Raw genomic sequence first — 56,594 nt, 5'->3', positions numbered from 1 at the left:
TGCTGCTCGTTGGGTATAGTGTTTTCCAGCGTCGTTCTGACCGTAATCATGATCGTCCCAGGTACCTTCTATAGCAGTGTTTTTTTGTAATGTTCCATAGGCGGTATTTGAGGTTACTTCCTCGTAAAAGCGCTGCATTTTGCGCATGTTCTTCGTGTCGGCATAGATGTTGTCGCCACCCCAAATCCATACATTGGGTTGTATGCGATTCAAATCGTTCCAAAAAGGGTTTGGTAAACGTTGGTTATTACAAGATCCGAAGGCGATGGTGAAATCGGATTTTTGTGAACTCATCTGTAATGTTTGTAGCAGAATTAAGACTGAGGAAAGAAGTTTCGTAAATTGTTTCATGAGCGTATTAATAAATGATTACGAAGAAACAAAAAGGAATCGATAGAAAGATTAATAGAAGTTTAATTTGTATCTTCGCCACTTATGATTTTAAAAAAATTCGAAGAACTTAAGTCATTTTTATCACAACCTCGAAATGTGGTAATCATAGGGCATAAAAATCCCGATGGAGATGCTGTAGGGTCTACCTTAGGGTTAAAACACTACCTCGATAAAAAAGGGCATACCGCTCAGGTATTGATGCCCAATGAATATCCTGATTTTTTACATTGGATTCCAGGTTCAGAAACAGTATATCGTTTTGACCGTCAAAACAACCAATCGGTAAAAGCTTTAAAAAGGTCGGATATCGTGTTTTTGCTTGATTTTAATGCGCTGCATAGAGTTGGACAGGACATGAAAAACACGTTGGAGCAGTATCCTAATGATTTTGCATTGATAGATCATCACCAACAACCCGATGATTTTGAATACATGTATTCGGATACTAGCATGTCATCAACCTGTCAAATGGTGTATAATTTTATCGAAATGATGGGCGATGTCGACATGATTGACGAAGCGATAGCCACCTGTTTGTACACGGGGATTATGACGGATACGGGATCGTTCCGATTCAGATCTACCACCAGTCGAACACATCGAATCATTGCTGATTTGATAGACAAAGGAGCGAAAAATGACCGTATTCATAGCAATGTTCACGATTCAAACAGTCAAAGTAGGTTGTTACTTCTAGGAAGAGCACTCAGTAATTTACAGGTGTTGCCGGAATACAAAACCGCTTTTATTACCATTTCAGATCGTGAAAAGCAAGAGTTTGCCTATCAAAAAGGAGATACAGAAGGAGTAGTGAATTATGCATTGTCATTAAAGGACATCGTATTTGGTGTCATTTTTATTGAAGATGTAGAACAGGGGATTATTAAAATATCCTTTCGATCGAAAGGGAGTTTTTCTGTAAATCAATTTGCGCGAAACCATTTTAGTGGAGGAGGTCACGACAATGCTGCAGGAGGTAGAAGTGAATTGTCAATGACGGATACTATAGAAAAGTTTAAAGCGTTATTACCACAATATGAAACCGACATACAAACCTCTTACAATCAGTAATATTTTTCTTAGTTTTGGACTGTTGTTTCTGGTGGCTTGCCAAGAACCGGTTCCTAGACGACCGAAGAAACAAGGAAAGCAGCACTTCTACAAAGAAGTTATTCGTGAGAATAAAATGCTCAATACGAAACAAAAACAACGTATTGCCAATTGGATTGCAAAAGATACCTTGCACCAATACATCGAAAGTCCGAACGGATATTGGTATTACTTTGCCGAGAAAGACTCGTTGGCAACGCAGTATCCCAAACTCAATGATATTGTACTCGTTGAGTACAAAGTGGCCGATTTATTTGGGAATATGATTTACGATACACAAAAAAGAGCGTATAAGATAGACAAGGAAGACTTTATTCCTGCTTTGCAAGACGGTATCAAAAAAATGAAAAAAGGAGAGCGTGCTGTATTTGTTATACCGTCCTATAGTGCCTACGGAATTACAGGTGACGGTGATAAAATTGGAGTACATCAGCCCCTGTTGAGTGAGGTGACCTTACTCGATATTAAAACAGAAGAAAATAACAACGATAAAACAGATTAATTAAAATGAAAATAACCAAATTTTTAGCAGCTGCTGCAGTAGGATTGACGATTGCTTCATGTAGCAATCCGGGACAAGTAAAAGAGAAGAGTTCGTTAAATTCAGAGATCGATTCGTTGAGTTATTCTATTGGTCTTGATATGGCCAATAAGATCAAAGCGAACTTTAAAGAAATGGATCACGATTTGTTTGTACAAGGATTCCGTAACGGTATTGATTCAACCAACTTGCTTATCGAAAGTGCTGAGGTAAACAATATCATTCGCGCTTATTTCCAAAAGCAGCAAGAAGCTAAAATGAAAGAGTTTCAAGAAGAGCAACGCAAGAAAGCAGAAGCTGAGTTTGGTGAGTACAAAAAAGAGAATGAAAAATTCTTAGAAGAGAACAAAAAGAAGCCAGGAGTAAAAACTACTGCTAGCGGATTACAGTACGAAGTAATCAAAGAAGGTGAAGGAACACAACCTACAGCGGAGGCTACGGTAAAAGTACACTATCACGGGACCTTGATTGACGGAACTGTATTTGACAGTTCAGTGGAGCGTAAAGAACCTATCGAGTTCGCTTTAAATCGAGTGATTAAAGGATGGACAGAAGGATTACAATTAATGAAGCCGGGAGCTAAATACAGGTTCTACGTACCACAAGAATTAGCTTATGGAGCAACTCCAAGACCAGGAGGGAAAATTAAACCTTTCGCGGCGTTAATTTTTGACGTTGAATTATTGGAAGTTAAATAATTGAAAAATTTTAAAGGTAAATAGGTTAGTGAGCGCTAACCTATTTCTTTTTTTTAATCATTTTAGAACATGAAAAAATTACATCTTTTAGTAGTAGCTGTCCTTGCGTTATTAGCGAGTTGTAAATCGGTTAAATACCCTGATTTAGGTGAAGGGCTCTATGCGGATATTCAAACCAACAAGGGAGACATACTTATTAAGTTGCACGAGAAAGAAGTACCGATGACCGTTGCAAATTTTGTTTCCTTAGCAGAAGGTACCAACCCTCAAATGACCGATTCTATAAAGGGAAGTCCTTACTACGATGGAACCAAGTTTCACCGTGTTATCAAAGACTTTATGATTCAAGGAGGTGATATTACAGGGACTGGACGAGGAAATGCAGGCTATCGTTTTGCCGACGAATTCCCTTTAAATGAAGAAGGTAAGTTGATTTTCCGTCACGAAGGACCTGGAATTCTGTCAATGGCAAATTCAGGAAAGGATACAAACTCGAGTCAGTTTTTTATTACCCACAAGGCGACTCCTTGGTTAGACGGGAAGCACACGGTTTTCGGTCGTGTAGAAGTCGGGCAAAACATCGTGGATACTATTGAGCAAAACGATTATATCAATAAAGTAGCTATCATACGCGTAGGAAAAGATGCTAAAAAGTTTGATGCTGCAAAAGTTTTTGAAAAAGAATTGTTGATGGTTGCTGAAAAAGAAGAGGCACGCAAGCGAAAATTGGAAGAACTGCGCAAGAAGTACCTCGAGGAAATGGGGTACTACAAAACAACAGTAACCGATTCGGGATTGCGTATTTTAGAATTGCAAAAGGGCAACGGGAAAAAAGTAAATCCTGCTTTGCCAACTACGGTACATTACACGCTTTATTTAACTGACGGGACTAAAATAGATTCGAGTATCGATAAAGGACAACCTTTTGTGTTTACGATGAACGAACAAGATTTAATTGCCGGGTGGAAAGAAGGTGTAAAAACGATGCGCGAAGGTGATAAATCGCGATTCTTTATCCCGTATTACTTAGGATATGGAGAGCGCGGAATTGGGCCGATTGCGCCGAAATCGGATTTAATTTTTGAAGTTGAAGTTTTAAAAGTAGGGAAGTAAATTGATAGACAAAATAGTACAATTAGACCAACAGTTGCTGATTTACATCAACAACTTGGGGAGTGAGACTTTTGATGCCTTTTGGTTACAAGTTACCAATCAGTTCAGCTGGATTCCGCTATTCGCGGTAATTTTGGTCTTGCTTTTTAAAAAGTTAGGATGGAAAAAAGGAGCGTTTACTCTATTGTTTATCGTGGCTTTGGTCGCTTTTTCTGATCAATTCACCAATTTGATAAAAAATAGCACAGGTAGGTTGCGTCCGTGTAATAATGAAGCGATTCGACCTTTCTTGAGAACCTTCGAATACCGTCCGGGAGGTTTTAGCTTTTGGTCAGGGCATGCGTCGCTTTCAGCTACCTTTACCACCTTTATCATTTTATTATTTAGAAAAGGGTCAAAGTATTGGTATGCCCTCATCCTGTTTCCTGTACTTTTTGGTTTTAGCCGAATGTATTTGGGAGTTCATTTTCCGTTAGATATTACGGCGGGTTACGTATCCGGTATTGTTCTGGGAACGGTACTTTTTTGGTGCTATAGAAAATTATACGCCCGTGTATTCCACACCGAATATCAACTGTGATAGCGGAGTGCATACCGTGAATAGTGCGGTATATACATAGGTCAACAAAGAAGGTGTTTTCTCAGGAAAATACCTTCTTTTTTTTAGAGTGTGCTGAAAATATACTATCTTGCATTTATTATGCACGCATAATAAATTAACAAAAACTATCAAATTATGACGAAGTACAAACATATTTTTGAACCGTTAGATTTGGGCTTTACGACACTTAAAAACAGAGTGTTGATGGGGTCTATGCATACGGGGCTCGAAGAAGAAAAGGATGGAATTCACAAAATAGCTACCTACTATGCAGAGAGAGCTAGAGGAGGAGTAGGTTTGATAGTTACTGGAGGAATTGCGCCTAATTTTCAAGGTTGGACCGCACCGTTCTCTGCGCGAATGAGCTCGAAAAAGCACGCAAAACACCACAAAGTAATAACTGATGCGGTACATAAAGAAGGAGGGAAAATTTGCATGCAAATTTTGCATACAGGTCGTTATGCTTACCATCCGTTAAGTGTAGCACCTTCTGCGATTCAAGCACCAATAAATCCATTTAAGCCTTTTAAATTGAAAGAATCGGGAATTAAGAGAACGATTCGCGATTTTGTCAATTCTGCAAAATTGGCCAAGTTAGCTGGTTATGACGGGGTTGAAATTATGGGGTCTGAAGGGTACTTGATCAATCAATTCATCGCAACGCGTACCAATACCCGAACAGATCGTTGGGGAGGAGCGTATGAAAACCGGATTCGTTTAGCAGTACAATTGGTAAAGGATACACGAGCGGCCGTAGGAGAAGATTTCATTATTATTTTCCGTCTGTCGATGCTCGATTTGGTAGAAAAAGGTTCTTCTTGGGAAGAGGTTGTACAATTGGGAAAAGAGATAGAGAAAGCAGGGGCTACAATTATCAATACCGGAATAGGGTGGCACGAAGCTCGTATTCCTACTATAGCCACGTCAGTGCCAAGAGCTGCTTTTACTTGGGTTACCCAAAAAATGAAAGAAGAGTTAAGCATTCCGTTGGTGACCTCAAATAGAATTAATATGCCTGATGTTGCTGAACGAATTTTGGCAGAAGGGCACGCAGATATGGTATCGATGGCACGTCCGTTTTTAGCCGATCCTGAATGGGTAAACAAGGCAGAACAGGAGCGTGAAGATGAGATTAATACCTGTATTGCTTGTAACCAAGCATGTTTAGATCACGTTTTTGAGAAAAAAATAGCGAGTTGTTTGGTAAATCCAAGAGCCTGTCACGAAACTGAATTAAATTATACACCTACGACAAACGCTAAGCGCATAGCAGTGGTTGGAGCAGGACCAGCCGGACTTGCAGCAGCTACAGTGGCAGCGCAACGCGGTCATCAGGTAGTATTGTTTGACGGAGAGAGCGAAATTGGAGGGCAATTCAATATTGCAAAGCAAATACCTGGAAAGGAGGAGTTTTACGAGACGATTCGTTATTTCGGGAAACAGATCGAATTACACAAGGTTGACTTGCGCCTGAATACGAGAGTGTCGGCTGAAGACCTGATTGCAGGAAATTACGACGAAATTATATTGGCAACCGGAATTACACCGAGGACACCAGGAATTGAAGGTATGGAACACGAAAAAGTACTTACGTATATCGATGTCTTAAAACACAAGAAAAAAGTAGGGAAAAGAGTGGCGGTTATCGGAGCTGGAGGTATTGGTTTTGACGTGTCGGAATACTTGACCCACGAAGGTGAAAGTACGAGCCAGAATATCGATGCTTGGTTGCGTGAATGGGGTATTGACAAGAGCTTAAAAGCGCGAAGTGGAATTGAAGGAATGACCCCTGAAGTACACCCTTCACCACGTGAAATATTCATGTTTAAAAGAAGTAAAGGGAAGTTTGGAGGAAACCTAGGGAAAACCACAGGGTGGATACACCGAGCCAACCTTAAGAAAAAGAATGTGCAATTCATCAATGAGGTACAGTATACCAAAATTGACGATCGAGGATTGCATTACGTACAAGGTGAGGAACAGAAGGTGTTAGAGGTGGATCACGTAATTGTTTGTGCGGGTCAGGTACCCTTTAAAGAATTGTACGAGCCTTTGACAGCAAAGGGAAGTTCAGTACATCTGATTGGAGGAGCCGATGTGGCCTCTGAGTTGGATGCAAAAAGAGCCATTAATCAAGGAAGTAGAGTGGCAGCAGCCCTTTAAAAATAATTTGTTAACAACTGTAAAAAGCCTCTTTTCTCCGGTTATCGGAGGAAGGAGGTTTTTATTTTACCGGGAGAAATCCTTAAAAATGGATCGTTCAATTAATATCGATGTCAAATTTTATTTTCTTGGATAAATAATTACGATATTTGCTTTTACTAATGAAATGCTAAAGGCAAAATAATTCGCTTTTAGCCGCTTAAAATAAAGATATAGTAATTATGGCAATGAATAAAAACACGGTTCTTGGATGGGCTACCTTAATTATGGTTTTAATGGGGATACTGCTGGTCGCTTTAGCAGTATTTAAATACGATGAAATAGCGGGATACGGATTTGGAGCAGTAGGATTGGGATTCTTCGCAAATGCATGGGTGTTTAATGCTTTAAAAGGAAGAGTGTAATATTCTTTACTAAATTAGAAAATACAAAACAATGAGTGACGATAAGAAGGTCATCTTTTCGATGAACAAGGTTTCAAAAACCTATCAAAGTACAGGTAAACAAGTATTAAAAGATATTTATTTAAGCTTTTTTTACGGAGCGAAAATTGGTATTCTCGGTTTAAACGGATCGGGTAAATCAACTTTGTTAAAGATTATCGCTGGAGTAGAAAAAAATTACCAGGGAGACGTGGTGTTTTCTCCGGGCTACAAGGTGGGATACTTAGAGCAAGAGCCACAACTTGACGAAGATAAAACAGTACTAGAAGTAGTAAAAGAAGGAGTTGCTGAAGTGGTAGCTGTATTGGACGAGTACAATAAAATCAACGATATGTTTGGTTTGGAAGAAGTGTACTCTGATCCGGATAAAATGCAAAAGCTAATGGACAAGCAAGCGGAGCTTCAAGATAAGATTGACGCATCAAATGCTTGGGAGTTGGATACGAAATTAGAAATCGCCATGGATGCCTTGCGCACTCCTGACGCAGATAAGAAAATTGGCGTTCTTTCAGGTGGGGAACGCCGTAGAGTTGCCTTGTGTCGCTTGTTGTTACAAGAGCCGGAAATCTTATTGCTCGATGAGCCTACCAACCACTTAGATGCAGAGTCTGTTCACTGGTTAGAACAACATTTAGCGCAGTACAAAGGAACGGTAATTGCCGTAACGCACGACCGTTATTTCTTGGATAATGTTGCTGGATGGATTTTAGAACTCGATCGCGGTGAAGGAATTCCTTGGAAAGGGAACTACTCTTCTTGGTTAGATCAAAAAGCGAAGCGTTTAGCACAAGAGAGTAAAGCAGCTTCAAAAAGACAAAAAACCTTAGAGCGAGAGCTCGATTGGGTGCGTCAAGGAGCAAAGGGACGCCAGGCAAAGTCAAAAGCGCGTTTAAAGAACTACGACAAGTTATTAAACCAGGATCAAAAGCAGGTAGAAGAAAAGCTGGAGATCTATATTCCTAACGGACCTCGATTAGGAACTAACGTAATTGATGCCGCTGGTGTGTCAAAAGCTTTTGGTGACAAGCTTTTGTACGAAAACTTAGAGTTTAGTTTGCCGCAGGCAGGAATCGTTGGAATTATTGGACCTAACGGTGCTGGTAAGACGACTATTTTTAGAATGATTATGGGAGAGGAAACCCCTGATAACGGAACCTTCTCTGTAGGAGACACAGCAAAAATTTCCTATGTTGACCAAAATCACGCTAATATCGATCCTAACAAAACTATTTGGGAGAACTTCTCAGAAGGACAAGATTTGGTAATGATGGGAGGTAAGCAAGTAAATTCAAGAGCCTATTTAAGTAGGTTTAACTTTTCAGGGAATGAGCAAAACAAGAAGGTTGCTACACTTTCTGGAGGGGAGCGAAACCGCTTGCATTTAGCCATGACCTTAAAAGAGGAAGGAAATGTATTACTGCTTGATGAGCCTACCAATGATTTAGATGTAAATACACTACGTGCCTTAGAGGAAGGTTTGGATAATTTTGCTGGATGTGCCGTGGTAATCTCCCACGACCGTTGGTTCTTAGATAGAGTGTGTACACATATCTTAGCTTTTGAAGGAGACAGCCAAGTGTACTTCTTTGAAGGATCGTTCTCGGAATACGAAGAAAATAAAAAGAAGCGTTTAGGCGGTGATTTAATGCCAAAACGTATCAAATACAAGAAGTTGATTCGATAAGTAATTTCGAGTGTTATACAGCTTAGGAAAAGAGTCTCCAGTAGGGGGCTCTTTTTTTGTGGAGAACTGTACCTTATGTGAATGTTGGACATAAAAAAAAGCTTGTGTTTACTACAAGCTTTTTTCTTTGATCCCCTAAAAAAAATCCGAAGCGTTCACTTCGGATTAGCGGAGAAAGAGGGATTCGAACCCCCGGTCCTGTTACAGACAACGGTTTTCAAGACCGCCGCATTCGACCACTCTGCCATTTCTCCTTTGCTAGCGGTCATTGCCGTTAGCGGGTGCAAATATAGAACCTTTTTTTAAATATGAAAAGGGTTTTGAAGGAAAAATTCAACCCGTTGGAAGTACTTTTAGGTAACTGTTTTGTTTGCAGTGGATTATTGTGTTATTTTTTTTTGCCTTTTTTTTGGGGATTACTCGCATAGCGTAGTCTTGTATTAAAAAGGACCTGTAGTGTACTGTAGGGTGTATTTTTTATGGATGTACTAAGCGTAAGTTGTAGCAACAAAAAAAAGCTTGTGATAAACAAGCTTTTTTTTTCTTTAATCCCCTAAAAAAAATCCGAAGCTCAAGCTTCGGACTTGCGGAGAAAGAGGGATTCGAACCCCCGGTCCTGTTACAGACAACGGTTTTCAAGACCGCCGCATTCGACCACTCTGCCATTTCTCCTTTGCTGTCGGTTATTCCCGATAGCGGATGCAAATATAGAAGCTTTTTTTGATTTGGTAAAATTTTAGCAACGATTTTTTAATCGTTTTTTGAAGGTAATGGTGTAAGTGTTTGAAAATGAGTTTGTGTTGTGGTGTTTTTTTTTAGCCTAGTAAAGCGTTTGAGTGTTCTAAGAGACCTCGAGAAGTGAAAAGACGGTAAATTAAGGAAGGAGGAAGGTTAATTTGGACTGATTTTTATCGATAAATGTTAAGGATTCATTGTGTTTTTCTCGTAAATAATTCTACTTTCGTTGTTCTAATATTATAGACATGTTTAATTCATTCGGAAACATTTTAAAACTTACCACTTTTGGTGAATCACATGGAACGGCTATCGGAGGAATCATCGATGGTTTTCCAGCAGGTATAAAAGTAGATTTTGAGGCTATCCAAAATGAATTGGACAGACGGAAGCCCGGACAATCAAAAATTGTCACCCAGCGTAAAGAACCCGATACGGTTGAGTTTATGTCTGGGATTTTTGAAGGCGTTACTACGGGGACCTCTATTGGTTTTATTATTAAAAATACCAATCAGAAGAGCAAAGACTACAATCATAATACCGATGTGTATCGCCCGTCACATGCCGATTATACTTATGATAAAAAGTACGGTATTCGCGATCACAGAGGAGGTGGTCGAACTTCAGCAAGAGAAACTGCCAATTGGGTGGTTGCTGGAGCCTTGGCGAAACAATTGATCAGTCATATAGAGATCAATGCGTTTACCTCGTCCGTAGGAGAGGTTTTTATGGTAAAACCCTATCAGGATCTCGATTTTACTAAAACAGAAACAAATATAGTACGTTGTCCAGATGAGGCTACAGCTGAGCAAATGATTGAGAAAATTCATGAAATTCGCAAAGCAGGAGATACTATTGGCGGAACCATTACTTGCGTTGCTCAAAATGTACCGATAGGACTCGGTGAACCCATTTTTAATAAATTACACGCGCAGTTAGGACAAGCCATGCTTTCGATCAATGCCGTGAAAGGATTTGAGTTCGGTAGTGGTTTTTGCGGTGCAAAGATGCGTGGATCGGAGCACAATGATGCATTCTTAGCAGATGGAACGACCCAGTCTAATTTATCCGGAGGAATTCAAGGAGGAATTTCTAATGGTATGGATATTTATTTTAGAGTGGCTTTTAAGCCGGTAGCGACTATCATGCAACACCAAGAAACGATCAATGCAGCAGGAGAAGCGACAAGCATTCAGGGTAGAGGACGACACGACCCTTGTGTGGTACCGAGAGCAGTACCAATAGTCGAGGCGATGACCGCTCTCGTACTTGCCGATTTTTATCTATTAAATAAAATGAGAAGAACACAATAATCTAAGAGCCTTTTTAGGCTCTTTTTTTTTGACTTTTTAATAGGCTACACTGAGGTTGGTCGATGATTTGAAGGCTTTGAGCTATAATTTTTTATTTTTTGTAGAGTTAATGCGTACTTCTGTATGCTGTACGAGTTACACCTTGTGACGTCGCATGGCATTAACCCTTTAATTCTATAACTATTATGAAAAGTAAACGATCTTCGTTTAAAGGCCTGTTACTAGTACTAATAATAGGTTGGTATCAACCTACTACGCAGGCTCAGTATCGGCATTCCTCACAAAATGCAAAAGCAATAAAGCCTGATTTAGCATCGCATAGTTTGGTCTCGGAAGCCTTGTGGAATGCCCTGTTTCCGTATCGATTTGGAGCAAAAGATACTGGTGGTGGTAATTGGGTACTAAACCCTAAGGACGACTTTTATACCTATGCTTCCTTTGTAACCGCAATACAGCGAATGCAGCAACTAAAAGCTGAATTTAAACGGCGTTGTGGAACCAATGCTTATCACATTACTAGAATAGATAAAGTGACAGGTGAACGCACGGTTTTGAGAAATGATCCTGATTTTGACGCTCCGAGAAATCAAACTAAGGAAGTTATTACGACCATTATTGATTACGGTAATTTTTTGGAAAGGGGCAGCATAGCAATACGAACCAGAGAGTTGATGGCTTTTCTAGCGAATATAGCACACGAAACTACTGGAGGATGGGATACTGCGCCAGGTGGTCGTTTTTCTTGGGGATTGCACTTTAGAGAGGAACCTACTACTGCTTCTTACGCTTATCCTGATGCTAATTATCCACCTACGCCCGGAAAATCGTATAAAGGACGTGGTCCTATTCAGCTGTCGTATAATTACAACTACGGAATGGCGAGTGCGTTTTTATTCGGTGATAAGCAAGTGTTGCTCGACAATCCCGATCTCCTTCTTCAAGATGCTGCGTTGGCTTTTCAAACAGCAATTTGGTTTTGGATGACTCCTCAATATCCTAAACCCTCAGCCCATGAGGTGATGACCAATTTGTGGAAACCTAATACATTGGATTTAAAAAAGCAGCGTATTCCTGGTTTTGGAATGACGGTAAATATTATCAATGGAGGTGTTGAGTGCGGACAAGGAATAGAAAAATCGCAGGTATTAGATCGAATAGGGTATTACCGACGATTTTCCGAAGTCTTTGGTGTAGGAACCGATATGGATGGCGTACACGATTTGTCGGATTGTGGTTGTAAGGATGCCGAAAAATACGGAGGAGATTCGGCTGATTTGACTGCAGAGCCTTGTGCACAAAAGCCAGTAGTGTCCTTTACTAACTTCGGCGATGTTGAGGTGATTGAACAAAGAGAGTTAACAGCAATAGGAGTACAACTAGCGATAGATGTTAAAGGAACCAAACTTAAATCACTTCAAGTAGTTGTAGGAAGTCAAATTTTTAAAGAACCGCATTTTTCTTGGATACCTGATTCTTATGGTATTCATGAATTAAAAGCGAAGGCAAGTTTTGTAGACGGTCAAGAAGTAACGACCACTGCAAAGGTTTTGGTATGGAATGGTAAACAAATGAATTGTTCGGAGCTCCCTCAGTGGAAACCTGTGATTTATGAAAAATCTGGGAATTTCGTTCGCTATAAAGACCTGGTTTATAAAAATAAATGGTATGTGGCAGCGGTAGATAGGCCCGGTGAATCAACGGCTTGGGAATATATATACAACTGTGTGGGTGATGCCGGAACTTCTTGTGGAGCCATAAGTTGGGCAAAGGTTAAAGTATATACCCGCGGACAACGTGTACATTATAAGGCTAAATTATACGAAGCGCAGTGGTGGACACAAGGTAATATTCCAGGGAACGCTGAGGTGTGGAAAGTCGTTGGCGAGTGCCCTGAAACAGCGAAAGGAAAATTGCCTAAGCCTGTGGTACTACTCATGTATAATGAACAAACGAGTTCTTTGAATATTTGGCCCAAGGAAGCTAACGTTAAGCAAGTACAGGTATTTTCTAGTGTTGGGAACCTCGTGTATGCGTAAAGCAGTAAAGAACCTTCGGAAGCTTTGGAGAACAGACGAGAAGTTTTACTGCCTGCTGGGATTTACTATTACAAAATTCAGGGCTCTGTGTATACCTATCAAGGGATGTTTGTTAAACGGTGAAAAAGGGTAGCGATCGCTACCTTTTTTTTGTAATTATGGAATCGTATTTTTGAAAGTATGAATCAACAGCAAGTGTATATACAATTCTTGGAAGCCCTAGAAGAGCATTGGGAAGAGGAGCTAACTTATAAGCGAAATGAATACCTCAGTGTAGCCGGCGATGTCGCTACTGAAATATATTGGATTCGCAGTGGTAGCCTACGTGTATTTGTATGTGAAGAGGAAGAGCACACTATTCGTTTTGGCTATCAGAATTCGATCATAACAGCTTTGGATAGTTTTATTACTGGAGCGCCCAGTATGTTCTATATTCAAGCGTTAAAGAAAACGGAGCTCAGAGTCATGAGTAAATTGCGTTATGAAACATTGCTCGAAGAATCACCGCTAATAAAAGAGGCCTGGACAGCGTTATTAAAGAGTTTTGTAGTACAACAAATGGAGAGGGAACTCGATTTAATTACGTATGCTCCCCAAAAAAGAGTAGAGCGTTTACTACAGAGAAGTCCGCAGGTATTTCAGGAGATTCCATTGAAATACATCGCTTCTTATGCGCGAATGACTCCAGAAACCTTATCTAGAATTTTAAAAAATCTTGATTAGAATCAAGTTTTACACAGGAGGTGTTTCGGAACTTTGTAAAAAAACGAATATGATCTATCAGAAAGTAGCCTTATTAGCAGAACTCAACTGCTTGGTAGCGGCACATCAAGAGGAAATCACCAAGTGGAAAATGATACCGGAAGCAGTATTGCAATCTAAGGAGCACCCTGATCAATGGAGTGCTGTTGAATGTATTGAACACCTTAACATGTACGCGCGTTTTTACAATGCTGAAATAAAACGTCGACTGGACAAGGCCTCAAAGGAAATGTGTAACGAATTTAAGTCCGGATACTGGGGAAATCGATTTGCCCAAGACATGTTACCCAAGGCCGATATGAAAATGATGAAAACGTTTAAGAGTAAAACCCCTGTGCTAGCTGATTTAGCGGTTGCTGAAGTACTTGAAGAATTTACTGCCTTACAAGCGGAGCTAATGGAGTTACTCAGCGAGTCGGCGGCCTATAATTTGACAAAAATAAAGACAGCGATTACGCTGCCTTTACTCAAATTTCGTTTAGGAGATACTTTCCGATTTGTCATATACCACAATGAACGTCATGTGGTTCAGGCTCGTAAAGCTATTAAAAAGGCCGAGCACTTACTTTAAATCGTAGAAGATTCCAGCAGACCACGATGGATTTGCGGCGATGATTCGTCCAGAAAAGGCAGAATCAAAGGCTGCAGAAACCCCAATAGTATCGGTGATAAAATAAGCGGCTTCAAATCCGTAACTACTGTAGGCTACGTTATTGGCAAAAATACTACCGTTACTCGTAGCGGCATTTAGAGTTCCGTTTTTCAAAGGTCTTAGTAGGTTTAGTCGGGTACTCAACCAAAGTTTTTTAGGCAATACGTTAACGCCAAATTCAAATCCTGTTCTAAATTCATCAGAGAATCCTTTACTTCTTTGGTTGAACCCGATATACGATTTTAGATAGGCAGGAAGGTTGTATATCTGCGTGCTGTAGCCTACTGAAGTAACTAGGTATTGATTAAATTCACCATCCCCAGTTTGATAGCTACCGTCACTACCACCTTGTGAATTCCCCGTAGGAAGTCCGAGTAGTAATTTGGCATCCCAAGCCCAATTACCTTTTTTGAAAAACGCCCAGCGGATTCCCAAATCTACATCGCCAAATGACGAGAGCGCTTCACCGGCTTGTAGCGTGTTGCCATTGGTTCCTGACACCTGGTTGTTTTGAGCAACTCGTGCAAAAAATGGAATGTAGGCAATTACATCTACTTTAGAGCTAATTCCGTATTCTGCATAGAGATTGGTGTTGAATTGAGTACGGGTAACATTGGGGTCCAAGGCTCCTGTATTGGTAAAGTGTTGGTCTGATTGTAAGTACCAAGCCGAAAGTTTAAAATAGCCTTTTCCTTTGCCTTTGGCCCATTGGGCTTGTCCTTGAACACCGCAGAGTAGTACTGCGAACACGATTAAATATTTTTTTATCATAATGTCTTGATTATTGAATTTCACCTTCACCTACTTTGACACTAAAAGGTTTACACCAGTATAATAAGTGGCTATAGTCATTGATACCCGTGTTTTCAATGAGGTAACGATGTGCTCCGTTAAAAACGGCTACTTTTTTTATTTCTTTAGCGTTGGCAATAGTGTTTGGATTGTTTGTCAGGTATAAATACAATCCGGGTAGGGCTGTGGAGGCCTTGTAGTCTGAGGCTACAATGAGTTCCAAATCGTTGGTCCCTGGAATTTCTTTGATAACGAAACTCCCTTTGAGTTCGTAACTACTGGTCGTTTTGATCGTTCCTGATTTCTGACGTATTTGAGGGGCTTTCACCGTTAGTGAAGTCGTATCTGTAAGGGTTTGACCGGAAGCATTCGTATAGCTTACAGTGAGTGTTGTTTGCCCAGCTTTTACAGCCATTACTTTACCCGTGTTATCGATGGTTGCTATCGCAGCATCAGAGGATTGCCAACGTACGGCTACGTTTTGATTTTGCCCGTTAGCATTGCTGTAGGTAGTCGTGTACTGATGTGTTTGCCCTGCCGTGAGCTCCGCAATAGGATTGTTGATACTCAAGCTTTCTCCAACAGGAATTACGCGAAAGTTGTCGGTAGTACTAATGGTTTCTCCATTACTGGTTATGCTAGCTGTAATGGTGACTGCTCCTTCGCTTTTCGCGCTAACCAAACCATCGGTATTTACCGTAGCTATAGCGGAGTTGGAGCTCGACCAGCGTATGGGTAAATTTTGTGTTTGTCCCAGTGTATTGGTGAACTGACTGCGATATTGATGTGTTCTGTTCACAGTTAAATTTTCGATAGGGTTGTTGAGCTGTAAGACTGCTTTTAGGGCGATGACTGTTATGTTTTGGGTGTTACTTACCGTAACTCCATCGGCATTGGTGCTAGCTGTAATACTCGCATTTCCTAGGTTAAGCGCAGTAATTAGACCGCTGTTGGTAACGCGTAACACATTCGCGTCAGAACTGGTCCATTCAATTTTTGGGGTGCGAACTTCACCGACATTGTTGGTGTATTTGGTAGTGAATTGGTGGGATTTAGTAATAGCGAGTTCACTAATCGTATTATTAAAACTAAGCTTTTCCGCAACGCGATCGTCAATAATATCATTGGATACACAGCTTGTGAATACGAGTGTGACAATAAAAAATAGGAACAATGGTTTCATATAAAATCTTCTTTTCTGAAATTTTAGTCGAAGACTTCACGGAACATTACAAACAAAAAAAACTCGAAGTATCAACTTCGAGTTTTTATAGGTGATTTGAGTTTTGCTGTAAAAGCTTAGGCAAGCATAGTTACAGGGTTCTCAATAAATGTTTTTAACGTTTGTAAGAACTGAGCTCCTACAGCACCGTCAACGGTTCTGTGGTCACAAGCAAGCGTTAACTTCATGGTGTTTCCAACAACGATTTGTCCGTTTTTAACCACTGGTTTCTCAACGATGGCTCCTACAGATAAAATCGCAGAGTTTGGTTGGTTAATGATTGAAGTAAAACTTTCAATACCGAACATTCCTAAGTTAGAAACCGTAAATGTACTTCCTTGCATTTCGTCTGGCTTAATTTTCTTAGATCTGGCTTTACCAGCTAAGTCTCTTACAGCGCCTCCGATTTGAGTTAAGCTCAATGCATCGGTGTGTTTTACTACAGGAACCACTAATCCTTCATCAACAGCAACGGCAACTCCAACGTGAATGTGTTGGTGGTATTTTGTTACATTATCCGACCAAGAAGTATTTACTTGTGGGTGCTTTTTAAGGGCCATAGCACAAGCTTTTACAACCATATCGTTAAATGATATCTTAGTATCTGGTACTGCATTTATCGTTTTACGAGATGCAATAGCATTGTCCATATCTACTTCGATGTTTAAGTAGAAATGAGGAGCGCTAAATTTAGAGTTTCCTAATGACTTAGCAATGGCTTTACGCATCTGAGAGTTTTTCACTTCTTCAGTACGTTCTTCACCAGCGATAGCGAAGTTTGTAACAGCTGCTGGCGCGGCAGTAGTTGTGTTACTAGCTGCAAGTGCTGCTGTTTTCGCAACAGGGGTGAAGTTCTCAACGTCTTTTTTGATAATACGTCCGTTTTCACCTGATCCTTTGATATCAGCTAAGTTAAATCCTTTGTCTTTAGCAATTTTCTTTGCTAGAGGAGAGGCTAAAATACGACCGTTTACAGTGTTTGCAACCGGAGTTTCTGTAGCCTTGGTTTCTGCAACTGTAGTTGTAGCTACAGGGGCAGGAGACGCTTCTTTCTTTTCTGCAGGAGCTTCCGCTACCGTTCCGGCAGCATTGGCTGCTAGCAATGGTGCTACCTCTGTTCCTGCAGGTCCGATGATGGCTAATAAGCTATCAACAGGAGCGCTGTCACCTTCTTGTGTACCAATATGTAAAAGAGTTCCTTCATGGAATGATTCGAATTCCATAGTAGCCTTGTCTGTTTCGATTTCGGCTAAAATATCTCCCTCTTCAACTTGGTCACCTACTTGTTTTAACCAAGAAGCAACAGTTCCTTCCGTCATAGTATCGCTTAAGCGTGGCATGTTTACCAAGTAAACACCTTCAGGAATAGTAGTACTTGTTGCAGCTGGTGCAGGTGTTGCTGCTGCTTCAACAGCAGTAGTTTCTTCTGTAGCGGTACTCGCAGTGGTGTCGTCATTTAGTAAAGATGAAAAATCTTCACCTTCTTCACCGATGATAGCTAAAAGGCTGTCAACAGGTGCTCCTTCACCTTCTTGTACGCCAATATGTAATAAAGTACCTTCATGGAATGATTCGAATTCCATAGTGGCCTTATCTGTCTCAATTTCAGCAAGGATATCTCCTTCTTCTACCTTATCTCCAACACTTTTTAACCATTGTGCTACCACACCTTCTTCCATGGTATCACTCAAGCGAGGCATATTAATTCTTGTAGGCATATGTTTTTTATTTTGCTGGATTATTATTTAATAAAAGGATAATCTTCTTGTTCGTACACGACATCGTGTAAAAGACTTACGTCTGGATACGGAGACTCTTCAGCGAATTTTTCGCACTCACGAACCATTTCCTTTACTTCTTTGTTGATCGCATCGATTTGATCTTCAGTAGCGTATTCTTTTTCTAAGATGATATCGCGTACTTGAGTGATTGGGTCAATTTTACGGTACTCTTCAACTTCGTCCTTAGTACGGTAGTGCTGAGCATCAGACATCGAGTGACCTCTGTATCGGTAGGTCTTCATTTCTAAGAATGTAGGACCTTCTCCACGACGTGCGCGTTGGATAGCCTCGTCTACAGCTTCCGCAACTTTAATTGGATTCATTCCATCAACAGGACCACAAGGCATTTCATACCCCAATCCTAATTTCCAGATGTCGGTGTGGTTTGCAGTTCTTTCTACTGAAGTACCCATGGCATAACCGTTGTTTTCTACGATGAAAACTACGGGCAATTTCCAGTTCATAGCCATGTTGAAAGTTTCGTGTAACGATCCTTGTCTTGCGGCACCATCACCAAAATAACAAAGTGTAACAGCATCGTTTCCTTTATACTTATCACCGAAAGCAAGTCCAGCTCCTAATGGAATTTGTCCACCAACAATACCGTGTCCTCCGTAAAAGCGGTGCTCCTTAGAGAAAATGTGCATTGATCCTCCCATTCCTTGAGAAGTACCAGTAGCTTTTCCGTAAAGTTCTGCCATAACTCGTTTAGGATCTTCTCCCATACCAATTGGCTGAACGTGGTTACGGTAGGCCGTGATCATTTTATCCTTGGTTAAATCCATTGCATGTAATGATCCTGCCAATACAGCTTCCTGACCATTATATAAGTGTAAAAAACCTCTTACTTTCTGTTGAATATAAACTGCAGCCAGCTTATCTTCAAACTTTCTCCAAAATAACATGTCCTTATACCATTGGATATAGGTCTCTTTGGTGATTTCTTTCATTATATATTAGTTGTTTATTATAGTTTGTGCGAATTTAACTACTTTAAAACGCAGCTACAAAAGTAGTTGTTTTTTGTAATTTAAAAAAAGGTTCGTGTTAAAAGTTATTGCCTAGAAGTATTAGGCCACCTATCGACTTCTATTTTACTTTTCTTTTGCGATGATTATCGAGGCTTTAGCTCCCGTAGCTAGGTTCCATTCGTTTTCTGAAATCAACATGCCACTGTCGTTAAATATTTTGAAAGCAGCAGTATTTGGACCTGAAGTTCCTTGGTTTAATGCGACAATTTCAATGGTGTTTACACCTTCATCTAAGGGAATTTCAAACGATTGGTAGCTCTGGGTCAAGGTAAGGCTGTACACTACAGGTACATTGTTGATAAAGATGCGTACTTTATCGCCGTCGGGATATTGAAAATCACGACAGATAATTTTAACACTTTTTGATTTGGTAGCAAAACTACCGAGATCTTGATCGATGACGGGATATACGTATTGACCATTGATTTTTTGGAAAGAACGGAGGTATTGTTCTTCTGCCATTTTTGCCTTGGTCAAAATTCCCTTGTTTTTATAAGCTTCGGCCGATTGCTTTTTTTTGAGTTTTTTCTGCTCTTCTTTATGAGCATTTTTAAATCCACTATCAGAGTCAAAATCCAAAGAAGTGGGTTTTGTGGTCGTCTTAGCAGAAACTTTGAAATCACCAAGCGCGGTACTACCTTTTTCATTTCCACCGAAAGAACCGTCTAACTGAGCATGTCCGTTCACGGAAAAAAATAACAATCCGCTGCATAGCAATTGGGCAAATAATTTGTTCATACGCATAGTCATAGTTGCAAATATACTGTTGATTTCCTGGGCTTAGTCTAAATAAAGCGTTAAAAATTACTATTTTATTGGAAAATCAAAATAGGTAGTACGGAAAGGTTCATTACGCAGTGTAAAGTGCCACCATTCATTTTTATAAGGTCGAAACCCGTATTTGAGCATTACCTTTCGGAGTAAATAGCGATTGGCCAGCTGCTTTTTGGTGAGCTTTGTGTAGTTGGTATGAGAAATTTTACCAAAAAAATCATAAGGACTTCCCATATCGACGTCGGTATTGGTTTTTAAATTCACCAAAGTTAAATCGACTGAACTACCGCGTGAATGTCCTGATTTCGAAGCAATATAGCCCAGTTTAAACAGGAGTCGTTTATTTACCTTAGGGTAAAATTGGCGTTTGGTTAGGGTGTCGTTAATAACGCGAGCCCAACGTACAAAATGATTGACTGCAGTTTGAGGTCGGTACGCATCGTATATTTTTAGAGAATAGCCTTTTGTAAGCAATTCTGCTTGGACTTTTTTAAGCGCTTTAGCCGTTGCAGTTGATGTGATTAGGGTATCTGCTAAGTATCCATCCACCCGTTTCCCCACAAAATTATTGCTCGTGAAATAACGGAGCTCTTTTTGAATGCTCGGAGCAATATCATGTACGTAAGAGAATCCTTTTGGAAGCTGTGCGAAGCTCGATGGAGCTAACAGAATGGTCAGGATGATAAATAAGTAATGTTTCATAGTGTCTTGCTTAGTCTAATTGTATAACGTATGATTTTTGTACCGCTTGCGCTCTAGTTTTGGCATTGGCGAATTTAAGATTGAGCTTCGTAATGCGAAAATGATCAAAGGAAGCTAAAATCTTGTAAGTTAAGGCTGTGCTTGTTAGTTGTGAAAGTTGCTCTTGACTTACAAAAAAGTGCTGTCCTGAATACCTGCTTACTTCACTATAAGGAACCCGTGTATGTGGCGTGTTGAGGTAGAACTCAAAACCAAAATCTGCGTGCTGTTCTTTGACGGTGTGTATGCGTTGTAGGTTTTCGTTAGACCACTCCGCAGCTTTAACTCCTGCTTGATATGCCAGTAAGGTCGGATAAAACTGTGTCATCATAAATAAGTATACCAATAAGTATACCACTGTGGTTCTGTAAAACACTTTGGTAATGGTTTGCTGTTTAAAATGTTTGTTGATCAGTACTACGAGTGCTATACAAAGGATGCTTCCCAGCACAAAAATCCAATTGAATTCTGGAGCTAGTAAATAGTACACTAGAGGGATGGCCACTAAAATAAGACCACTTAATCCATTCAGTATATAGGTTGTTGTACGCGTGAGGGCTATTGATTTTTCTTGCAGCTTACCAATGAAGTCGGCAGTAATAATAGCCATAAAAGGAAAAATGATGTTGGTATAATGCGCGAGTTGGAATTTACTCAGTGAAAACATCAAAATAGCCGTAAATGCCGCAAAGAAAGAATAGTATTCTCTATTGAATCCAGGATTTTTAAAAAAGGCCTTTATTTTTAAAACACTCGCGAGGTAGAATAGCAGTGCCCAAGGGAGAAATGCCCAGAGTAGGGTATGAAGGAAGAAAAACACACTTCCGTTGTGATTTACGATGGGACCGGTATTGAAAAAACGACCAAATTGACTGTCCCAAAAGAAAAAACGAACTCCAGATACTCCTTGTTTTCCAAAAACTGTCTTTTCAGGATGGAGGTCAAACTGTTGGTATAGCGTATAAATTTCGGGAAGGGTAAACAAGGCAATTAAGACCAACGCCAGGAGCCATTTAAAGGAGAACAACGATTTCCATTTTTTTTGCAGTAGAAGCTGCCCTCCGAGCGCAGCAACTATCGGTACTAGGGTGAATACGCCTTTAGTCATCATAGCACAGGCTGCAAAGATACTTCCGATAAGTAGGTGTTTGGTGTCGAAACGATCAACAACAAAGCTGAAATGATATACAGCAGCAATGATAAACCCCGTTAAAAAAGGTTCCGCGCGCACGTCAAAATTAGACAATACACTGTGTAAGGCAGTTGCGAGAATAATGGCGGCATATATTCCCGTTTGACGACTGTAGTATTTTTTAGCAAACAAATAAGTATAATACACTCCTGTAGCAAATACCAGTACTCCAGGGAGTTTATAGGCAAAGCTATTAACTCCGAAAATCTTAAATGAGAGTGCTGTTAGCCAAAAGGGGAGATGAGGTTTGTCGAGCCAATCTTCGCCTAATGAATACAAATTGATGAAGTCGTTGTTGAGGTACATCGTTTTGGAAATAGAAGCGTACAAAGCACCATCAGGAGCCATGACGTCCAGTATCATTCCTATTAAACTGATAACAATGAGTACGGAAAAGACGGCAGCAGTGAGCTGTTTGGTTTGCATATAATTTTTCGTTTACAGGGAACTAAAGTAAAACTTATTCATTGAGAAGCATAATCCTAAACGTAAAATTAATCTAAGTAATTGAGCTGATGTAGCAAAAAGAAAGCCAAAGCTTTTCAGCTTTGGCTTCAACTAATAAAACCAAGTATTAGTATCATCAGGTGTTAGCTAACCCATGAACTAATGTTGTAATGGAATGTGATTGAAACTCAACACGCGTTTCAATTTCCATGTAGTATTTTCAAGCAGCCACAGGTGGGTGAATTGCGCACGACTAGTGGCTGTATTATGCTTTTGTGTAGCGATGGAAAACTCGTGATGCCCTTGTTGAATTGCACCGTACAGAACTCCTTGCTTGTAGAGTGGGTATACTTGCAATGTGTTGGGAACCAGCGAACGCAGCGGTTTAGCTGCTGGACTACTGCAAATAGCCTTCTTTATCGACGCTAAAAATGTCGATTTATCAGAAAATCCCGATTGATCGTGATAGAATTCAAAATCCTCACTAATGATCTCCGACAACGTATCCAATTCACACCTATTAAAGCAACGCTCGAATAGTAAGCTGTCTTTTTGAGCTAAGGTTTTGTAGAGTGTTGACTGCTTTGAAACTTGGCTAAAGCCAAATAGTGAGCAAAGAAACAACCACAAGAGCATTAGGATTTTCATAAAGAAATTACCCTTAAAAAAGAAATCAAAAATAGCGTTCATAATCGGTGTTTATTGGGTTACCAAATACTAAAGTTCACGGTGGTGTTGTCCTTGTCGTAATGACGTACAAAACCGTGTTTACCGTTGGCAATAACAAGCTTTTGTTGCTTGGTACGACCGTGGAATCCGTCATTGCAATCCACATGTAAAGCGTACTTTATAATTTTTCCTTTGGCATCAAATTCTGAACCGTCAAAATCGATGTCGATGTTTCTGCGTTTTTTAAACCAGCGAACCAATTTCTGTAATTCGCTTTTGGTGGTTTCAGAAGTGATGATCAATTCGGCTTTTCCGTCATTAATAGTACTGTCGAACAAAAAGCTGATATCTTCTTTACTGTCCTGATCCCAGTCAGTATTTTCGGGAGCTGTTTCCGTTGAATCGATATCAGATTTTTTAGGTGTTTCACAATCGAGGCAGTCTAATCCTTCTGCCGTCATAATGAGTTCGTGGTTAACCAAATCTTCATCGTATAAATCATCCGTGTTTTTGATGTAGTACAAAAAGTTTTTTGCAGATTCTTCAAAATACACTTTGGTTCCTTCCGGAAGGTATAAGGTTAGTTTTACCTCCTCGTCTTTTAATAGGTTTTTGATTTCACTTAAAAAGAAGGCATCAAAAACTATTTGGTTGTTGGCAGTTTTAAATTTGTACTCTAATTGCTCCGCATTGGTATTTGCTGTACTGCGTTTACGACCTTCAGAGGTTTTTTTGACTTCCAGGTATGCCGTAGCAGTTTCGCTGCGCTTAACACTTATTTTTACGTGATTTGAATACTTTTTATTCACGTCGTCCACGGCGATAATATTAGCATTGTTACTGCTGCTTAAGTACGCTTTATACTGTAAGTTGTCATCGTTTACGACGCGTATTTTTAACGGTTCTTTCGGGTTAATTTGCAGCGTTTGCTTTTCTATTTTTGTTCCGTCATAGGCACGTGAGGTTCCGTACTCAATAGCTGTGAATCCGAGTCCTAATAAGGAAACCAACCAAAGTGCTAGCAAGATGATGACTGTAGTTCCATTTAACTTTTTTAGGTTTGGAGAAAGGATGCGTAGGCCCAATACCAAAAGTACTAAAAACGGTACACCAAAAAACAAAAACAAGAAGGTAGTCAACAGCCAACTCGGCAGTACAGAATCGTAAAATATGGGGAGTACCTCTGTAAGGTCATTGTCGATGTTTAGTATTTCGAAACTTCCTATAGAGAAAATTCCGAGGAGTAAACTCACCAAGGTAATTCCGGATACAAACACTAGGAGGGCACCCAAAAATTTACCGAATACTTTAAATACGGCGAGTAAAATTTTACCCATAGTATCTATGAAGTCTTGGAATCCTGTTTTGCTTTCGGACCGATATTTGTCATAATCAGCCTTACTGATTTTCTCAGAAATATGGCTGGCTCCATCCTTTATTTTGGTGGAAATGTTATTAAACTCATCTCTAATTTTTTTTTCTATATTATCGATGTTTACCGCTTCACCTTCCATTTGTAATTTCTCTGCGGTAGTTTGAGCCTCTGGTAGTAAAATCCAAAGGATGATATAGATTAGCGGTGAGAACCCACTAGCTAACAATAATAAAAATGCCAAACGAATCCATATGGTGTCAATGCCTAAATAATGACCTAAACCGGAACAAACTCCTCCTAAAAATTTGTCGTCTCCATCGCGAAATAATTTCTTACTCGACGATTTTGACTTGCGTTTATACGCAGTGTTTTCTGAATACCCATCTTCAGCTTCAGCATAATCTTCAGGTTGCCCCATGATGGTGATAATTTCATCGATATCTCCTTCATTCACTACTTGACGGGCATCGGTGATACGCTCTGAGAGTAACTCACTAATACGTGCCTCAATATCGGCGATAATTTCATCTTTTCCTTGTGGGTCGTCGCTTAATGACCTTCCTATGGCGTCGAGGTATCTCGATAATTTTTGGTAGGCGGCTTCATCAATATGGAAAAAGAATCCACCTAAGTTTATGTTGATCGTTTTATTCATTTTCAGTTGATTTTGTACTTGTTACTTGGTTTACTGCACTGACCAGGTTGTCCCAGGTCTTGTCTAATTCTTTTAAAAATAGCCCGCCATTTTCTGTTAAGACGTAGTATTTTCTTGGTGGTCCGGAGGTTGATTCTTCCCATCTATAGGATAATAACCCCGCGTTTTTCAACCGAGTTAGTAATGGATATATGGTTCCTTCAACCACAATCATCTCGGCTCCCTTGAGTGTGGTGAGAATCTCGGAAGTATAAGCATCTCGTTGTTTTAAAATCGAGAGTATGCAGTATTCGAGAACTCCTTTTCGCATTTGAGCTTTTGTGTTTTCTATCTTCATCTACTGTGGTTTACATGATTATTTAATAAATTTTATTGTGAACGGATATCGATAGGGTTCTCCGTTGTTGGCTTTCATTGCTGCTATGATAATCAAGGCGATTTTCATTACCGTGACGATACCTACGAAGGAGATGAGTCCAAACGAACCCAATAGGCCTCCTAAGCTCCAGTGATCTCCGAAATCAACATTTATTCCGTTAAAAACATCAAAAATGTTTCCGAAGAATATGGAGCAGAAGGAAGCACTTACTATAAATAAGTACAGGCCAAAACTAATATTAAAGTTTACCGCTTCTTTTCCGTGCTGATCCAAAAATGTGCTTTTTTCTTTGAGGGTTTGCCATAAAATAGCGGGTACTACAATACTTCCAAAAGGAAAGAAATAGCCCGCGAATGCTGATATATGTATCAGAAATGCATTGGTGTTTTCCTTGTTGTTTTGCATGATTTTTGGTTTATATAATACTTTACATTGCAAATATATATCTTTTAAAAGGTATTATGCAATACATAGTACTGAATTTTAACATTTTTTAACAAATAGGTTTCCTTGTGGCTATCTTGGTAAAAAGTTGTACATTGCTTGGAAACACAAAATTTTATGAAGTATACACTTAGGAAAATCAATGCTTTTCTATTGTTTAAGTTACCCGCTGCTTTTTTTACAGGGGTACGAGTTGCGAGTTTAGAAACTGATAAGGCTACCGTAAGCGTTCGTCATCGTTGGGTCAATCAAAACCCCTTCAAATCGATGTTTTGGGCAGTGCAGGGGATGGCGGCTGAGCTTGCAACTGGAGTATTGGTGATGCGTGAAATTGCCGAAAGTGAGCGAAAGGTGTCGATGCTAGTAACCAATATGGATGCTGAATTTACTAAAAAGGCTACCGGAAAAATTTTGTTTCACTGCGAAGATGGTGCGCTGATCAGGAAGGCCTTGACTAAGGCTATTGAAACTGGTGAAGGGCAGGTTGTAGTGGTGCGAGCCCGCGGAGTAAATAGCGAAGGAATTGTGGTCTCTAGTTTTAGCTTTGAATGGAGTTTGAAGGTAAAGGCGTAACAATTTTTACGAATGACTGTCTAATAAAGTAAAACTATAATTTATGAACGCACACGAAATAGATTATCGCATTTTTGGAGAAGAAATGCAATACGTAGAAATAGAATTGGATCCGCAAGAGGGAGTGGTAGCAGAGAGCGGAAGTTTTATGATGATGGATTCAGGAATCCAGATGAATACCATTTTTGGAGATGGGTCAAATCAGGAAAAAGGATTTTTAGGAAAATTGTTTTCTGCTGGGAAGCGTATTTTGACAGGAGAGAGCTTGTTTATGACTGTGTTTACCAATATCGAATACGGTAAAAAGCAGGTATCGTTTGCCTCACCGTACCCGGGAAAAATTATCCCCATTGATTTAACGGAGTTTGGCGGTAAGTTTATTTGTCAGAAAGACGCTTTTTTATGTGCAGCAAAAGGAGTGAGTATTGGGATTGAGTTTTCTAAAAAGCTCGGTAGAGGTCTGTTTGGAGGTGAAGGGTTTATCATGCAGAAAATGGAAGGTGATGGACTAGGATTTATTCACGCAGGAGGAACGATGGCTAAAAAAGTACTACAGCCCGGCGAAGTACTCAAGGTCGATACGGGATGTATCGTTGGGTTTACTCAGGATGTCGATTACGATATCGAGTTTGTCGGAGGTATTAAAAATACGATTTTTGGTGGTGAAGGTCTATTTTTTGCTACCCTACGAGGTCCTGGTACGGTATATATACAATCGTTACCTTTTAGTAGATTAGCAGGAAGAGTGTTGGCTATGGCACCTCAGAATGGAGGAGAGAGAGGAGAAGGTAGTGTGCTTGGTGGATTAGGAAATCTACTCGATGGAGATAATAGTTTTTAGCTTATAGCTTGCTAACAAGCTACAGCTACGAAATAAAAAAACCACCAGTATTGGTGGTTTTTTTTGTAATATACGGTTTGTGTTTGTTTATTGGATACCCAACTCTTCAAACATGTTCATTAGCTTTTCTCCATCAGATGGTCTTGGAGCATTAGGGCTAACGATATTTCCTTCTGGATCTACCATGATAAAACGCGGCAATCCTTTAATCGCAAATTTCTTAATAAAGTCAGAGGCGAATGATTTATCGGCAAATAACTGAACTCCTCCCATTTCTTTTTGGGCGATGGTTTCTTGCCATTTTTTATGATCTCTCATGTTATCAACACTGATGCTTACGAACTCGATGTTCTTATCGTGGTATTGTAATTCTAATCGCTTTAACAAAGGAGTTTCACGTTTACAATATCCACACCAGGTAGCCCATACATCAATGTATAAGTATTTACCGTGGCCTAACAAATCACTTAACGAAGTTTTACCACCGTTGTAATTTTCGTAGTTTTCAAAAGTAGGACAAGGATTCCCTTTTGCTGTTAATTTTAACGAGTTAAACAAGTCAGTGATACGTTGTTTATGTGCTTTGTTGTTAGAGTAGGCCATAAACTTCTTATAATAATCCGCTAAATTATCGGTATAAGTAATTCCGTCTTCTGCCTTTTGGAACAACAAGTCGTTTTTCGCGATAGAATCTGTGATTTCTGTTTGAATTGTTTCTAAGAAAACAGTAGGTAAGTCGCTATCATCGGTTGCTTTTGCATTGGCTCTTTTCGTAATCTCTTCTTTTAAGATCGTACGGTAGTGTTCTGAGTTCTTATAATCGTTTCCGTTGTCAAAATTGAGTTGCTCCATCACTTTAGGGAAGTTTTCTGATGGTGTATACTCGCTATCGCCACTTAAAGAAGGATAATACTCAGGGTAGTAGTATAAATCACGTAAATATTCGTACTCGATATTTTTTAATTCTTTTTTCAAAAACTCTTCTGGTAATCCACTGGTTGTTGCCAAGTTGGTTAACGCACTTTTATACGCTTCAAGTTTTTCTAAAAAAGCAGTCTCTTCTAATGATAACAATTCTCTTAAGTTAATAATCTGCTCAGAGAAAATTTTTGTTTTCGCTAAAAAGTATTTTGGGATAGCTGCATTGATTCCTTCAAACAATACTGCTTCAGGATTCTTATAATCCAACAATACTTTTAAATCATCCGTTTGGGTAAGGTATAGGTTGAATTTTCTTTTATTAATGGCAAGCGTGTAGTATCCTGGTTCTGTAATTCTCAAGGTATCTACAAAGTTCTTTTGCTTTCGGTCAAACTTTATTTTCTTTTCAAAGTTAAATCCTGTAAGCTTTACGTCTCTTTTCTTAAAATTGTCTATAGCTCCCGACAATACCATGTAATCCTTAACAGGCTCTTTCTTATCGTCGCATGAAAGCATAATACCTCCTATGAGGGCTAAAAGTACTAATTTTTTCATTCTTGTATATTTAGGTAAATGTAGTGTTTAAAAGCCCGAAAGTACTCTATTTAGTTTTTTTTTCAAAGAAATAAACCAATTATTTGAATTTATTTTCGTATTTAAGTGGTTAGAAATAAATTAATTATTTGTAAGTAATCGGGTGGTATGTTGTACATTAACTCATGCATCTATTCTTATTAGTAGAAACTAATGGAAATAAAAAAAACTGAGATTGATCTCAGTTTTAGCGTTTTCTTTCTTTTTCAATAACAATTATCCCCTCAAATAAGTTTCACATAGTAGTAGATTGTTCCTCATAGTTTAAACGTTAATTGTTAAAGCTATGTTAATACAATAATTATACCAAAAACACGTTGGTGTTACTGTTTTTTAACTTTTTTTTGATTTTTTTTGTCGTATTTGTAATTGTAGGAGAGAATTATTGTGTTTATCTCCTTTGTTTGTAGGGAGTTGTGTGCGCTGTAAATTAAAAAACCTCTGCACAATGTACAGAGGAGCCGTCGACTTATATTACAAGGGGAAATAATTAAGTAACTGCTCTAAAAGTACAAAAAAAAGAGGGGAATTAAAAATGAAACGATATTTAAGTGTTTGTTTATTAGTGTTTTGAAAAGAAAAAGGGAGCCGCTTCGGCTCCCTAGACTATTCACTTAAAAACCCTTCTTACAAATTTTAAAGCTTAATAGTGCTGCAAAAATCATTAAAAAGATTGGATTGACCAATACCGAATTTCACTAGTTGGAGCCTAGAGACTATTGCTGATACCCCCTCCTTAGTAACCATGAGGAGGGCGAAAGCGCTTTAGTTACTGATGTTTTTTGCTACTTGGTTGCAAAGGAAAATTGGGGGGATTAGTGTTGAATTAATGCCTCGAGTTAACAGCTTATAACAGAACCCAAAAAGGTTCTCCTAGGAGAACCTTTTTGGGTTTGATTTAATCAGTTACAATCAAATCTACTACTACTAAACTATACTACATTCTTTTAGACAACAAAAAAATGAAGAAGTCACAAAAAAAATAAAAAAAGCTCCCGAAGGAGCTGATAAACAAAGTATAGGGGTTAGAAAAAATGAAGGTTGGTTAGTTTTCAAATTGATATAGTCGGTAATTTTCTTAAAAATTCCTACCCTTAAATGAGTAGGAATTTTCCCCTTGAAATATTAAGCTGTCCGAAATATGCATTTCAAACACATTGCAATCTACCTTAATTGAAAGAGCTGTACAATAAGGGGAAACCCTAGAGTTGCACTCATGGTTTTTACCTATAGCGCTACCTGTTAACCATGATTCTAATCAGCTGTTATATGCAGTAAAGCAAGCAGAATTACTGATGAATGCTTATTAAACGAATTTGAACTTTTCAGGATTCCTCACCATTTTTTCATAAAAATAGCGATCAATAGTAAGAGGTTCTTTAAGGTTAGGAAATTGAATGACATATTGATTGCCATAACTTTTGATGAATTTGACGAGTGTGATACGTGTTACCATAATTTTTTGATTTTGTTTCTTTAAGATAGCTGGAATAGGTTGTTTTCGGAACTAAAAATAGTTGGTGTGAACCTTTAAATCGACAAAGTCAACGAATCTGTGGGTTTTTGAAAAAAGAATTGCTCCAAAATTGGAGCAATTGGGTAACAAAAAAATTAAGTGGGGTGAATTTGCATTCGTTTATATAACAAGAGTTTTCTTGTTTACCCTACTTTTAGGAACGCGAAAACTGCTCTTGTAAAAGAGCAGTTCCCTTGATATAGCCTTCCCGATTAAATCGTACAGCTGCCTAAGCACCTGTAACCTACTACGTTTGAAAATTAGCTGATGGGTGTGGTTAAGTTGTTAAACTAGTTTGAATAAATGTTTAGCTTTTAGGAAGGTAAGATTACGAAGTTGTAAAGTAAGGGAAATTTGTTGTTGAAAATAGCGAGTGAAAAGTAACAGTAATACTGCATAGCTGCAGAAGTTATTCCGAAACGCGCTGGTAAGCAGCTTTGAGATCCATTATTTTTTTTGTCGGATTCGTTGCTCTAATGTATAAGGTTCCATTCAAAATCATGGAATGAGCTTCGTATAATTCAATATTATTCGAGTCTAAGGTTCTAAGGTAGTCTTTCTCTTCGGTGAAAAACAAGGTGTCGTATTTGTCTTTTACTAAAATTAGATTCTTAAGGTTATCGATATTGTTGAGTAAAACTGTTTTCGTGATACTTTTTTTTCGCTGTGGTAAAAATACGTTGAGAAAGAAGAGTACTCGGCTTAATATCGATAAGTGGTCGGTACTTATAGGTAAACGGTATTAAAATTTCTTTTATTGGAACGGGGATGTTTTGGACTTACGAAGAGCAAATGTCAGCTAATAGGAAGAAAGTAGGAAGGGGGGCATAAAAAAAGCGAACCGAAGTTCGCTAGTAGTTACTCACAACACTCTCCCCAGAAGGCATATTGTACTGCGGTGTAGCATTGAAAAGTGATAAAACATCCCGAATTGTCACTTCCTCCAATTGATTGTAATTGTTCTTTTGATAATGGTTGTCCTAAATCTTTTAGTTTATTAGTCATAATGTGTGATTTTAAGTGAGCTAAAACTAGCGAAAGGATTTTAAGAAATTTAAAAGTAATTGGTATTTATAGTAAGGTAAAACCATACTTTTTTATGGAAAATAGCTCATGACAATCCATACTACGATTCCAAATAGTACGAAGAACAGTAGTTTTATTAGATATCCTGCTACAATGTTCTTTTTTTCATGTTTAGGCAGTAGGTATTGTTGAAAGTCGTGTTTTTTACCGTGGATTAACATAAAAAAGATGGCGCCGAGCCATTCGTGAAACCCTATATTTCCAGTGGAGTCATAGGTACGTATGCGTTTTGAAGTTTTTGTGGTTTTCATGGTCTTTTTTATATGGGACGTTAAAGAGGTGTTTTTGTTACAAAAAGTTGAAGAATACCAACGTTTTATAGACTTGCAGTTGCAAGCTGTGAATGTAAATTAGAAAGAGAGGGTAAGATGTTGTTTAGGTCCTACCTAATAAAAGTGTAGATCACCAGTGTATGTTGGAGTTAGACGAATTGTATTAGCGTAGTTGTGAAGTATAGTTGACTGTTATTGCAAAAAAAAGGCAATCCCAATTGGACTGCCTATAGGTTGGTTTAGTTACCTCTTTCAGGTACACAAACACAAAATTCGTTTAATTCGAATCCGCGTTGACAAATTCGAATAAATACACCACAAGGGTGCTCCCCTCCGTTGATAGTTTGTTGATCAGCTTTGTTCAAGGTAGTCCCTAAGTTTGAAATGTTCTCTATCATGATATAAATTTTAAGTCGCCTAAAGTTAGTGACTTATGCTTTTTTGAATTCGATAAAAACAATAAAAAAAGTAAGGAAAAACCTTAAAATTGAATCGCTTAATACGTGTTTTTTTGTAGAAAAACTTCTCGGGTGGCATCAAAAATGAGAATGAATCCGTCATCAAAAGAAATTTTTTCAATTTTTTCAGGTTGTGAGCCGTAGGTTAATCCATAGGTATTGGTTGCTTTTTTACGCCACTTACCATTTTTTATCTCTTTTTGAATACAGCCATTCGGGGTTTTTTCGTGCAGGGTAAAACGTATCCGACCGTCTTTTGTAAACACAAGTTCATCTTTTTTAAGGCAGTCATCATATTGTACTCCATTTTTAGATTCTCGATACCAGGTACCTAGCAGGGGTTCGTAGGGTTCATCAGGTCCGCAACAATTAACGGTGATACAACTGAAGTACAAGAAGCATAAGGAAAGTAGGCCTAGTGTAGTTTTGTTCATAGTATTTTTTAATTTTTCGATAGACAGTTGCAAAATAAATAAAATCACCGCAGCATGAAAATTTCTAAAGCGAACCTGTCAAAATATGATCTAAGTGAAATGTAATTTGCTGTGTTATTATTGAAATAGTAGGGGACCGAACCCAGCTGCTAATTTTGTTTTGAATAATCCTGGTTGCTACTCATCATTTTGTTGAGTACCCAAACATGAGGGAGCGTTATACTGGCGAGGGCAGCGAAGAGAATAACGAGCAGCAGGGTGCTGTCTTTTAAATAGAAAAATAGCAAGGTTAGTCCTACTAATGCAGCCAGCCAATACCCAAGGCTCGCTCTAAAAAAGCGAAAAAGGTTTGGCGTACTGGTAGATCCGTAGAGGTACGTAACCTGTTTAAGCAAGGAGGGAATACTGTGCCAGAAAACAAAGTATACAGTAAATGACCAAACCAAACTGGAAGTTTTAAAAAGGATTGAAAATACCAAGAGGAAAAATACCTGCTTCGCTCCTTCGTACATTGTCATTTTCTTTCGATACATAAAAAAGCAAAAGTATAGCAGTATCACCATACTTGAAATGAAAAGACCAAGGTAATAATACAAAGGGTTGATCGTCGTTTTGGTGATTTCATAAATAATGGTATTTGTTTCTTCTAGGTTACAAGAAAAGAGTAAAAAAAAGATGAGTAAGCCATAATTCAAAAAAAGACCGTGTTTAGAAAAAAAAATCAAGTTGGTTCTTTTGGGGGAGAAGTGCTCTTCTCCGAAGTGATAGGCACTGATTAGGATAAAAATAACCAATGCTGGGATAGGAAAAAAGAAAAAGAAAAGAAGAGCTGCGAGTACCAATAAAAGGTAGTTGCGGAGTTTAGAGTAAAAGGGTATGGGAGTGTTTGAGTTACGTTTATTAACCGCATCAATCAATGATAAATCATTTGCTCCATGGATGATTCCAAAGGTTAGAATTAAAAAATAAGCAATAAAATTTTCTAGAAGACTATCGATGAAAAATGAAAACCATAAGGTGAAAAGGGTAATAACGATGTTAAAACCTGGTTTTTCAAGTATGAGTGGTTTAGATTGTTTCATTTTTAATTTAAATAACTGATATAAAGGTAGTTATTTTCGTTTAATATTTTGTAAATTTACTTAAACAAAAAATATATTTATCATGGAATTTTTAACAACAACAACTAAAATCCCCCCAATTCCTACTGATGATTATGTAGGATTCACCTTTTTCGTAGGATGTATGGCTATGATGGCCGCTTCTGTATTTTTCTTTTTAATTATGAGCAGTTACGATAGAAAATGGAAAACGTCTATTTTGGTATCTGGATTAATTACTTTTATTGCGGCGGTTCACTACTGGTATATGAGAGATTATTGGTATAGCCATGGGAGTTCACCTACTTTTTTTAGATATGTAGATTGGATTTTAACGGTACCTTTAATGTGTGTAGAGTTTTATCTTATTCTCAAAGTGGCAGGAGCCAAGAAATCACTTATGTGGAAATTGATCATACTATCGGTAATCATGCTAATTACAGGATATTTCGGAGAGGCCGTGTTTAGAGAACAGGCGTGGCTATGGGGCTTAATTTCAGGAGTGGCTTATTTCGCAATCGTATACGAAATCTGGTTTGGAGAAGCCAAAAAACTCGCGTTGAGAGCAGGAGGCGCTGTTTTGTCAGCTCACAAAATGCTTTGCTGGTTTGTTTTGGTAGGTTGGGCTATTTATCCGCTAGGGTATATGGCCGGAACACCGGGGTGGTACGAAGGCATTTTTGGAGGCCTACCAATGGATGTCATTTATAATATAGGAGATGCCATTAATAAGATCGGCTTCGGATTGGTCGTTTTTAATTTGGCTGTTTCCGCTTCGGAATAAAGAAGGTATAGGTATAACATATCCTTCGTGTAAAGATCTCGCTTCGGCGAGATTTTTGTTTAGGTTTTGTTTGTTTGTGATAGACGTTTTTGTGGTGATAAAGATTTTGATAAGTAGTTGGGGAAAAGGGAGTCGTATTATGGACCGTCATTTCTCACTCAGGCCTAATCGTTATCTTTGATGTCAAAAATACATGGGGGGATGGGAAATAGAGCGAATTATATTGTCAAACAAAACTCAGAGTTTAATCTGTATTATACCCATTGGAGGTCGGTGAATATCTGTGAAGATCTCCTATTAGGAGCTCGAGCTTTTTTAAAGTACACTTCTACGTGTAAAGAAGTAGAGGAGCTTCTTAGTTGGACCTATCTTGAGGGCTGCGTTTTTGTAGATTTAGATACCAAACAGTTGCTTTTTTGGGAAGGAGAACATTTGCAGTGTACGACGGTACGCAGGAAGTATCTGCAAAAGTTACAAGGAAAATGGTGCGGTTGGGGTATTCAATACTGTGACCGTGAGATGGAAATGTTGGGTGCTTTGACGGGATTGATCTATGGGTTCGAACAGCTAATAGCTTATGAGTCAACTGATTAAGTGTCAATTACAGATGTGACGGGTGAAAATTCATATTTTGACACTTTAGTCATACTAAAATCAAAAGGAGAGGTATTCGTGAAATACGTCGATGGGGTTTCTGACGTAGGTATATTGTTACAAGGGCCTAGCGTACTGCCTCAATTAAACGTGTTTTTAGAGCGAAGGTTGCCTGTTGAAGGAGCTGCAGAATTTGTTAACTTACTAGTGATTGATTGCGATAGAAAAAAGATTTGGATAAATCAGTACCTTCCGGGTATAGAGCAGGTTGCTCAGATGCAATGGTCAGGATGGGGTATTGAGAGCGGTAATTTTGGATATTTGCGATTGTTGGAGGAATTGGGGATCTCTGTAGCCACGCTGCAAATGACTGAAAAAGAAGTACAAGAAGCGCTAAACAGTAGTGGTACTAGTTCGGAAGCCTATAATCCTCATGAATTATTGGAGTCTTTGTCGGGTATTGGAGAGGAGATTATGGTAAATTCTAATTTTTTTGACACCAATAGGCCTGAGCTTACTTGGTGGCAGCGCGTACTGCGTTTTTGGAGTTAATCAAATAGAAATATTCGGGTAGTCTGCTGATAAAGAAGTTATTTAAGATAGGGTACTCCTGTACATCATTGTTTTCTTTTTTACAAGATTCCTTATCTTTGAAGATAAAATTTGTAAGATGGAAGAAAAAATAATAATTCCTTTGAGTAAAACCAATATGATTTTATCGTTAGTAGGAGCCTGTGCATTTGTTGTGGCAGGAGTATGGTTGTTTTTAAACACCGCCCAATTTAGTGAATTCCCCTATGCTTTTTTTAGAGAGCCATTGGTAATAAGGGCTGTCGGATTGATCTCTATAGTGTTTTTTGGGGCCATTGCCGTGATGGTTATTCGCAAGTTGTCAGATGATAAAGCAGGACTGATTTTGGATGCCGCAGGGATTGTTGATAATTCGAATGCGACGAGTATTGGATTTATAGCTTGGGAAGATGTGACAGCGATTAGAAGACACCAGGTAATGTCAACGAAGTTTTTGCTGGTTGATGTGGTTGATTCAGAGAAGTATATCAAGAAAGCAAAAGATGGATTTATGACTAAAATGCTTAGATTGAATACGAAACAGTACGGAACGCCCATTTCAATTTCTTCAAATTCATTGCAGTGTAGTTTTGATGAATTAGAAGCGAAAGTACACAGTGCATTTGATAAAGGAACTAGCTAGCTGGGGTGGAAAAACTTGCTTAAAAGTTAAACAATAACACATTTTAATAGGGAAAGCCATGGACAATGTTGATGAAATTCTCGAATACCTTAAAGAGCACCGTTCAGAGAAGTATAAAAAATTTGTAACCAAACTAGGGATTCCTGAAGCGAATAGTTTAGGAGTCTCGATGAAGGTTCTTCGAGAGCTTGCGAAACAAGTAGAAGGCACACAAGACTTGGTGGAAGCACTGTGGAATACAGGGTGCCATGAAGCACAGTTACTGGCAGTTTTACTGGTAGACCCGTATAAGGTAGCACCAAAATGGGCTATTTCGCGAATTGATGATGTTCATTCCTGGGATCTTTGTGATCACCTGTGTAAAAATGTACTTTTTTGTTTACCTGAATTCGAAGATTTGATACTGACTTGGCAACGAGCCGAACAATTATATCGCAAAAGAGCGGCTTTTGTATTGATTGTATGTGCTGTGATTCACGATAAAAAACTTGAAGAAAACGTGTTAGATGCCTATCTCGAATTGATAAGAAAACACCAGTCTGATTCACGTATTCACGTAAAGAAGGCAGTTTCCTGGGCTTTGCGAACTATAGGGAAAAGCAGCATACGTTCTTTTCAAAAAGCGAAGTTGATAGCGACGAGTTTAATGGAAGATTCTAATGTACACAGACAGTGGGTAGGTAGGGATGCTTTCAACGAATTTAATAAGCTCATTCCGTATACGTCAAAAAATAGAATGGTTCCCAAAAATGGAAAAATAGGAAAGTTGATCGCTGAAGGAAAGTTGCAGTAATACTATACGGTAATTTACGAACGATTTAAGTTTTATAATTGATGAAAATAACGATAAGACAAGAAACAAGAGAAGACCACAAAGAGGTCTTTTCCTTGATTGAAAAAGCTTTTGAAAAAGAGCCATACAGCGATCACAGAGAACAGTTTTTGGTTGAACGCCTTCGTAAATCCAGCGCTTTTATTCCTCAATTGTCACTTGTGGCAGAAGCCAAGGGAGTAGTGGTAGGGTATATTTTGGTGACTGCGTTAAAAATAAAGGGAGAAAGGGAAGAGTTCGATTCTCTGGCACTTGCCCCTGTTGCAGTACTACCAGAATTACACGGGAAGGGAATTGGAGCACAACTCATTGAAGAAGCCCATCGGAAGGCTATAGAATTGGGGTATACATCCGTGATTTTACTCGGGCATGCAGCCTATTATCCGAGGTTTGGATACCGTCAGGCACATACTTTTGGTATTACCTTGCCTTTTGAAGTGCCCAAAGAGAATTGTATGGCTATTGAACTCGTTGCTGATGCACTTAAAGGTGTGCAAGGAGTAGTTGCCTACCCTCAAGAATTTTATGAATAAAAAATGAGGAAGTTTTCCCTATGGAAAGCCTTCCTCATTCATGTTACTCTCTGATTATAATCCAAAAATAAACGAAACGCTGACCTTGAAATTTGTAAGTTAGGTGAGTGTGGCTTTTGTATCGATAATTTGACTTTTTATTAAGACAAACGGAGCTTATTATTAAGGTATTGTAAGAGGAAGAAAATCGGATAATAGTTTTTGACAAGAAAAGGAATAAATGAAAAAATAACTCCTTGTAGTTTAGTTGTAACTAGTTGTGTTAAGAGCATCTTACTTGGCATATTGATATCTCTTTTTTCTAGTTGTACGCATCCGCTGGAAAAGAAACGTACTTTGTCTATGCGTTCCAATAAGCATAGGAGTGTTTTGCCATTAAAAAGTACTAGTATAAACGATAGCCTTATGCCGCATTTGCTAGCATACTATGCCAAAAAGAAATGGATTGTTAAAAGCAACAAGCATATTCAACCTACCTTGCCGTTTGATGTTCATGGGCTTGATTGTGGAGCACCTGATTGTTATACTACTGAATTGTTGTGTTCACTACCAGTGCTTGCCGCTAAAATCACACCCAAAAGTTTTCTTGTTCAGGTAGCAGAATATAGTTGTGTGGAACAAAAAATACTTGGACCTGTGCAATTTGACCTCTGTGAGCAAAGTCAAAATTTCTTAAATTTTTACGCAAAACATTTAGGGAGTAATTTGTATTTTACTAAAAATGGGGCAGTGTATTACTACGTGCATCATAAGAAAACTCCTATTAGGTATCGACAATTCGACAGCTTACTGCAAAGTCGATATTTTGAAGAGGCGACAGCGATTCCTTATAAAATAGCTTTGTTAAAAGAACGCTATTGAACCTGAGAATAGATGTGAATTAAGTAGTCGGTATTGGGTAAGTTACGTTCCCGTTACAAATCTTTTTGACTTGTAACGGGTATGAATTAACAAGACACGCGTATGCATCCGGCTGCTTCGAAGTCTCGAATAGTTGGAATACCTTCCGTTGTTAACGGACTTCCGCAGTCCATACAACGAATGCGACCTCTGAGGTAGATTTTGTAAATATATCCACCTCCTTTAATGTTTTGCTGTTCTTTTCGGTTTAGCGTCGTACCTAATTGTGTGATAGTTTGTATCATAGTGGCGATTTTTATTCCTATAGTATAGGGGTTAATGAAATTGAAATACTTATGAATGCTGTGGGTAATTTATTACTTGTCAGTATTCATTGTTTTTGAGGGTTGCATCATTAAAATGATAAAAGTTCCGTTACAACTTAGTGAGGCCTAAAATTTGTAACGGAGAAGTTTTAACAAGCCACTCGATTACAACCTGAAAATTCAAGGTCGTAAATGGTGATTGGTTCTTCTGAAACAATGGGGTCATAACAATAAAAGCAGCGTGTTTCACCTCGGTTTTTAACGGTGTAATAGTAGCCACCACCTTTAATGTGTTGCTGTTCTTTTTTGTTTAAAATAGTTCCTAATTGATTGATAGTTTGTAACATAGTTAAATTTTTTTTAAGTATTTACAAGGTAGCTATTCTTAAATACAATGGAGGTAGTTTATTGATACTCAAAGTAAGGGAACTCTCTATTTTTGAGTGAGTTCACCGCTTTGTGGTTTAAGAAAATGCCTAAGGTAAAGAAAGAACAGTTTCAAAAGTAGCACAGCCAAGAGGTTTGAAATGTAGCTAGTTACGAAAATAGAACTAACTGTACTATGGATGAAAGGATTAAATAAGTGATGAGTTCGTCGGAATCCAGTACAGTTAGTTTTTAGATATCCTTTAACAAGATGAAATTACAAATTAGGAATTGAGAATAGTACAGGAAAAACCCCTTATATTACAACTAGGCACTTTAAAAGGTAACGGAGGAGTTTGAATTTCAGGAGAGTTAGCAGGGTATTTGATAATTTGGTATTTTTGATACAAAAGTGATGTTGTGTTTGTGGCATGACCACAATTGCTATAAAAGTGATGAGTTGATTGAATTGATAGATGTTTAGAAAGTTTATTGAGAGCATGGAGGTAGTATAGGAGCAAACTTGGTATCGTGTAAACGAATCGCATTGATCTTTACCAAAGAAATGTGAAATGACATCCGTTTATGTTCTTAATTTTAGAGTTTTTATTTTCTGTCCTGAAAAAAAACTGGAATTAGACTATTGGCGAATGGAGCTTTCAGATTTTAGAAAGGCTAAAGTTAATAACGCTAACAAACGCACATCGTTAAATTAATATTGTCTATGAAGCATTCAATTGAATCTACCTTGTACATCTACGAATCTAGAAAATGGTTATGGTTTCTCATAGTCTTTGAGTTGGCAGTTATCGCTGTTTTTACCTGGGTGTTTATGAGTGGACGAGATCATTCTTTTGGGTGGATATTACTAGTAGTAGCACCTATATTGGGGTACTCGATATATAAGAAAATAAAAAAATTGCAAAAACCTCCTCAAAAAAAACTCGTCATCGCCATTGATGGCATCGGAATATATCCGAATACTTTTGTGTCATGGGATCGAGTTAGGTATGCTGGAACCAAGGTCAGGCACCAAGGAAGGTACGCAAAAATAGTAGTTGAGGTACAAACTGTTAATGGACAGCGTTATGTTTTGCCTACCATGGGCTTGACAAAAAACAGTTGGCAGCTTCAAAAGCTCATTGAAAACTATCAGGACTATTATAAAAAGCATGTACGACCGCTATACTATACAGTGGGGAAAACTATGGAACAGTGATGAAGGTGTTTTTTGAGTAGAATGATAAGAGAAGCTTGTTTTTATGAAGTTTGCCAAAGGTTCAAGGTTAAAAAAGATGTGAAATAAATTGAATATGATGAACAAAAGAAAGAAAAAGAATTTGAGAAAGGGGTTGTTGCGTTTGGTTTGTGCATTGACCTTGATGCTATTGTGCTCACAGTGCGGCAGCTTTAAGAAAACCCCTCATGCATTTGAGCGGGTATATACAAAGGATATCTATCGAATTAATGGAGTGTATCGGTTGGCTCCTATGCAGGTGAACCCCGGATCTTCGCAACTGGCGAATCACAAATTTTATCGTGAGTATGGACGAAATGTGCGCGATACACTGCAATTGGATACGACAAAACAGCATAGTTTTAGGGTTAAAGTTTTGAATAAAAAGTTTTTGCGAATTGCTATACTCGAAGATACGGTTGTATTACGCACACAGAAATTAGCCTATCGTCTCAAAAATAATGATGGGTTTGTTTATATAAAAAACGAGAATACCAAGGTATCAGGGATTCCCTATGTGTTTGGAGGGATTGATATTCGAAAAGTAAGAATAACCTTAGATGCTTCGGCTAACTTGGTGCTGCAAGAGTACTATCGCGACGCAGGTGGCCTGTTGTTAGTATTGGGTGGAGCCAAAACCAGCGAAGGAATCTTTGTGTACGAAAGAGTAGGGAACGAGAATAAAAAACGAGTGATTGCTGAGAACAAGGATTCATTAGACCTCCTTCAAAAATTGCCTTCGAGAAAATTTAAATAGGAGTACTGTTTTGTAAGATTTTGAATCCTTTATATATAGCAGCGAATAGGAGCCTGATCTTAGTTCAGATAGGCTCCTTAGCATATAATTTCCGTTGTTTTTATAACCACTATTAGGCGTTCAAGGCATCGGTTACCAATTGCGTTTCACTAGAAGGCTTCGCAAAGACAGCGTTGATTCCTGATATGATTGCGGAGTGTTCTCCACCTGCCATTGGAACTACGATACTGGTACCATTAAAGGCAACAAGACTTTGTCCTGGCGCTGCTTTTTGCTCAAAAGCGATGCGTGTGGCAGCTCCACTCATAGTTCCGTAAGGGCCGTAAGTGGTTCCGCTTTTACTCGTAAAGCTTATTTGTAACACACAGTGCCAACCGTACCATAATCCTGTATATCCTGAAACGGCGACAATAGGATCGTTTTGAGGAAGTTCAAACTGCTGCTCTTGCCCTCCATTACCTCCGTGTTGAGGTAAGGTAAATACACCTGTATTATTGTTTTGAGTGCCAGTATTGTAGGGGCCGAAACCTGTATTTTGAGTTTGAATGGCATTCAGCACGTCTCCTGAACGCAGTGTTATTTTACTGATTGCCGGATTTCCAGCTGCATTGATTATAGGAGCATCGTTAAAAATAGCACTTGTTGAAGGTTGTAATAGCTGACTTAGTATCATGAATTGTGCCTGTTCAAATTGGAAGTTGCCCGAGTTAAAACGCCACATAAAAACATCCTGATAAGTGTATTGTTTGCCGTTAGCAGTAAAGCCTTCAGTAACTTCGGAAGCTACTTGTTGTGCACTGCTATTTGGCGCGGCATTTCCAGGTTCAAATTGTGCGCCATAGCCAATTTTTTCAGGAGCAATGCCTTTCGATAAGAAGCTCGATAAAGGCATGCCGTCGTAAAATTGAGGCGTTACAAAATCGAAGGCTTCATTTACTGTTGGATAGTCAATAGTCGGAGTAGGCCACGCTGGGGTAAAAGATAAATAGTACTTGGTGGTTTGTTGGTCAAATACAGCGCGGATGGTACTGAAAAGTATTTTGAACTGCGCTTGGGTCATTTGTGTAGATACATCGCCTTCCCAATCTATATCCAAGCCGTTCATGCCGTTGGCCTGAAGGTAATTGACGAGATTATTGGCAAAATTGGTAGCTTCTGTGGTAGGGTTACCTCCAGGTTTAAAAATAGAAGCCAAAGTACTATTTCCGGAATACACCATAGTGGCCAGAAATTTTACGCTTGGATTTACCTGTCGCGCATCGCGCAGAATAAAGTTCAAATAGTCCTGATTGTGAAGTCCACCAGGGTGAGATGCATCCCCAATTTTGATGGTACTTCCTTGTGCAGCATTTGTTACTTCGAAAAAGGCAAGTCCTAGCATATTGACGTCGTTGTAGACCTTGTTATTGATTAACGATTGATAGCAACTGTCAGGGCTGTGGTAGTTTGTGTGTGGTGGCTCGTCTTCGTTAAGAAATATCCACGCATTTTGGCCGTAAGGTAATGAGTTGGTTGACATAGTATATAGTTTTAAAATTAGTTACAGTTTGTTTGTGTTATCGTTTGTGCTGAGAAGATGGATGCTTCATCGCTCTTTTAATTTCTTAACTGTTTTAGTGAGAAATTCGAGTGTTTGTTACTGCGATTATTCAGGAGTATAAAGTTCTGGAATTAAGTAGTGTTTACAGGAATTAATGGTATGAGCTGTAGATAATTGGGTACTAGCTAGTGCAGAGTATTCACAAGAGTAGGAGCTAGTTGTATAGAGTTTAGGTAAGAAACTCACTTGTGGTATCGTATACCTGTTAAAATGATGTGATGCTGTTAGTAGAATGTTTATTTTTGAGGCGCTATTCATTTGAAAAAATATACTGACTATGGAAAACAAAATGACTATTCGAAGCCTTGAATTTGGAGTGGAGAGCTGTTTTGAAGTGCAATCAAACAAAATAGGGATTTATTTATTGCTCGCTTTTATAAGCTTGACGTTTTTGGGCATATCCTACCTAGCTTTATCTGCGATCGATGAAAAAGAGTTTTCTTCAGTGTTAATCATTATGATCTTGCTATTTTTTTTGGTTGGGTTACCGACTCGATATTTACTTTGGAATGTTTATGGGAAAGAATTGCTTGTTATTTCTAAACGTTCTGTGAGTTGGTGTCACGATTATGGTTGGGTAAGAACCAAATGGAAAACCGCAGTGTTCAGCGAGCTTATCTTGGAAGTCCTTGAAGTCCGAAAAGTGGATGAGGTTGAACAATACAGCATCGCGTTTTTGGATGTGGACAAAGAAACGGGGTTACCTGTCTTGATATACGAAACGAGTGTTGATATATCAAAAAAGGATTATTCGAAATTTAAGACCGTGCTACAGGCAGCGTTAAATCCGGATGTTGCAACGCCCTATGAGTTTACGTTTTCTCTCAATTAGCTATCAAGGAAGTATAGCAGCTTAAAAAAGTAACTTATGAAAAAGCAAATGATGAAAAAACTAGTCATTTTAGATTTGGATGAAACACTTATGTATGCAACCTCAACTCCTAAAACAGCCGCTTGGGATTTTGAATTGCCACCTTATAAAGTATACAAACGTCCATTTTTAGAAGAGTTTTTGACGGAACTCAAAGAGCATTATCGCATAGCAATATGGTCGTCAGCTTCTGATCAATATGTCGAGGAGATGGTTGCACATATAGTTCCTAAAAATTTTCCGCTGTGTTTTGTTTGGGGACGGTCAAAATGTACTTTGGTTAGGTCTTTTGAGGAGATCAACGATATCGATTACACGGATCATTCACTGTATTTAAAGAATGTAAAAAAGGTGTACCGAAAAGGATATGCATCCAAAGAGTCAATTTTGATAGTTGACGATACTCAGAGTAAGCTCCGCCGTAATTATGGAAATGCAATATATCCTACTGCCTACCGAGGGAATCCTGCCGATGACGAGCTGAAAAAACTACTTCGCTACCTGATTAAAATTAAGAATGTATCAAATTTTAGATCGTTAGAAAAAAGAAATTGGAAGTCTCAGTTGTAATGGAGAGTGTAAATTTCTCGACAGCTAAACTCCTTTCGTTGGAGTATATCCATAAGTAATTATACTTCGTTGAAAACAATTATTATGTTATTTTCTTTGTGTTTTAGAGCATGAAACAGGACTGCTATTTTTGGTAGTGTTAAATGCTATTATTTGTAGTATTTTAAAAGGGAGTAGCTCTACCTAGTTGTTTTTGTTAATGTCTTGTTTATGAGTGTTTTGTTTTTTGTTTCGTTGGGCTTCTGTTCGTGGAAATAGGGTTGCTATAGTTAGTGGTTCTTTTTGCTATAATTTGTAGCAATGTTAGAGAGTGATTTTGCAAATGTTTTTTATGAGTAATGTGTTGCTTGTGAGGTGTTTGTTTTTTGAGGTGTAAAGTATATATCTCTTTTAGTAGGATTGCTATGGATGGTAGTTTGTTTTGCTATTATTTGTAGTTTTTTGTAAAAGGGTATTCCGTAATTCCGTGTATGAACGATACTAGAAGGTTCCGGTTCTTTGTCAGTCGGATAGAAGGTTATAACAGTCCCTCACAATAAAGTAAATGAAAACTTTGAGAATGGTATAGTTCGAATGGATTTTTTTAGTTTTACACGATGCATTAACTAGGATAGAACTATGAAAAATATTATTGTTACAGGGTGCAGCCGTGGTATAGGCTTGGCCATCGCAGCGAGGCTTGTAAAAAAATCGAATGTTAAAGTTATTGGGACGTCAACTTCCGGAAAGTGCGAATTGAATGCTCATAATTTTAACTGTCTGTCACTAGATGTATCCAGTCCAAAATCTATAAGTGATTTTGTTAGTGAATTACAAGGGATAAAAATTGACCTCTTAATAAATAATGCTGGGATTCTTTTGGAAGACTGGGGGGATGCAGCGGTTAATTTTCAACAGTTACGTCAAACTTTCGATGTTAATTTGTTCGGGACAATTGAACTCACCGAAAAGTTACTTCCACAAATGAACTCAGAGGCGCATATAGTGAACATTACTTCAGACTGGGGCTCTTTTAGTGAGCAAAATTTTGATGCTTTTCAGCCGCATTACAAAATGTCCAAGGCGGCTTTAAACATGTATACCAAATTACTTGCCAAGCGTTTTGAGCATAGGCTTATTGTTTCGGCTTTTGATCCGGGTTGGACGCAAACAGATATGGGAGGTCATGAGGCATCCCGAACACCAGCAGAGGTGGCAATGGATATGGAACAATTGATAGAGCGAGTTCCAGAAAGTGGCCATTTTTGGCATCGTGGAAATATTCGAGAGTGGTAAGTGCTAACCGCTTGTAAAAGGTCGAATTAGAGCGGTTTTTGTACTGCTAAGAAGGCGAATTATCGGAAGTACAGCTGGTTGTATTCAGTGTTTTCCTGTTTTATTTGATGGTGTAAAGAGCAAAAAAAAAAGCGAACGTACGTTCGCTTTTACTTGGAGTTTATAATTTATTTTCTCTTGTACACATAGGTAAATTCCTTACCGTGTTCTTTATCTGTAAACCTAAAACTATTATTGTTGTTACTAAAAGTCAACTTACGCAAGCTTGGTTTTGTATCTCCTTGTATGGTAATCCCATACGTAGTATCACCGTGTTTACTCCACACTCCCGTTGCGGTACCGTCATCTACACATTTGTTTTCATAAAATTCAAAGGAAGCAATGGAAATCGATTTGTCTTCTTTAACGATAAAAGTGGTCTTTTTTTCACAATCGCTAACTTCTTTTCCTTGTAATGAAAATTTGTACCAGGTTCCTATAAAAGGATCTTTAAGGTCTTGGTCGTTATCTGTACAGGCAGTCAGGAAGCACAAGGTAAGTGCTAAGAGCATTAATTTTTTCATAATAACAAATTTTTAAAACGCGAAAGTAGTAAAATACAAACGAAAATATCAAAACTAGATGACTTCTTTTACAGCTTAACAGGAGGAAGGGGGGATGTTGCAAATTCTTGGTTTCCAGAAAGAGTATCGGTTGTTGTTGAACTATTTTGAGTGTTGTTGTGTCGCGCTAGTACTCAAAAGGTGTCGTCCGATAACGTGTGTTAGTATTGCGGCAATACTACCATAGAGGAGAAAACCGAAATGTATGCCTAGAATAGGGAGCCCGCAAGCTACTTTATGCTCTTGTTTCGGATAGAAAAATGGAGGAATGATGAAATTATAGAGTAGTATAACGATTAGTAAAATTATAAAATCGGGGAAGTACCGAGAACCTTGTTGGGAGCGTTGAGAAAGCAATTTCTTTTTTAAAAAGTAACAGGCTAATTGAATCAAAGAGATAAGAAAAAGGACACCGAATACCATGAGCAATTTGTATTTGATTCCAAAAATAGTGAATTTGGAATAAATTTTCGAGCTATTTCAAGAGTGAGGAACAGGGTGCTCTGACATTTAGTATTTTTAGAGGAACAAAGCAGTTTAAATTGGATACTATGGCAGCATCGTTATGGAGTGATGAGGTTGTCGAGATAACTCCTAAACGGATTCTGTGAAAATATTTCAATAGTGATGCATGACTATTGTATTTTTTGTCGATGTCAGTGGCTAAAACACAACCATAAGAATATAAAAATCCCCAATTCTTCAAAAAAGAAAAAGGGGATTGACAACGTAATTAGGTTATACCCCAAATGGAGCTACTCGAACACAGCATCTAAACTGAGGTTCTAAGCCCATATATTGTTCGTAAGTGACAAAAGCACCATACGGAAAGCCTGTCATTAATTTACAAGTTCTACCATTACACGATTGGTTTCCTCCATTAATAGCTTTTTTTTCTGAATTGTCTAAGGTAGTTCCTAAGTTTGAAATATTCTTTAGCATAATATAAATTTTTAAGTGAGGTAAACTTATTAATTAAAGGAATGAAAGAGCGCGGTAAATTGGTACAATAAGTAAGGTTTTTCCTTATTTAACATTTAAAGTATTAAAAGGTGCTTTGAGTGAGAACGCTAAAAAAGCCCGGGAGTATCCCAAAGCTTTTTTAACGAACTATTTTGCTTTAAAAATGTGCTTTAGCAAGAAATAGGATGCTAGAAACAAAAATAGGTAGCTGATATAGATGAGTATTTTTACTGTTTCTAGTGTTTTCATTTTAATATAAAGTGTTCCTAAATAACTAGTAAAAGCCAATAAATAAAAGCTAATGGTGTATATAATATACTTGTGTTTCTGCATAATACGAGTATTACTTGCAAATTTCAAGATCCTCCGTACCATCCGGACGCAATACGATATCACATTTGCCACAACCTGTTTCTTCGACAATCATGTTACTCCATTCTGCAACCAAACACATCATATAAGCTCCGGTTGAGCAAGGTAGCCAGTCACATAAAACAGCAACCAAAGGTTCGTCATCTTGATCTTTTAAATACTTAAAGCAGTCGTCAAAGGTGTTAAAGCAATAAAAAGGGTCCTTGTTAGCTCTGGCATACGCTGTAGTTGGATCCAGATGTTGATTTCTAAATTGCGTGTACTGTTGTTCGGTAAATCCATTGAACAAGGAATGAGATGACTTTTTACCCGTTTTGATATTTATGATTTCAAGGAATTTGAGCTCATTTTGTAAATCAAAACCGTAACGTAAATACATAGCAGTACGAAGACGCTTGTCGTTTAATTTATAGTCTGAATACAGTAGGTAGTTCTCAATTTTAAACTGGTCAACAACCGAGTTGTTTTCTTGTTTAAGCACGTGGAAGTTGTTACCTTGGTAGTTGAAAACTCCTTTCTGAGCAAACCTAACACTGCTGTTATCGCTAACTTGTCTATTGGGGCTGGCGGCGTAATAATCAATATTTTGTGAGATTAACTTTTCGGCGTATCGAATACCTTTTGAAGCGTCGATTTGTTGTTCTTCGTTGGATTCACAGCTGCTGAAGAGTAAACTAAGGATTCCGAGAATCAAAAGTGTAGTAAGATTAAAATTTTTCATATGTACTTTATTTTTATTTAGACAAATTTAAAATAAAATACATACAAATAGGTAAGCCAGTGACTTACTTTAAGTAGGTCATTGACTTACTTTTTCAAAATTGTGGCTCCATTGAGAAAGGAGGATACCTATTGTTTTCAATACAAAAAAGCGAACGATAGTTCGCTTTTTTGATGTACTAGTTAAGTATCCTCTTGTAGTAGGTTTAGATTCAAATATCAACCAGTTTTTTATAGGGACTCCATGCCTTTTGGTTTAACAGGCTCCCATGGCTCCACAAAGTTGACTGATTACCCATTCTACCTTTGCGCCAGGGGTCATCATAATTCCTTTTACTTTTCCTATAGGTAAATGTACAATGGCAGCAATAGCTCCCATGCATACGGTTCTCCCTCCTGGAACATCTAAGCAGGCTGCGATAGCAGCACCTGCAGATATGTTTAATGCCGACTTACAAGCGATGCAACCAGGGCTTTCACATTCAGCAAAAACGCGTTCCGGATCAATGCCAGGATGAGCAATAGCCGATAAAAAGTGCTTTTTTACTTCCGGATTGGCTTCGAAAAAATGAGCGTTCACATAGTCGGGTTGTCTACTTTTAGCCCTAATTCAGCAAAAACTTTTGCTGGGTACTTTAAAGCCTCTTTACACAGTTCGCTGTTTCCCATTATTGTTTTGAATACAGCAATAACATCGCTGAATCGTTCTAGTTTATTCTCCATTATAATATGTTTTTAGTTTGATATTGTTGAAGTTGCTATCCTTCTTTGTCATTAAAATCAAGGGGATATCCTCGTGTATTTTTGATTAGCTAACAGGTCAAAAGTGAAAATTATACGCGATTTTTTTTTCGTAAATGTATTAAAGGAGCATTTTTTGGTAACGAGGAGTATAGTATGCAGTAGGAGAAATGTATTTCTTGAGGTAAGGAGCAAACGTGCTTATAAATAATGGCAATAGAGTAGCGAGTCGTTGAAATGAATAAAACTACAATAATTGATATGGCAAATCTGTAAGGAATGCGGGTAGCAAGGTATCTTAAGCAAGATGAATAAAAAAAAGCGAACCGAAGTTCGCCTTATGTGGACTACATTCCACAGGCCCATCTTTTACCGTAGAATCCTATTAGACATGAACCAGGACAGTGCTCCTGACATTCAGCAAGAGAGTTCCAAATACCTCCTTTAATAGCTTGTTGTTCATTTTTGTTTAGTGTTTCACCTAGGTTTGAAATGTTCTTTAACATAATAATTAGATTTTTAAAATTTCTCAAAGCTAGTTTAAATTTATTGGGTATTTGTCTTAAAATCAATACAAAAAGTAGGGTTTTTCCTTGTTTGGCTTCGATGTGTTGAATATAATTTATTAGGGGGGTACATGCTGCTTTTTATGTGCTAATAATCCGCTGTATTTTGCTAAATAAACCTCTTAAAAGTTAAAGTACTGCTAAGGTTTATGAGCCTAGTTACGGAGTTGCGTTAAATTGCTATTAAAGTCATGAGCGTGTTGGGTTTAAGTAAGGGGACTTGGTTACTTTCGTCTTTTTTAAAGTAAACATTATGATTAAAAAAATACTCTATTTAGTTAATTTTAGTCTCCTAGTTTTTGTAACTAAATTTTCTTTTGCTCAGGTAACTCTGCAAGGGGTGGTGATGGATACAAACGGGAAACCAATTCCTTATGCGAACATTGTAGTTGCTACTAAAAAGCTAGGAACCTTCTCTGATGAAGCAGGTAGGTTTGAATTGAAAACAACTCATTTAGAGAGTACTACTGTTGTTGCGTTTTCTTGTTTAGGATTTAAAACAGAAGAACGCTCTGTAAAACAGCTGTTAGACGGAGGTTCAAAGATTATGTTAAAAGAGAAAGAAAAACGGTTGGATGAGGTAGTGCTGCAAGTCAGAAAATTGAAGACGTACAAAAAGGGAAAAACGAGGTTCAAAAATACAGATCTCATTCGATATGGGAGTAGTTTTCGAGAAGCTGCTTGGAACCAACCAGGACACGAGTTGGGAATGAAGTTTTCATTGGGGAGTAGCAAAACAAGTCATTTAAAGGAAGTAGCATTTTACATCAAAAGGAATGCTTTTAAGCATGCCGTTGTTAGGCTTAACATATATAGTTTAAAGCAAGGGAAGCCTATTAAAAAACTGAGCAATGTTATTGTAAAATTAAAGGATCATTTTACAGGCTGGAAAACTGTAGCTCTTTCAGAATTAGGATTGCGGGTAAAAGAGGATGTAGTATTGAGCATCGAGTTTCTGAATGGGAGTCCGAAGTGCTATGAAAACCCTGGGGGTTGCGGATTGTTCCTCTCGTATTATCCAACGTGGTTTAGTCCGCCTATGTATTCGAAGGCAGGGGTGAATTCAAGTTGGGAAGTAGCTAAAGGTCGGTCCTTGACCATGACATTAAGCTACAAGCAATAAATAGCAGTGTTTTATTAGAGGACTTATGAACGTATAAAATGCGATGTGGATGAGAATTGTAGTATCTTGTCAGGCGACCCTGAAAATGAACCACCTTTAAAAATTGCTAAGAAATGAATAACAAGTTACAACAGCTACATACGAGTATATTATTAATATTGGGAGTTAATTTTTTAACTTCAATGGTCTGTGGGGTAGGGCTGCAAAGTAAGATCACGACAATACTTGTCTTGGGACTTATAAGTACGGGTATCGTATTGTTTTACACTTATGTAAAACCCTTTAAAAGACGTTCTTACTACTACTCAATATACGTGTTTTGGGTGGTGATGCTCGGTGTGGGCTGGCTGTTACGTGGAATTGTTGGAGCAATATTGTTTTCTGTAGTAAGCTACCCTATATTTCCCGATACTACGTGCTATGAAAATCAGCAATGGAAAGTTGTGGAGCCTTTTTCAGGGGTAATGGGAGCTTGTTGTAATTATCAGTTAAAAGAGAAAATAGGATTTTTCCTTGAAAAAAATAGTGCCAAATTTCGAGTAGAGGCCCCAATTCTAATAAAGGATGTATTTTTACAAACCGCAACATCCGAGTATTTGGTAGAATATGAGCTGCCCGATGGTAGCAGAGCGGTAAAAAAACTCACTGTTCAACAAGCTGAATACAGCCAATAAGTAGCTTTAAATTACTGTTATCTATGAGAAAAAAGATGCCGTTTTTGGGCATTGCTATTGTGCTCGTTATTGTTTTTATAGTGTTTTACCCATTACAGTTTAATTTATACGAATTGCTGAAGGTAAAACGCTATGTAGACTATGTAATAGTGCCGAGTTATGCGGTACTTGTTTTATACGATATAGTCAGAAATATTCGTAAAGGAGAAAAGGACTGGTGGAAGTATTTGGTCGACTTTAGTACCACCACTGCGGTGCTAGCTGTGGTATACTATTTTTTGATTCGCGGTTTTATAGCCTTTTTGCTATTGTTCATCAATAGTGTGTTGGATGTTACGGATCCCGTAACTGTCCAGGGAAAGGTGGTAGAAATTGTCGATATCGTAGGTACAGGAAATAGTTTAGGAACCTATGAATTGGTGGTAGTACAGGACGGTAAAGAGTACGTATTTGAGTCCAATCACTTTACTCTTGCTAATTATAAGGTGGGGACTGTTTTTAACGAAGAGTTTCAACGAGGCATTCTCGGTATTTTGTACAAGAAATAAAGTGGGGAGCAGCGCAATTTTTTTTGAATTCCCTTGTTGCTACCATAGCAATAGCAAGAAATTTCTTTCAAACTGTTCTTTGGGGTAAATATTACGAAGTCAGCCACTGCCACCACGGAAAATACAAAAGGATACCTGCAGCAAAAGAGCCGATAATGTTGTAGCCGATGTATTGCCATTTTTCTCTTTGAAATAATGATATCAAGGTAAAAATAAAGGCGAGCAACGTTATGGCTATACCAATGAGAAGGATGTCGTGCAAGGCGTGTTGAAGGCTAAATAAAGCTCGGTTTTTTCCTGAAGACTTCGTGAATTTTAAGACTAAATCTACTTGCATTACAAGGGCCAATACGAAGGCAATACTGTTTAAAACTAGGGCTATTAGGGTACTTTTCTTGAATTTTGATTGATGTTTTGTAGGAAGTAGCTTTTTCATGAAGTGAAAGTACTAAAAATTATTTTTTGAAGAAACTGAGGATTAAGCACGGCATATTCCTTTATTAACGTGGTTAAACAGCTAGAAATTCCATGTGAAAGGTTAATAAATCAGATTTGTGATCAATCTCTAGTAAATAGTTTCTAGACTATAAACATCTATTCCTTCTTTAGCAATATAGTTGTTCAATCTCTCTCTTAATGATTCCACAATAATAAATTCCAGTATTCTTTTATTGTTAAAATTGTATTTAACAAATATTAAACCATTTTTTTCGAGGTTTTTTATTGATTCCCATTCAAAGCCTTTTGCTCTCAGGAAACCCATAATTTTGTCTTTAGTATATAATTCAGCTATTACCAAAAGAATATTAAACTCTGTTGGTTTTGTCTTTTTATTAGCTTGTTTTAATTCATATTCATCATTTGCAATTTTTCTAATTTTTTCTAAACAACGTTCTTCAAATTCACGTCGATACTCAAAAAGTAATTTAACATCATCTAGAAGTTTTTTTTTGTTTTTTGATTTTTGAAATAAATTAAATTCTTTTTCAATGTTAATTAATAATTTATCTTTTTCTTCTTCTAATTTTTTCCTACTCTTTATTTCTATAAAATTGTTATTCTCAATACCAATGTTAAATTTAATTGGTGTAACTTCGCTATAAGGAATATTGTTTCTTTTTTTAGCTTTCCAATAGTAATTCAGATCATGAATTAGCTTTTCATTATCTGTATCGTACTTGATTTTTATTCTTGAATTATAATCTAAACTTTTATTAAAATACATAGTGTTAATTTTTTATAAAGAACCTAATATGGTCTAACGATCTGTTGTATGTGTAGTGTCGGATTTGGAAGCTCCTCGTAATGAAATTGTGATGGTGATGATTCGAGCTACAAGTATTGACGTTTAATGTCTTACCCGCAATTACGTGCCAGCCATTGTAGGCATTCTTAATCGTTACTTCCATTGTTTTCAAAGTTTGCAGTAAGTTTTTTCCATTATATTCGGTAGATGTGGAATAATTTCTTCCATGCTTGAATTCATATTTAAACTTGCAGAATGATAATTATTTAATTGATTGATAATGTTTTCTTTCTGAGTTTCAGATAGCGCCATAAATGAGGCTTCTGTTAGATAGTTATGAGAATTAGACAAATGAATAAATGAACAGTCAAACTTGTATACCTTTTGTGTCCAAGGCTGTAATTCATTTGAAATATTTAACATGTCTCTATCAGTTACATTTTAAACCTTATTTTTTTGATTTATAAAAGTCCACTTCTCTCCATTAAGCGTTTTCTGTATTAATAGTTCTCTTTTTTCAATTGTTTATTACGGTGTTAATTTACTTATAATATAGACCTACCAATTTATTTGAAATTTTTGAAACTGTTTACGGTTTCCCGTAAAGGGAATTAATTTTTTTTGCATTCCATTAAAAGTAAGTCAACGACTTACTAAAAGTATGTCAATGGCTTACTCATGCTCTTATTCAGGTTACTATTTTTGCGGACGCATTTTACCAAGGGTAGAATGTATTATCAAACAATAAAAAGAAATAATGAAAAACTTTAAACAAGCTAATTTCCTCATGAAAGCGAAACATTGGGGAATTGTTGTCTTCGCTGGACTTACTACAGTATTGAGTTGCAGTGATATTGAGGAATTGAATCACAAGCATGAGCAAAAGAAATCTATTGCACCCAAAATTAACTCGCTGACATTACAGGAAGCAAGTAAAAACGATGATTTTCATGATGTTACAGGTGCTTTTAAAATTGGGGTTTATGGCAGAGATAGGGGGAGTCAGGAGAAACCATTGGAAAATGAATTTACAATTCAAACAGACCAGATTAACCGGATTGAAGAGCCTAATTACGTTTCGTATACTTTTCAAATTTCTAGAGAAGGAATTAGTGATGACGCTTTTGAGAATTTGGTAATCGAAAAGAAAAATGGGAAAATTCAGGGTTTTATTCTGAAATATGAAAATCCACGTTATGTATTAGAAGGGAATAGAGTTGTTTTACAAGCACAGCTTTCAAGAACACCTAACCTAGAAAATATTCAGGCCCTTTTACAACAAATAAATAATCCATCATTGTTTAGAATGGAGTCTTTTGAATGTACTATTCAAACTATTTATTCTTTAAGGTATTGTCGTAAACATGGAGTATTCAATAAAGATAATGCCCTTTGTGGTCATGAAGGTTTGTCTAATTATGTGAGAACATATGAAAGAGTATGTTCAGGAGGAGGAACTTCAAACTCTAATAACAACCTAGGAGGACCGACAAAAGGAGGAGGTAGCTCAGGCGGTGGAGGAAGTGGAAGTAGTTCTAATAATAGTTCATCATCTCCAGTTAATACTAATCCAGTTAAAGGGTTTGAACGATTTAATAGTATTAGTGATGCTACTTCAAGGGCTCCTTCTAGATTCGCTTCTGTAGAATCTCATTTTCAATATTTAAGAAATGTTGGTTTTTTAATGGGGGTTAATCAAAACAATAGAGAGCTTTCTAAATTGTTGGTTGACGTTTCTAACAAGGTAACCACATTAAAGCCAGGAGAATCTCATAGATTGGTTTATAAAACGGTTGAACTTTTAAATATATTAAAACGTAATAAAGGCAATTTCAAGACCTTATCAGGTGCTGATAAAGAAAGAGCAGAAAAATTAGTTAAGTACATTAAAGTACTTTCAGATTTTAAAGCTTTAGTGCTTGATTTAAGTGTTTACTCTGATGATTTTATTAGTAGTTCTAGCGATTGGTTTTTTGATTCTAGTAAGGAAAGTGTTCGTCAAAAAATAAGAACTTTTATTCAGTATAAGGATAAAACTACAAAACTTAAAAAGTGGATCAAAGGGCAACTTGAATTAGAGATAGAAACTCATACATTCAAATGGAAAGCTGCGAGTGGAATGCTTCAAAATAATCCTAATTTTAAATTTACCCATGTAGATCATAAACCTGGAATTTCTTATTATAAATTAACTTCAGGAGCTATAGTAGGAGCAAGTCCATATGAGAAATCATTAAGTTCATCAGGAGACTTAAAAAATGCATTTGATGATAATATAGGTTTTACTACAAATAGAAGATTTTATTATATTAAATTTTCTTCTAATGATACCTGGTCTGAACTTTTATTCCATCCAAAAATGTTGGGTCAGGAACTGAAGTTACTCTTTAAATTAGGAGCAATAGAATTAGGAAAAAGTATAGGACAGTATGTTTTACCTATCGAAGACGTCAATATACTCATTAACGGAACTGATTTTAACGGAGACCAAGTTTCTCGTTGGCAAGCAGCTGGATTCTTATTATTAGAGGTTGCACAAGTAGGAAAAGTAGCTAAAGCATTTAAAGTTGTTAGTTCTGTCGCTAAATCAACCAAAACATGGAAAGTTGCAGCACAAATTGGAGGTAAAACCTATGTAAAAACGGTAACAGCCTTATCTACAACTTTGTTAAGAAAGGCTGACGATGTGTCAACTGGAGCTAAACAGCTTGTCGATCAGTTGCATAAATCGGGAAAATATTCAAAAGATGTAATAGAGGATGGTATAGAGGTTGCTATAGATGTAGTAGAGAAAACAAAGAAAAGAATTCCTTTAGATAAATTAATAGCTCTTTTTAAAAGAGGGAATGATTTTAATAAAAAAGCAGAAGTCCTTGAATGGTATAAGTATAATGAAATACATCTAGCTAATGGAAAAAGATTGGATAGTTATGACCCTGTTGCAAAAGAAATAATTTCTAGAAAGGCAACAGATTTACAAAATATAAAATTTACTACTTTTGAAAAGTATTTAAAAGAATTTACAAAAAAATACAAGGTAGGAACTAAGATTAGGTCTAATAAATATCTTAAAGAATTGGATGGTAAATTATTGGAAGGAACTTATGTACTTGAAATACCTGATTCAAATCAGAATTTATCTAATATTCAAACGTTTATTGATTATGCCTGGAAAAACCATAACGTAAAAATAAGATTTAAACCGGAATAAATATAGTTTTATGATTGATGAAAAATATATCTATGAGAAAAAGCAATTAGATTTTTATAACAGTATAGACTACTATAAAAAATTAGAATCTTTATCAAAAAGATATCCTATTAATGACGGCCGTTTAGAGAAGTTAGACAAGAAAAAAGTACTAAAAATATTCGAGGATTTAGGATATACAGCTAAGTATATGGGAAAGGAAAAGTTTTATAAAATACATCAGGATTTTGATGAGTATGAAGGATATTTTCATGTAAGTCTTGTACATGGTTTAGTTGAACTTATTTTCGGGTTTTCAAAAAAAGATGTTCCTTTTTCTTTTAAATCAGATTATCATATTGGAGGGACTGCAGGAAGAGTATGTAGAATGATTAAGTATGCTTTAAATAGAGATATTGAAGAGTACAGAAATCCCTCGATAAGAAAACCTTGTTTTACAAATTATGAGGAATTAAAGGAAATTCTAAAAGAATCCTTGTTTTTGTATGA

Annotated in this window: 61 protein-coding genes and 2 tRNA genes (1 of these 63 only partly in view); 30 read left to right on the top strand and 33 right to left on the bottom strand. The window is 37.7% G+C overall.

The window, feature by feature from the left end; all coding sequences use genetic code 11:
* On the bottom strand, positions 1-294 hold the start of the coding sequence (locus tag ACKTS5_RS14520) for an alkaline phosphatase D family protein (RefSeq protein ID WP_408044600.1). 660 nt of this gene lie to the left of the window's left edge; the window shows 294 of its 954 coding nt (coding positions 1-294); the start codon lies at positions 292-294; its stop codon lies beyond the left edge, outside the window.
* A 141-nt stretch (positions 295-435) separates the two neighbouring features.
* Between ACKTS5_RS14520 and ACKTS5_RS14515 the strand changes: the two genes are divergently transcribed.
* The 8 genes from ACKTS5_RS14515 (at position 436) to ettA (ending at position 8,746) form a co-directional block, all read left to right on the top strand.
* Entirely contained in the window at positions 436-1,464 is a 1,029-nt protein-coding gene (locus ACKTS5_RS14515; RefSeq protein ID WP_408044599.1) for a DHH family phosphoesterase, read from the top strand.
* Entirely contained in the window at positions 1,430-2,005 is a 576-nt protein-coding gene (locus ACKTS5_RS14510; RefSeq protein WP_408044598.1) for an FKBP-type peptidyl-prolyl cis-trans isomerase, read from the top strand. The genes ACKTS5_RS14515 and ACKTS5_RS14510 overlap by 35 nt, the downstream gene beginning before the upstream one ends.
* Positions 2,006-2,010: 5 nt before the next feature.
* Positions 2,011-2,742 carry an FKBP-type peptidyl-prolyl cis-trans isomerase gene (locus ACKTS5_RS14505; RefSeq protein WP_408044597.1) on the top strand — a complete coding sequence of 244 codons (732 nt, stop codon included), beginning with the start codon at positions 2,011-2,013 and terminating at the stop codon, positions 2,740-2,742.
* A gap of 69 nt (positions 2,743-2,811) precedes the next feature.
* Entirely contained in the window at positions 2,812-3,855 is a 1,044-nt protein-coding gene (locus ACKTS5_RS14500; RefSeq protein ID WP_408044596.1) for a peptidylprolyl isomerase, read from the top strand.
* Between the two features lies 1 nt (position 3,856).
* Positions 3,857-4,435: a phosphatase PAP2 family protein gene (locus ACKTS5_RS14495; protein ID WP_408044595.1), complete on the top strand. Its 579-nt coding sequence runs from the start codon at positions 3,857-3,859 to the stop codon at positions 4,433-4,435.
* A 156-nt stretch (positions 4,436-4,591) separates the two neighbouring features.
* On the top strand, positions 4,592-6,619 hold the full coding sequence (locus ACKTS5_RS14490; protein WP_408044594.1) for an NADPH-dependent 2,4-dienoyl-CoA reductase: 2,028 nt from the start codon (positions 4,592-4,594) through the stop codon (positions 6,617-6,619).
* A gap of 227 nt (positions 6,620-6,846) precedes the next feature.
* Positions 6,847-7,023, top strand: coding sequence for a CAL67264 family membrane protein (locus tag ACKTS5_RS14485; RefSeq protein WP_175578649.1), 177 nt, complete (start codon positions 6,847-6,849; stop codon positions 7,021-7,023).
* A gap of 31 nt (positions 7,024-7,054) precedes the next feature.
* The gene (gene ettA / locus ACKTS5_RS14480) at positions 7,055-8,746 is read left to right on the top strand and encodes an energy-dependent translational throttle protein EttA (protein ID WP_408044593.1); all 1,692 of its coding nucleotides are present in this window, start codon (positions 7,055-7,057) and stop codon (positions 8,744-8,746) included.
* Positions 8,747-8,915: 169 nt separating this feature from the next.
* Here the strand turns inward: ettA and ACKTS5_RS14475 are convergent.
* Together ACKTS5_RS14475 and ACKTS5_RS14470 are read right to left on the bottom strand one after the other, a co-directional pair.
* Positions 8,916-9,000, bottom strand: a tRNA-Ser gene (locus ACKTS5_RS14475).
* 333 nt (positions 9,001-9,333) lie between these two features.
* Positions 9,334-9,418: transfer RNA gene (locus tag ACKTS5_RS14470), tRNA-Ser, on the bottom strand.
* A 311-nt stretch (positions 9,419-9,729) separates the two neighbouring features.
* On the opposite strand from ACKTS5_RS14470, the gene aroC reads away from it, so the two are divergent.
* The 4 genes from aroC (at position 9,730) to ACKTS5_RS14450 (ending at position 14,163) form a co-directional block, all read left to right on the top strand.
* Entirely contained in the window at positions 9,730-10,794 is a 1,065-nt protein-coding gene (gene aroC / locus ACKTS5_RS14465; RefSeq protein ID WP_408044592.1) for a chorismate synthase, read from the top strand.
* Positions 10,795-10,979: 185 nt separating this feature from the next.
* Entirely contained in the window at positions 10,980-12,830 is a 1,851-nt protein-coding gene (locus ACKTS5_RS14460; RefSeq protein ID WP_408044591.1) for a chitinase, read from the top strand.
* Positions 12,831-13,010: 180 nt separating this feature from the next.
* Positions 13,011-13,553, top strand: a complete 543-nt coding sequence (locus ACKTS5_RS14455) for a Crp/Fnr family transcriptional regulator (RefSeq protein WP_408044590.1) — start codon at positions 13,011-13,013, stop codon at positions 13,551-13,553.
* Between the two features lie 49 nt (positions 13,554-13,602).
* Positions 13,603-14,163 carry a DinB family protein gene (locus tag ACKTS5_RS14450; RefSeq protein WP_408044589.1) on the top strand — a complete coding sequence of 187 codons (561 nt, stop codon included), beginning with the start codon at positions 13,603-13,605 and terminating at the stop codon, positions 14,161-14,163.
* Here the strand turns inward: ACKTS5_RS14450 and ACKTS5_RS14445 are convergent.
* From ACKTS5_RS14445 to ACKTS5_RS14395, 11 genes are all read right to left on the bottom strand, one after another.
* On the bottom strand, positions 14,155-15,015 hold the full coding sequence (locus ACKTS5_RS14445) for a hypothetical protein (RefSeq protein WP_408044588.1): 861 nt from the start codon (positions 15,013-15,015) through the stop codon (positions 14,155-14,157). The genes ACKTS5_RS14450 and ACKTS5_RS14445 overlap by 9 nt on opposite strands.
* 10 nt (positions 15,016-15,025) lie before the next feature.
* Positions 15,026-16,219 (bottom strand): Ig-like domain-containing protein, encoded by a 1,194-nt coding sequence (locus ACKTS5_RS14440; RefSeq protein WP_408044587.1) that lies wholly within the window; start codon positions 16,217-16,219, stop codon positions 15,026-15,028.
* Positions 16,220-16,335: 116 nt separating this feature from the next.
* On the bottom strand, positions 16,336-17,976 hold the full coding sequence (locus ACKTS5_RS14435; protein ID WP_408044586.1) for a 2-oxo acid dehydrogenase subunit E2: 1,641 nt from the start codon (positions 17,974-17,976) through the stop codon (positions 16,336-16,338).
* A 23-nt stretch (positions 17,977-17,999) separates the two neighbouring features.
* The gene (gene pdhA / locus ACKTS5_RS14430; protein ID WP_408044585.1) at positions 18,000-18,989 is read right to left on the bottom strand and encodes a pyruvate dehydrogenase (acetyl-transferring) E1 component subunit alpha; all 990 of its coding nucleotides are present in this window, start codon (positions 18,987-18,989) and stop codon (positions 18,000-18,002) included.
* 144 nt (positions 18,990-19,133) lie between these two features.
* A complete protein-coding gene (locus ACKTS5_RS14425; protein ID WP_408044584.1) occupies positions 19,134-19,808 on the bottom strand; it encodes a hypothetical protein in 675 nt (224 codons plus the stop codon).
* Positions 19,809-19,877: 69 nt separating this feature from the next.
* Positions 19,878-20,546, bottom strand: a complete 669-nt coding sequence (locus ACKTS5_RS14420; protein ID WP_408044583.1) for a M15 family metallopeptidase — start codon at positions 20,544-20,546, stop codon at positions 19,878-19,880.
* A 10-nt stretch (positions 20,547-20,556) separates the two neighbouring features.
* A complete protein-coding gene (locus ACKTS5_RS14415) occupies positions 20,557-22,203 on the bottom strand; it encodes an ArnT family glycosyltransferase (RefSeq protein WP_408044582.1) in 1,647 nt (548 codons plus the stop codon).
* Positions 22,204-22,383: 180 nt separating this feature from the next.
* The gene (locus tag ACKTS5_RS14410; RefSeq protein WP_408044581.1) at positions 22,384-22,914 is read right to left on the bottom strand and encodes a nuclear transport factor 2 family protein; all 531 of its coding nucleotides are present in this window, start codon (positions 22,912-22,914) and stop codon (positions 22,384-22,386) included.
* Between the two features lie 17 nt (positions 22,915-22,931).
* On the bottom strand, positions 22,932-24,923 hold the full coding sequence (locus ACKTS5_RS14405; protein WP_408044580.1) for a PspC domain-containing protein: 1,992 nt from the start codon (positions 24,921-24,923) through the stop codon (positions 22,932-22,934).
* On the bottom strand, positions 24,916-25,260 hold the full coding sequence (locus tag ACKTS5_RS14400; RefSeq protein WP_408044579.1) for a PadR family transcriptional regulator: 345 nt from the start codon (positions 25,258-25,260) through the stop codon (positions 24,916-24,918). Before ACKTS5_RS14400 ends, ACKTS5_RS14405 begins: the two co-directional genes overlap by 8 nt.
* 18 nt (positions 25,261-25,278) lie before the next feature.
* Complete coding sequence (locus ACKTS5_RS14395; RefSeq protein ID WP_408044578.1) at positions 25,279-25,707, bottom strand: DUF4870 domain-containing protein; 429 nt, start codon at positions 25,705-25,707, stop codon at positions 25,279-25,281.
* A gap of 156 nt (positions 25,708-25,863) precedes the next feature.
* On the opposite strand from ACKTS5_RS14395, the gene ACKTS5_RS14390 reads away from it, so the two are divergent.
* Both ACKTS5_RS14390 and ACKTS5_RS14385 read left to right on the top strand, forming a co-directional pair.
* On the top strand, positions 25,864-26,319 hold the full coding sequence (locus ACKTS5_RS14390; protein WP_408044577.1) for a DUF4442 domain-containing protein: 456 nt from the start codon (positions 25,864-25,866) through the stop codon (positions 26,317-26,319).
* A gap of 43 nt (positions 26,320-26,362) precedes the next feature.
* Positions 26,363-27,160 carry a TIGR00266 family protein gene (locus ACKTS5_RS14385; protein ID WP_408044576.1) on the top strand — a complete coding sequence of 266 codons (798 nt, stop codon included), beginning with the start codon at positions 26,363-26,365 and terminating at the stop codon, positions 27,158-27,160.
* Between the two features lie 87 nt (positions 27,161-27,247).
* On the opposite strand, the gene ACKTS5_RS14380 is transcribed toward ACKTS5_RS14385, so the two are convergent.
* From ACKTS5_RS14380 to ACKTS5_RS14345, 8 genes are all read right to left on the bottom strand, one after another.
* Positions 27,248-28,636 (bottom strand): TlpA family protein disulfide reductase, encoded by a 1,389-nt coding sequence (locus ACKTS5_RS14380; protein ID WP_408044575.1) that lies wholly within the window; start codon positions 28,634-28,636, stop codon positions 27,248-27,250.
* Between the two features lie 1,345 nt (positions 28,637-29,981).
* Positions 29,982-30,131: a hypothetical protein gene (locus ACKTS5_RS14375; RefSeq protein WP_408044574.1), complete on the bottom strand. Its 150-nt coding sequence runs from the start codon at positions 30,129-30,131 to the stop codon at positions 29,982-29,984.
* Positions 30,132-30,600: 469 nt separating this feature from the next.
* Positions 30,601-30,768 (bottom strand): hypothetical protein, encoded by a 168-nt coding sequence (locus tag ACKTS5_RS14370; protein WP_408044573.1) that lies wholly within the window; start codon positions 30,766-30,768, stop codon positions 30,601-30,603.
* Between the two features lie 281 nt (positions 30,769-31,049).
* Positions 31,050-31,196, bottom strand: a complete 147-nt coding sequence (locus tag ACKTS5_RS14365; protein WP_408044572.1) for a hypothetical protein — start codon at positions 31,194-31,196, stop codon at positions 31,050-31,052.
* Between the two features lie 92 nt (positions 31,197-31,288).
* Entirely contained in the window at positions 31,289-31,528 is a 240-nt protein-coding gene (locus tag ACKTS5_RS14360; RefSeq protein WP_408044571.1) for a hypothetical protein, read from the bottom strand.
* A gap of 260 nt (positions 31,529-31,788) precedes the next feature.
* Complete coding sequence (locus ACKTS5_RS14355) at positions 31,789-31,947, bottom strand: hypothetical protein (RefSeq protein WP_408044570.1); 159 nt, start codon at positions 31,945-31,947, stop codon at positions 31,789-31,791.
* Between the two features lie 98 nt (positions 31,948-32,045).
* Positions 32,046-32,441 carry a lipocalin-like domain-containing protein gene (locus ACKTS5_RS14350; RefSeq protein WP_408044569.1) on the bottom strand — a complete coding sequence of 132 codons (396 nt, stop codon included), beginning with the start codon at positions 32,439-32,441 and terminating at the stop codon, positions 32,046-32,048.
* A gap of 149 nt (positions 32,442-32,590) precedes the next feature.
* Positions 32,591-33,523 (bottom strand): Brp/Blh family beta-carotene 15,15'-dioxygenase, encoded by a 933-nt coding sequence (locus ACKTS5_RS14345; protein ID WP_408044568.1) that lies wholly within the window; start codon positions 33,521-33,523, stop codon positions 32,591-32,593.
* A gap of 82 nt (positions 33,524-33,605) precedes the next feature.
* On the opposite strand from ACKTS5_RS14345, the gene ACKTS5_RS14340 reads away from it, so the two are divergent.
* The 7 genes from ACKTS5_RS14340 to ACKTS5_RS14310 all read left to right on the top strand — a co-directional run bounded on the left by ACKTS5_RS14340 (position 33,606) and on the right by ACKTS5_RS14310 (position 38,358).
* Positions 33,606-34,325 carry a bacteriorhodopsin-like gene (locus ACKTS5_RS14340; protein ID WP_408044567.1) on the top strand — a complete coding sequence of 240 codons (720 nt, stop codon included), beginning with the start codon at positions 33,606-33,608 and terminating at the stop codon, positions 34,323-34,325.
* 180 nt (positions 34,326-34,505) lie between these two features.
* A complete protein-coding gene (locus ACKTS5_RS14335; protein WP_408044566.1) occupies positions 34,506-34,919 on the top strand; it encodes a hypothetical protein in 414 nt (137 codons plus the stop codon).
* Positions 34,920-35,471: a hypothetical protein gene (locus ACKTS5_RS14330; protein ID WP_408044565.1), complete on the top strand. Its 552-nt coding sequence runs from the start codon at positions 34,920-34,922 to the stop codon at positions 35,469-35,471. It abuts the gene before it with no gap.
* Between the two features lie 118 nt (positions 35,472-35,589).
* Positions 35,590-36,132, top strand: a complete 543-nt coding sequence (locus ACKTS5_RS14325) for an STM3941 family protein (RefSeq protein ID WP_408044564.1) — start codon at positions 35,590-35,592, stop codon at positions 36,130-36,132.
* A gap of 58 nt (positions 36,133-36,190) precedes the next feature.
* Positions 36,191-36,925, top strand: a complete 735-nt coding sequence (locus ACKTS5_RS14320; protein ID WP_408044563.1) for a DNA alkylation repair protein — start codon at positions 36,191-36,193, stop codon at positions 36,923-36,925.
* 41 nt (positions 36,926-36,966) lie between these two features.
* Positions 36,967-37,497 (top strand): GNAT family N-acetyltransferase, encoded by a 531-nt coding sequence (locus tag ACKTS5_RS14315; RefSeq protein ID WP_408044562.1) that lies wholly within the window; start codon positions 36,967-36,969, stop codon positions 37,495-37,497.
* Positions 37,498-37,902: 405 nt separating this feature from the next.
* Positions 37,903-38,358, top strand: a complete 456-nt coding sequence (locus tag ACKTS5_RS14310) for a hypothetical protein (protein WP_408044561.1) — start codon at positions 37,903-37,905, stop codon at positions 38,356-38,358.
* Positions 38,359-38,444: 86 nt separating this feature from the next.
* Here the strand turns inward: ACKTS5_RS14310 and ACKTS5_RS14305 are convergent, their stop codons facing one another.
* Positions 38,445-38,642, bottom strand: coding sequence for a hypothetical protein (locus tag ACKTS5_RS14305; protein ID WP_408044560.1), 198 nt, complete (start codon positions 38,640-38,642; stop codon positions 38,445-38,447).
* Between the two features lie 170 nt (positions 38,643-38,812).
* Positions 38,813-39,010: a hypothetical protein gene (locus ACKTS5_RS14300; protein WP_408044559.1), complete on the bottom strand. Its 198-nt coding sequence runs from the start codon at positions 39,008-39,010 to the stop codon at positions 38,813-38,815.
* Between the two features lie 743 nt (positions 39,011-39,753).
* On the opposite strand from ACKTS5_RS14300, the gene ACKTS5_RS14295 reads away from it, so the two are divergent.
* Together ACKTS5_RS14295 and ACKTS5_RS14290 are read left to right on the top strand one after the other, a co-directional pair.
* The gene (locus ACKTS5_RS14295; RefSeq protein WP_408044558.1) at positions 39,754-40,248 is read left to right on the top strand and encodes a hypothetical protein; all 495 of its coding nucleotides are present in this window, start codon (positions 39,754-39,756) and stop codon (positions 40,246-40,248) included.
* Between the two features lie 94 nt (positions 40,249-40,342).
* Entirely contained in the window at positions 40,343-41,023 is a 681-nt protein-coding gene (locus ACKTS5_RS14290; protein ID WP_408044557.1) for a hypothetical protein, read from the top strand.
* Positions 41,024-41,135: 112 nt separating this feature from the next.
* Here ACKTS5_RS14290 and ACKTS5_RS14285 read toward each other — a convergent pair whose 3' ends face one another.
* Positions 41,136-42,542: a glycosyl hydrolase family 18 protein gene (locus ACKTS5_RS14285; RefSeq protein ID WP_408044556.1), complete on the bottom strand. Its 1,407-nt coding sequence runs from the start codon at positions 42,540-42,542 to the stop codon at positions 41,136-41,138.
* Between the two features lie 358 nt (positions 42,543-42,900).
* Between ACKTS5_RS14285 and ACKTS5_RS14280 the strand changes: the two genes are divergently transcribed.
* The 3 genes from ACKTS5_RS14280 to ACKTS5_RS14270 all read left to right on the top strand — a co-directional run bounded on the left by ACKTS5_RS14280 (position 42,901) and on the right by ACKTS5_RS14270 (position 45,339).
* On the top strand, positions 42,901-43,455 hold the full coding sequence (locus tag ACKTS5_RS14280) for a hypothetical protein (RefSeq protein ID WP_408044555.1): 555 nt from the start codon (positions 42,901-42,903) through the stop codon (positions 43,453-43,455).
* Between the two features lie 36 nt (positions 43,456-43,491).
* Entirely contained in the window at positions 43,492-44,064 is a 573-nt protein-coding gene (locus ACKTS5_RS14275) for an NIF family HAD-type phosphatase (protein ID WP_408044554.1), read from the top strand.
* 618 nt (positions 44,065-44,682) lie between these two features.
* On the top strand, positions 44,683-45,339 hold the full coding sequence (locus tag ACKTS5_RS14270; RefSeq protein ID WP_408044553.1) for an SDR family NAD(P)-dependent oxidoreductase: 657 nt from the start codon (positions 44,683-44,685) through the stop codon (positions 45,337-45,339).
* Positions 45,340-45,506: 167 nt separating this feature from the next.
* On the opposite strand, the gene ACKTS5_RS14265 is transcribed toward ACKTS5_RS14270, so the two are convergent.
* The 6 genes from ACKTS5_RS14265 to ACKTS5_RS14240 form a co-directional block, all read right to left on the bottom strand.
* Complete coding sequence (locus ACKTS5_RS14265; RefSeq protein WP_408044552.1) at positions 45,507-45,902, bottom strand: hypothetical protein; 396 nt, start codon at positions 45,900-45,902, stop codon at positions 45,507-45,509.
* 777 nt (positions 45,903-46,679) lie between these two features.
* Entirely contained in the window at positions 46,680-46,883 is a 204-nt protein-coding gene (locus ACKTS5_RS14260; RefSeq protein ID WP_408044551.1) for a hypothetical protein, read from the bottom strand.
* A gap of 364 nt (positions 46,884-47,247) precedes the next feature.
* Positions 47,248-47,997 (bottom strand): hypothetical protein, encoded by a 750-nt coding sequence (locus tag ACKTS5_RS14255; RefSeq protein ID WP_408044550.1) that lies wholly within the window; start codon positions 47,995-47,997, stop codon positions 47,248-47,250.
* 255 nt (positions 47,998-48,252) lie between these two features.
* Positions 48,253-48,576 (bottom strand): hypothetical protein, encoded by a 324-nt coding sequence (locus ACKTS5_RS14250; RefSeq protein WP_408044549.1) that lies wholly within the window; start codon positions 48,574-48,576, stop codon positions 48,253-48,255.
* Positions 48,573-48,719 (bottom strand): hypothetical protein, encoded by a 147-nt coding sequence (locus ACKTS5_RS14245; RefSeq protein ID WP_408044548.1) that lies wholly within the window; start codon positions 48,717-48,719, stop codon positions 48,573-48,575. Before ACKTS5_RS14245 ends, ACKTS5_RS14250 begins: the two co-directional genes overlap by 4 nt.
* A 365-nt stretch (positions 48,720-49,084) precedes the next feature.
* A complete protein-coding gene (locus tag ACKTS5_RS14240) occupies positions 49,085-49,243 on the bottom strand; it encodes a hypothetical protein (protein ID WP_408044547.1) in 159 nt (52 codons plus the stop codon).
* A 313-nt stretch (positions 49,244-49,556) separates the two neighbouring features.
* Here ACKTS5_RS14240 and ACKTS5_RS14235 point away from each other — a divergent pair, with 313 nt between their 5' ends.
* The 3 genes from ACKTS5_RS14235 to ACKTS5_RS14225 all read left to right on the top strand — a co-directional run bounded on the left by ACKTS5_RS14235 (position 49,557) and on the right by ACKTS5_RS14225 (position 51,648).
* Positions 49,557-50,426, top strand: a complete 870-nt coding sequence (locus ACKTS5_RS14235) for a carboxypeptidase-like regulatory domain-containing protein (RefSeq protein WP_408044546.1) — start codon at positions 49,557-49,559, stop codon at positions 50,424-50,426.
* A 113-nt stretch (positions 50,427-50,539) separates the two neighbouring features.
* Positions 50,540-51,100, top strand: coding sequence for a hypothetical protein (locus ACKTS5_RS14230; RefSeq protein WP_408044545.1), 561 nt, complete (start codon positions 50,540-50,542; stop codon positions 51,098-51,100).
* Positions 51,101-51,123: 23 nt separating this feature from the next.
* Entirely contained in the window at positions 51,124-51,648 is a 525-nt protein-coding gene (locus ACKTS5_RS14225; protein ID WP_408044544.1) for a hypothetical protein, read from the top strand.
* A gap of 91 nt (positions 51,649-51,739) precedes the next feature.
* Here ACKTS5_RS14225 and ACKTS5_RS14220 read toward each other — a convergent pair whose 3' ends face one another.
* A complete protein-coding gene (locus tag ACKTS5_RS14220; protein WP_408044543.1) occupies positions 51,740-52,084 on the bottom strand; it encodes a hypothetical protein in 345 nt (114 codons plus the stop codon).
* A gap of 129 nt (positions 52,085-52,213) precedes the next feature.
* Positions 52,214-52,873 (bottom strand): hypothetical protein, encoded by a 660-nt coding sequence (locus ACKTS5_RS14215; protein WP_408044542.1) that lies wholly within the window; start codon positions 52,871-52,873, stop codon positions 52,214-52,216.
* A gap of 778 nt (positions 52,874-53,651) precedes the next feature.
* On the opposite strand from ACKTS5_RS14215, the gene ACKTS5_RS14210 reads away from it, so the two are divergent.
* Positions 53,652-56,105 carry a hypothetical protein gene (locus ACKTS5_RS14210; RefSeq protein WP_408044541.1) on the top strand — a complete coding sequence of 818 codons (2,454 nt, stop codon included), beginning with the start codon at positions 53,652-53,654 and terminating at the stop codon, positions 56,103-56,105.
* Positions 56,106-56,594: the final 489 nt, after the last annotated feature.

Source organism: Tenacibaculum litopenaei (genome assembly GCF_964514025.1).
GTDB lineage: Bacteria > Bacteroidota > Bacteroidia > Flavobacteriales > Flavobacteriaceae > Polaribacter > Polaribacter litopenaei.
This window is presented reverse-complemented; position numbering and strand designations above follow the sequence as displayed.

Coding starts and splice junctions, on each gene's coding strand:
- aroC (WP_408044592.1), top strand. CDS start 9,730: ATGTTTAATTCATTCGGAAACATTTTAAAACTTACCACTTTTGGTGAA.
- ACKTS5_RS14490 (WP_408044594.1), top strand. CDS start 4,592: ATGACGAAGTACAAACATATTTTTGAACCGTTAGATTTGGGCTTTACG.
- ACKTS5_RS14310 (WP_408044561.1), top strand. CDS start 37,903: ATGCCGCATTTGCTAGCATACTATGCCAAAAAGAAATGGATTGTTAAA.
- ACKTS5_RS14220 (WP_408044543.1), bottom strand. CDS start 52,084: ATGAAAAAGCTACTTCCTACAAAACATCAATCAAAATTCAAGAAAAGT.
- ACKTS5_RS14230 (WP_408044545.1), top strand. CDS start 50,540: ATGAATAACAAGTTACAACAGCTACATACGAGTATATTATTAATATTG.
- ACKTS5_RS14365 (WP_408044572.1), bottom strand. CDS start 31,196: ATGACTAATAAACTAAAAGATTTAGGACAACCATTATCAAAAGAACAA.
- ACKTS5_RS14405 (WP_408044580.1), bottom strand. CDS start 24,923: ATGAATAAAACGATCAACATAAACTTAGGTGGATTCTTTTTCCATATT.
- ACKTS5_RS14255 (WP_408044550.1), bottom strand. CDS start 47,997: ATGAAAAATTTTAATCTTACTACACTTTTGATTCTCGGAATCCTTAGT.
- ACKTS5_RS14285 (WP_408044556.1), bottom strand. CDS start 42,542: ATGTCAACCAACTCATTACCTTACGGCCAAAATGCGTGGATATTTCTT.
- ettA (WP_408044593.1), top strand. CDS start 7,055: ATGAGTGACGATAAGAAGGTCATCTTTTCGATGAACAAGGTTTCAAAA.
- ACKTS5_RS14375 (WP_408044574.1), bottom strand. CDS start 30,131: ATGGTAACACGTATCACACTCGTCAAATTCATCAAAAGTTATGGCAAT.
- ACKTS5_RS14275 (WP_408044554.1), top strand. CDS start 43,492: ATGAAAAAGCAAATGATGAAAAAACTAGTCATTTTAGATTTGGATGAA.
- ACKTS5_RS14415 (WP_408044582.1), bottom strand. CDS start 22,203: ATGCAAACCAAACAGCTCACTGCTGCCGTCTTTTCCGTACTCATTGTT.
- ACKTS5_RS14500 (WP_408044596.1), top strand. CDS start 2,812: ATGAAAAAATTACATCTTTTAGTAGTAGCTGTCCTTGCGTTATTAGCG.
- ACKTS5_RS14410 (WP_408044581.1), bottom strand. CDS start 22,914: ATGAACGCTATTTTTGATTTCTTTTTTAAGGGTAATTTCTTTATGAAA.
- ACKTS5_RS14235 (WP_408044546.1), top strand. CDS start 49,557: ATGATTAAAAAAATACTCTATTTAGTTAATTTTAGTCTCCTAGTTTTT.
- ACKTS5_RS14460 (WP_408044591.1), top strand. CDS start 10,980: ATGAAAAGTAAACGATCTTCGTTTAAAGGCCTGTTACTAGTACTAATA.
- ACKTS5_RS14380 (WP_408044575.1), bottom strand. CDS start 28,636: ATGAAAAAATTAGTACTTTTAGCCCTCATAGGAGGTATTATGCTTTCA.
- ACKTS5_RS14215 (WP_408044542.1), bottom strand. CDS start 52,873: ATGTATTTTAATAAAAGTTTAGATTATAATTCAAGAATAAAAATCAAG.
- pdhA (WP_408044585.1), bottom strand. CDS start 18,989: ATGAAAGAAATCACCAAAGAGACCTATATCCAATGGTATAAGGACATG.
- ACKTS5_RS14445 (WP_408044588.1), bottom strand. CDS start 15,015: ATGATAAAAAAATATTTAATCGTGTTCGCAGTACTACTCTGCGGTGTT.
- ACKTS5_RS14340 (WP_408044567.1), top strand. CDS start 33,606: ATGGAATTTTTAACAACAACAACTAAAATCCCCCCAATTCCTACTGAT.
- ACKTS5_RS14425 (WP_408044584.1), bottom strand. CDS start 19,808: ATGAACAAATTATTTGCCCAATTGCTATGCAGCGGATTGTTATTTTTT.
- ACKTS5_RS14280 (WP_408044555.1), top strand. CDS start 42,901: ATGGAAAACAAAATGACTATTCGAAGCCTTGAATTTGGAGTGGAGAGC.
- ACKTS5_RS14320 (WP_408044563.1), top strand. CDS start 36,191: ATGGACAATGTTGATGAAATTCTCGAATACCTTAAAGAGCACCGTTCA.
- ACKTS5_RS14225 (WP_408044544.1), top strand. CDS start 51,124: ATGAGAAAAAAGATGCCGTTTTTGGGCATTGCTATTGTGCTCGTTATT.
- ACKTS5_RS14240 (WP_408044547.1), bottom strand. CDS start 49,243: ATGTTAAAGAACATTTCAAACCTAGGTGAAACACTAAACAAAAATGAA.
- ACKTS5_RS14300 (WP_408044559.1), bottom strand. CDS start 39,010: ATGTTACAAACTATCAATCAATTAGGAACTATTTTAAACAAAAAAGAA.
- ACKTS5_RS14505 (WP_408044597.1), top strand. CDS start 2,011: ATGAAAATAACCAAATTTTTAGCAGCTGCTGCAGTAGGATTGACGATT.
- ACKTS5_RS14485 (WP_175578649.1), top strand. CDS start 6,847: ATGAATAAAAACACGGTTCTTGGATGGGCTACCTTAATTATGGTTTTA.
- ACKTS5_RS14420 (WP_408044583.1), bottom strand. CDS start 20,546: ATGAAACATTACTTATTTATCATCCTGACCATTCTGTTAGCTCCATCG.
- ACKTS5_RS14450 (WP_408044589.1), top strand. CDS start 13,603: ATGATCTATCAGAAAGTAGCCTTATTAGCAGAACTCAACTGCTTGGTA.
- ACKTS5_RS14440 (WP_408044587.1), bottom strand. CDS start 16,219: ATGAAACCATTGTTCCTATTTTTTATTGTCACACTCGTATTCACAAGC.
- ACKTS5_RS14290 (WP_408044557.1), top strand. CDS start 40,343: ATGATGAACAAAAGAAAGAAAAAGAATTTGAGAAAGGGGTTGTTGCGT.
- ACKTS5_RS14360 (WP_408044571.1), bottom strand. CDS start 31,528: ATGAAAACCACAAAAACTTCAAAACGCATACGTACCTATGACTCCACT.
- ACKTS5_RS14315 (WP_408044562.1), top strand. CDS start 36,967: ATGAAAATAACGATAAGACAAGAAACAAGAGAAGACCACAAAGAGGTC.
- ACKTS5_RS14210 (WP_408044541.1), top strand. CDS start 53,652: ATGAAAAACTTTAAACAAGCTAATTTCCTCATGAAAGCGAAACATTGG.
- ACKTS5_RS14245 (WP_408044548.1), bottom strand. CDS start 48,719: ATGGAGAATAAACTAGAACGATTCAGCGATGTTATTGCTGTATTCAAA.
- ACKTS5_RS14510 (WP_408044598.1), top strand. CDS start 1,430: ATGAAACCGACATACAAACCTCTTACAATCAGTAATATTTTTCTTAGT.
- ACKTS5_RS14515 (WP_408044599.1), top strand. CDS start 436: ATGATTTTAAAAAAATTCGAAGAACTTAAGTCATTTTTATCACAACCT.
- ACKTS5_RS14395 (WP_408044578.1), bottom strand. CDS start 25,707: ATGCAAAACAACAAGGAAAACACCAATGCATTTCTGATACATATATCA.
- ACKTS5_RS14455 (WP_408044590.1), top strand. CDS start 13,011: ATGAATCAACAGCAAGTGTATATACAATTCTTGGAAGCCCTAGAAGAG.
- ACKTS5_RS14350 (WP_408044569.1), bottom strand. CDS start 32,441: ATGAACAAAACTACACTAGGCCTACTTTCCTTATGCTTCTTGTACTTC.
- ACKTS5_RS14345 (WP_408044568.1), bottom strand. CDS start 33,523: ATGAAACAATCTAAACCACTCATACTTGAAAAACCAGGTTTTAACATC.
- ACKTS5_RS14390 (WP_408044577.1), top strand. CDS start 25,864: ATGAAGTATACACTTAGGAAAATCAATGCTTTTCTATTGTTTAAGTTA.
- ACKTS5_RS14270 (WP_408044553.1), top strand. CDS start 44,683: ATGAAAAATATTATTGTTACAGGGTGCAGCCGTGGTATAGGCTTGGCC.
- ACKTS5_RS14305 (WP_408044560.1), bottom strand. CDS start 38,642: ATGATACAAACTATCACACAATTAGGTACGACGCTAAACCGAAAAGAA.
- ACKTS5_RS14335 (WP_408044566.1), top strand. CDS start 34,506: ATGTCAAAAATACATGGGGGGATGGGAAATAGAGCGAATTATATTGTC.
- ACKTS5_RS14295 (WP_408044558.1), top strand. CDS start 39,754: ATGAAGCATTCAATTGAATCTACCTTGTACATCTACGAATCTAGAAAA.
- ACKTS5_RS14385 (WP_408044576.1), top strand. CDS start 26,363: ATGAACGCACACGAAATAGATTATCGCATTTTTGGAGAAGAAATGCAA.
- ACKTS5_RS14355 (WP_408044570.1), bottom strand. CDS start 31,947: ATGATAGAGAACATTTCAAACTTAGGGACTACCTTGAACAAAGCTGAT.
- ACKTS5_RS14400 (WP_408044579.1), bottom strand. CDS start 25,260: ATGAAGATAGAAAACACAAAAGCTCAAATGCGAAAAGGAGTTCTCGAA.
- ACKTS5_RS14435 (WP_408044586.1), bottom strand. CDS start 17,976: ATGCCTACAAGAATTAATATGCCTCGCTTGAGTGATACCATGGAAGAA.
- ACKTS5_RS14265 (WP_408044552.1), bottom strand. CDS start 45,902: ATGAAAAAATTAATGCTCTTAGCACTTACCTTGTGCTTCCTGACTGCC.
- ACKTS5_RS14260 (WP_408044551.1), bottom strand. CDS start 46,883: ATGCTAAAGAATATTTCAAACTTAGGAACTACCTTAGACAATTCAGAA.
- ACKTS5_RS14325 (WP_408044564.1), top strand. CDS start 35,590: ATGGAAGAAAAAATAATAATTCCTTTGAGTAAAACCAATATGATTTTA.